This window comes from Micromonospora sp. LZ34 (assembly GCF_052981855.1).
On sequence record NZ_JBRIQN010000018.1, the window covers coordinates 56,391 to 113,624 of the forward strand.

General features: G+C 72.3%; 49 protein-coding genes and 5 pseudogenes (2 of these 54 running past the window's edge). 33 read left to right on the plus strand and 21 right to left on the minus strand.

Features of this window, described 5'->3' with window-relative positions:
* From ACVCAH_RS19970 to ACVCAH_RS20010, 9 genes and pseudogenes are all read left to right on the plus strand, one after another.
* Positions 1-249, plus strand: the 3' portion of a protein-coding gene (locus ACVCAH_RS19970) for a 6-pyruvoyl trahydropterin synthase family protein (RefSeq protein WP_447137687.1). Its footprint begins 150 nt before the window's first position; the window shows 249 of its 399 coding nt (coding positions 151-399); its start codon lies beyond the left edge, outside the window; its stop codon occupies positions 247-249.
* Positions 249-1,286 carry a glycosyltransferase family 4 protein gene (locus tag ACVCAH_RS19975; RefSeq protein WP_447137688.1) on the plus strand — a complete coding sequence of 346 codons (1,038 nt, stop codon included), beginning with the start codon at positions 249-251 and terminating at the stop codon, positions 1,284-1,286. Before ACVCAH_RS19970 ends, ACVCAH_RS19975 begins: the two co-directional genes overlap by 1 nt.
* Positions 1,283-2,110, plus strand: coding sequence for an SAM-dependent methyltransferase (locus ACVCAH_RS19980; protein WP_447137689.1), 828 nt, complete (start codon positions 1,283-1,285; stop codon positions 2,108-2,110). Before ACVCAH_RS19975 ends, ACVCAH_RS19980 begins: the two co-directional genes overlap by 4 nt.
* 61 nt (positions 2,111-2,171) lie before the next feature.
* Positions 2,172-3,134: a lysylphosphatidylglycerol synthase transmembrane domain-containing protein gene (locus ACVCAH_RS19985; RefSeq protein ID WP_447137690.1), complete on the plus strand. Its 963-nt coding sequence runs from the start codon at positions 2,172-2,174 to the stop codon at positions 3,132-3,134.
* Between the two features lie 8 nt (positions 3,135-3,142).
* Positions 3,143-3,799, plus strand: coding sequence for a GTP cyclohydrolase II (locus ACVCAH_RS19990; RefSeq protein WP_447137691.1), 657 nt, complete (start codon positions 3,143-3,145; stop codon positions 3,797-3,799).
* Entirely contained in the window at positions 3,796-4,488 is a 693-nt protein-coding gene (locus ACVCAH_RS19995; protein WP_447137692.1) for a RibD family protein, read from the plus strand. Before ACVCAH_RS19990 ends, ACVCAH_RS19995 begins: the two co-directional genes overlap by 4 nt.
* 208 nt (positions 4,489-4,696) lie before the next feature.
* Positions 4,697-4,819, plus strand: a pseudogene (locus ACVCAH_RS20000) (LLM class flavin-dependent oxidoreductase); the annotation flags it as partial.
* A gap of 109 nt (positions 4,820-4,928) precedes the next feature.
* Positions 4,929-5,462 (plus strand): annotated as a pseudogene (locus tag ACVCAH_RS20005) (LLM class flavin-dependent oxidoreductase); the annotation flags it as partial.
* A 228-nt stretch (positions 5,463-5,690) separates the two neighbouring features.
* Positions 5,691-5,741 (plus strand): annotated as a pseudogene (locus ACVCAH_RS20010) (hypothetical protein); the annotation flags it as partial.
* 251 nt (positions 5,742-5,992) lie between these two features.
* Here the strand turns inward: ACVCAH_RS20010 and ACVCAH_RS20015 are convergent.
* Complete coding sequence (locus tag ACVCAH_RS20015; RefSeq protein ID WP_447137693.1) at positions 5,993-7,390, minus strand: acyl-CoA synthetase; 1,398 nt, start codon at positions 7,388-7,390, stop codon at positions 5,993-5,995.
* Positions 7,391-7,771: 381 nt separating this feature from the next.
* Here ACVCAH_RS20015 and ACVCAH_RS20020 point away from each other — a divergent pair, with 381 nt between their 5' ends.
* The gene (locus tag ACVCAH_RS20020; protein ID WP_447137694.1) at positions 7,772-15,979 is read left to right on the plus strand and encodes a protein kinase domain-containing protein; all 8,208 of its coding nucleotides are present in this window, start codon (positions 7,772-7,774) and stop codon (positions 15,977-15,979) included.
* Between the two features lie 41 nt (positions 15,980-16,020).
* On the opposite strand, the gene ACVCAH_RS20025 is transcribed toward ACVCAH_RS20020, so the two are convergent.
* The 6 genes from ACVCAH_RS20025 to ACVCAH_RS20050 all read right to left on the minus strand — a co-directional run bounded on the left by ACVCAH_RS20025 (position 16,021) and on the right by ACVCAH_RS20050 (position 22,584).
* On the minus strand, positions 16,021-16,890 hold the full coding sequence (locus ACVCAH_RS20025; protein ID WP_447137695.1) for a hypothetical protein: 870 nt from the start codon (positions 16,888-16,890) through the stop codon (positions 16,021-16,023).
* Between the two features lie 86 nt (positions 16,891-16,976).
* The gene (locus tag ACVCAH_RS20030) at positions 16,977-17,564 is read right to left on the minus strand and encodes a GNAT family N-acetyltransferase (protein WP_447137696.1); all 588 of its coding nucleotides are present in this window, start codon (positions 17,562-17,564) and stop codon (positions 16,977-16,979) included.
* Entirely contained in the window at positions 17,554-19,599 is a 2,046-nt protein-coding gene (locus tag ACVCAH_RS20035) for a penicillin acylase family protein (protein ID WP_447137753.1), read from the minus strand. Before ACVCAH_RS20035 ends, ACVCAH_RS20030 begins: the two co-directional genes overlap by 11 nt.
* Positions 19,600-19,655: 56 nt before the next feature.
* The gene (locus ACVCAH_RS20040) at positions 19,656-20,435 is read right to left on the minus strand and encodes an ABC transporter ATP-binding protein (protein ID WP_447137754.1); all 780 of its coding nucleotides are present in this window, start codon (positions 20,433-20,435) and stop codon (positions 19,656-19,658) included.
* 59 nt (positions 20,436-20,494) lie between these two features.
* Positions 20,495-21,523, minus strand: a complete 1,029-nt coding sequence (locus ACVCAH_RS20045) for a FecCD family ABC transporter permease (protein WP_447137697.1) — start codon at positions 21,521-21,523, stop codon at positions 20,495-20,497.
* Positions 21,520-22,584 carry a FecCD family ABC transporter permease gene (locus ACVCAH_RS20050; RefSeq protein WP_447137755.1) on the minus strand — a complete coding sequence of 355 codons (1,065 nt, stop codon included), beginning with the start codon at positions 22,582-22,584 and terminating at the stop codon, positions 21,520-21,522. The genes ACVCAH_RS20045 and ACVCAH_RS20050 overlap by 4 nt, the downstream gene beginning before the upstream one ends.
* Before the next feature lie 110 nt (positions 22,585-22,694).
* On the opposite strand from ACVCAH_RS20050, the gene ACVCAH_RS20055 reads away from it, so the two are divergent.
* The 7 genes and pseudogenes from ACVCAH_RS20055 to ACVCAH_RS20085 all read left to right on the plus strand — a co-directional run bounded on the left by ACVCAH_RS20055 (position 22,695) and on the right by ACVCAH_RS20085 (position 29,995).
* The gene (locus ACVCAH_RS20055) at positions 22,695-23,726 is read left to right on the plus strand and encodes an ABC transporter substrate-binding protein (protein ID WP_447137698.1); all 1,032 of its coding nucleotides are present in this window, start codon (positions 22,695-22,697) and stop codon (positions 23,724-23,726) included.
* Positions 23,726-24,075: pseudogene (locus tag ACVCAH_RS20060) on the plus strand (siderophore-interacting protein); the annotation flags it as partial. The gene ACVCAH_RS20055 and the pseudogene ACVCAH_RS20060, both read left to right, overlap by 1 nt.
* 108 nt (positions 24,076-24,183) lie before the next feature.
* Positions 24,184-24,582, plus strand: a complete 399-nt coding sequence (locus tag ACVCAH_RS20065) for a siderophore-interacting protein (protein ID WP_447137756.1) — start codon at positions 24,184-24,186, stop codon at positions 24,580-24,582.
* A 123-nt stretch (positions 24,583-24,705) separates the two neighbouring features.
* Positions 24,706-26,253: a pyridoxal phosphate-dependent decarboxylase family protein gene (locus ACVCAH_RS20070; protein WP_447137699.1), complete on the plus strand. Its 1,548-nt coding sequence runs from the start codon at positions 24,706-24,708 to the stop codon at positions 26,251-26,253.
* A 33-nt stretch (positions 26,254-26,286) separates the two neighbouring features.
* Entirely contained in the window at positions 26,287-27,579 is a 1,293-nt protein-coding gene (locus ACVCAH_RS20075) for a lysine N(6)-hydroxylase/L-ornithine N(5)-oxygenase family protein (protein WP_447137700.1), read from the plus strand.
* Positions 27,576-28,187: a GNAT family N-acetyltransferase gene (locus tag ACVCAH_RS20080; protein ID WP_447137701.1), complete on the plus strand. Its 612-nt coding sequence runs from the start codon at positions 27,576-27,578 to the stop codon at positions 28,185-28,187. The genes ACVCAH_RS20075 and ACVCAH_RS20080 overlap by 4 nt, the downstream gene beginning before the upstream one ends.
* Positions 28,184-29,995 carry an IucA/IucC family protein gene (locus ACVCAH_RS20085; RefSeq protein WP_447137702.1) on the plus strand — a complete coding sequence of 604 codons (1,812 nt, stop codon included), beginning with the start codon at positions 28,184-28,186 and terminating at the stop codon, positions 29,993-29,995. Before ACVCAH_RS20080 ends, ACVCAH_RS20085 begins: the two co-directional genes overlap by 4 nt.
* Positions 29,996-30,075: 80 nt before the next feature.
* Here ACVCAH_RS20085 and ACVCAH_RS20090 read toward each other — a convergent pair whose 3' ends face one another.
* From ACVCAH_RS20090 to ACVCAH_RS20110, 5 genes are all read right to left on the minus strand, one after another.
* Positions 30,076-30,588, minus strand: coding sequence for an N-acetyltransferase family protein (locus tag ACVCAH_RS20090; protein WP_447137703.1), 513 nt, complete (start codon positions 30,586-30,588; stop codon positions 30,076-30,078).
* A 59-nt stretch (positions 30,589-30,647) separates the two neighbouring features.
* Positions 30,648-31,544 carry a universal stress protein gene (locus ACVCAH_RS20095; RefSeq protein ID WP_447137704.1) on the minus strand — a complete coding sequence of 299 codons (897 nt, stop codon included), beginning with the start codon at positions 31,542-31,544 and terminating at the stop codon, positions 30,648-30,650.
* A gap of 294 nt (positions 31,545-31,838) precedes the next feature.
* A complete protein-coding gene (locus ACVCAH_RS20100) occupies positions 31,839-32,594 on the minus strand; it encodes an SDR family oxidoreductase (protein ID WP_447137705.1) in 756 nt (251 codons plus the stop codon).
* A 117-nt stretch (positions 32,595-32,711) separates the two neighbouring features.
* Entirely contained in the window at positions 32,712-33,326 is a 615-nt protein-coding gene (locus tag ACVCAH_RS20105) for a TMEM175 family protein (protein ID WP_447137706.1), read from the minus strand.
* Positions 33,323-33,448 carry a hypothetical protein gene (locus ACVCAH_RS20110; RefSeq protein ID WP_447137707.1) on the minus strand — a complete coding sequence of 42 codons (126 nt, stop codon included), beginning with the start codon at positions 33,446-33,448 and terminating at the stop codon, positions 33,323-33,325. The genes ACVCAH_RS20105 and ACVCAH_RS20110 overlap by 4 nt, the downstream gene beginning before the upstream one ends.
* Positions 33,449-33,631: 183 nt before the next feature.
* Here ACVCAH_RS20110 and ACVCAH_RS20115 point away from each other — a divergent pair, with 183 nt between their 5' ends.
* Positions 33,632-34,285 carry a sigma-70 family RNA polymerase sigma factor gene (locus ACVCAH_RS20115; RefSeq protein ID WP_447137708.1) on the plus strand — a complete coding sequence of 218 codons (654 nt, stop codon included), beginning with the start codon at positions 33,632-33,634 and terminating at the stop codon, positions 34,283-34,285.
* Positions 34,286-34,363: 78 nt separating this feature from the next.
* On the opposite strand, the gene ACVCAH_RS20120 is transcribed toward ACVCAH_RS20115, so the two are convergent.
* On the minus strand, positions 34,364-35,536 hold the full coding sequence (locus ACVCAH_RS20120; protein WP_447137709.1) for an FUSC family protein: 1,173 nt from the start codon (positions 35,534-35,536) through the stop codon (positions 34,364-34,366).
* Between the two features lie 31 nt (positions 35,537-35,567).
* Entirely contained in the window at positions 35,568-36,014 is a 447-nt protein-coding gene (locus ACVCAH_RS20125) for an Lrp/AsnC family transcriptional regulator (RefSeq protein ID WP_447137710.1), read from the minus strand.
* A 93-nt stretch (positions 36,015-36,107) separates the two neighbouring features.
* On the opposite strand from ACVCAH_RS20125, the gene ACVCAH_RS20130 reads away from it, so the two are divergent.
* Both ACVCAH_RS20130 and ACVCAH_RS20135 read left to right on the plus strand, forming a co-directional pair.
* A complete protein-coding gene (locus ACVCAH_RS20130) occupies positions 36,108-36,902 on the plus strand; it encodes an LLM class flavin-dependent oxidoreductase (protein WP_447137711.1) in 795 nt (264 codons plus the stop codon).
* Positions 36,899-37,333, plus strand: coding sequence for a nucleoside deaminase (locus ACVCAH_RS20135; RefSeq protein WP_447137712.1), 435 nt, complete (start codon positions 36,899-36,901; stop codon positions 37,331-37,333). Before ACVCAH_RS20130 ends, ACVCAH_RS20135 begins: the two co-directional genes overlap by 4 nt.
* Before the next feature lie 325 nt (positions 37,334-37,658).
* On the opposite strand, the gene ACVCAH_RS20140 is transcribed toward ACVCAH_RS20135, so the two are convergent.
* Entirely contained in the window at positions 37,659-37,991 is a 333-nt protein-coding gene (locus tag ACVCAH_RS20140; RefSeq protein WP_447137713.1) for a hypothetical protein, read from the minus strand.
* Between the two features lie 446 nt (positions 37,992-38,437).
* Here ACVCAH_RS20140 and ACVCAH_RS20145 point away from each other — a divergent pair, with 446 nt between their 5' ends.
* Both ACVCAH_RS20145 and ACVCAH_RS20150 read left to right on the plus strand, forming a co-directional pair.
* Positions 38,438-39,112, plus strand: a complete 675-nt coding sequence (locus ACVCAH_RS20145) for a hypothetical protein (RefSeq protein WP_447137714.1) — start codon at positions 38,438-38,440, stop codon at positions 39,110-39,112.
* Between the two features lie 91 nt (positions 39,113-39,203).
* Positions 39,204-39,911 (plus strand): class F sortase, encoded by a 708-nt coding sequence (locus ACVCAH_RS20150; protein WP_447137715.1) that lies wholly within the window; start codon positions 39,204-39,206, stop codon positions 39,909-39,911.
* Between the two features lie 446 nt (positions 39,912-40,357).
* Here ACVCAH_RS20150 and ACVCAH_RS20155 read toward each other — a convergent pair whose 3' ends face one another.
* Entirely contained in the window at positions 40,358-41,284 is a 927-nt protein-coding gene (locus tag ACVCAH_RS20155) for a LysR substrate-binding domain-containing protein (RefSeq protein ID WP_447137716.1), read from the minus strand.
* Positions 41,285-41,538: 254 nt separating this feature from the next.
* On the opposite strand from ACVCAH_RS20155, the gene ACVCAH_RS20160 reads away from it, so the two are divergent.
* The 7 genes from ACVCAH_RS20160 to ACVCAH_RS20190 all read left to right on the plus strand — a co-directional run bounded on the left by ACVCAH_RS20160 (position 41,539) and on the right by ACVCAH_RS20190 (position 46,369).
* The gene (locus ACVCAH_RS20160; RefSeq protein ID WP_447137717.1) at positions 41,539-42,135 is read left to right on the plus strand and encodes a dihydrofolate reductase family protein; all 597 of its coding nucleotides are present in this window, start codon (positions 41,539-41,541) and stop codon (positions 42,133-42,135) included.
* Entirely contained in the window at positions 42,132-42,533 is a 402-nt protein-coding gene (locus ACVCAH_RS20165) for a VOC family protein (RefSeq protein ID WP_447137718.1), read from the plus strand. Before ACVCAH_RS20160 ends, ACVCAH_RS20165 begins: the two co-directional genes overlap by 4 nt.
* 1 nt (position 42,534) lies before the next feature.
* Complete coding sequence (locus ACVCAH_RS20170; protein WP_447137719.1) at positions 42,535-43,365, plus strand: NAD(P)H-binding protein; 831 nt, start codon at positions 42,535-42,537, stop codon at positions 43,363-43,365.
* A gap of 356 nt (positions 43,366-43,721) precedes the next feature.
* Entirely contained in the window at positions 43,722-44,123 is a 402-nt protein-coding gene (locus ACVCAH_RS20175) for a VOC family protein (RefSeq protein ID WP_447137720.1), read from the plus strand.
* 13 nt (positions 44,124-44,136) lie between these two features.
* Positions 44,137-44,478: a YciI family protein gene (locus tag ACVCAH_RS20180; RefSeq protein ID WP_447137721.1), complete on the plus strand. Its 342-nt coding sequence runs from the start codon at positions 44,137-44,139 to the stop codon at positions 44,476-44,478.
* 5 nt (positions 44,479-44,483) lie between these two features.
* Complete coding sequence (locus ACVCAH_RS20185) at positions 44,484-45,686, plus strand: RNA polymerase sigma factor (protein WP_447137722.1); 1,203 nt, start codon at positions 44,484-44,486, stop codon at positions 45,684-45,686.
* Between the two features lie 185 nt (positions 45,687-45,871).
* Positions 45,872-46,369, plus strand: coding sequence for a hemerythrin domain-containing protein (locus ACVCAH_RS20190; protein ID WP_447137723.1), 498 nt, complete (start codon positions 45,872-45,874; stop codon positions 46,367-46,369).
* 407 nt (positions 46,370-46,776) lie between these two features.
* Here ACVCAH_RS20190 and ACVCAH_RS20195 read toward each other — a convergent pair.
* Together ACVCAH_RS20195 and ACVCAH_RS20200 are read right to left on the minus strand one after the other, a co-directional pair.
* Positions 46,777-48,059: pseudogene (locus ACVCAH_RS20195) on the minus strand (erythromycin esterase family protein).
* Between the two features lie 6 nt (positions 48,060-48,065).
* Positions 48,066-48,251: a DUF2795 domain-containing protein gene (locus ACVCAH_RS20200; RefSeq protein ID WP_447137724.1), complete on the minus strand. Its 186-nt coding sequence runs from the start codon at positions 48,249-48,251 to the stop codon at positions 48,066-48,068.
* Positions 48,252-48,541: 290 nt separating this feature from the next.
* Between ACVCAH_RS20200 and ACVCAH_RS20205 the strand changes: the two genes are divergently transcribed.
* Entirely contained in the window at positions 48,542-48,952 is a 411-nt protein-coding gene (locus ACVCAH_RS20205) for a four-helix bundle copper-binding protein (RefSeq protein WP_447137725.1), read from the plus strand.
* 553 nt (positions 48,953-49,505) lie between these two features.
* Here ACVCAH_RS20205 and ACVCAH_RS20210 read toward each other — a convergent pair.
* Entirely contained in the window at positions 49,506-50,342 is an 837-nt protein-coding gene (locus ACVCAH_RS20210; RefSeq protein ID WP_447137726.1) for a S1 family peptidase, read from the minus strand.
* A gap of 578 nt (positions 50,343-50,920) precedes the next feature.
* On the opposite strand from ACVCAH_RS20210, the gene ACVCAH_RS20215 reads away from it, so the two are divergent.
* A complete protein-coding gene (locus ACVCAH_RS20215) occupies positions 50,921-51,631 on the plus strand; it encodes a DNA alkylation repair protein (RefSeq protein ID WP_447137727.1) in 711 nt (236 codons plus the stop codon).
* Positions 51,632-51,836: 205 nt separating this feature from the next.
* Here ACVCAH_RS20215 and ACVCAH_RS20220 read toward each other — a convergent pair whose 3' ends face one another.
* Entirely contained in the window at positions 51,837-54,800 is a 2,964-nt protein-coding gene (locus tag ACVCAH_RS20220; RefSeq protein ID WP_447137728.1) for a family 16 glycoside hydrolase, read from the minus strand.
* A 304-nt stretch (positions 54,801-55,104) separates the two neighbouring features.
* Positions 55,105-55,821 (minus strand): TetR/AcrR family transcriptional regulator, encoded by a 717-nt coding sequence (locus ACVCAH_RS20225; RefSeq protein ID WP_447137729.1) that lies wholly within the window; start codon positions 55,819-55,821, stop codon positions 55,105-55,107.
* Between the two features lie 111 nt (positions 55,822-55,932).
* On the opposite strand from ACVCAH_RS20225, the gene ACVCAH_RS20230 reads away from it, so the two are divergent.
* Together ACVCAH_RS20230 and ACVCAH_RS20235 are read left to right on the plus strand one after the other, a co-directional pair.
* Positions 55,933-56,916 carry an NAD(P)-dependent alcohol dehydrogenase gene (locus ACVCAH_RS20230; protein WP_447137730.1) on the plus strand — a complete coding sequence of 328 codons (984 nt, stop codon included), beginning with the start codon at positions 55,933-55,935 and terminating at the stop codon, positions 56,914-56,916.
* 196 nt (positions 56,917-57,112) lie between these two features.
* A protein-coding gene (locus ACVCAH_RS20235; RefSeq protein WP_447137731.1) for an ArsR/SmtB family transcription factor crosses the window boundary here: on the plus strand, positions 57,113-57,234 show its start. It continues 169 nt past the right edge of the window; 122 of the gene's 291 nt are visible here — the first part of the coding sequence; the start codon lies at positions 57,113-57,115; the stop codon falls past the right edge of the window.

The window sequence follows — 57,234 nt, forward strand, 5'->3', positions numbered from 1 at the left end:
GACATCGGCCTCGCCACCGAGCAGCTCAAGGCCGTTCTCGGCGAACTGACCTACCGCAACCTCGACGACGAGCCCGCGTTCGCCGGCGTGAACACCACCACCGAGGTGCTGGCCCGGACGGTCGCCGACCGGCTCGCCGACCGGGTGCGCGCCGGCGACCTGGGCCCGGGCGCGCGCGGGCTGGCCGGCATCACGGTGACCCTGCACGAGTCGCACGTCGCCTGGGCCAGCTACGAACGGTCGCTCTGATGGCCACCGTGCACGTCGTGCTGCCGAACGACATCGACGACCCGGCCGGGCCGAGCGGCGGCAACCGCTACGACCGCCGGCTCTGCCAGGGCCTCGCCGCCGCGGGCTGGTCGGTGCGGGAGCACGCCGTGCCGGGCGGCTGGCCCCACCCGGCGCCGGCGGACCGGGCCGGGCTGGCCGGGCGGCTCGCCGCGCTGCCCGACGGCGCGCTGGTGCTCCTCGACGGCCTGGTCGCCTCGGCCGTGCCCGAGGTGCTGGCCCCGCAGGCCCGCCGGCTGCGCCTGGTGGCGCTGGTGCACCTGCCGCTGGGCGGGGACGCGGAGGCCGCCGCGCTGGCCGCGGCCGCGGCGGTGCTCACCACCAGCGAGTGGACCCGCCGCCGGCTGCTGGCGGCGTACCCACTGCCGGCCGACCGGGTGCACGTCGCCCCGCCCGGGGTGGACCCGGCGCCGCCGGCACGCGGCACCGCCGCCGGCTCGGCGCTGCTCTGCGTCGCCGCGGTCACCCCGCACAAGGGACACGACGTGCTGGTGGAGGCCCTCGCTGCGGTCGCGGAGACGCCCTGGACCTGCGTCTGCGCGGGCCCGCTGGACCGGGATCCGGACTTCGTCGCCGGGCTGCGCCGGCGGATCGACGCGCACCGGCTCGCCGACCGGGTGCGACTGGTCGGCCCGCTGGCCGGCGAGCGGCTCGCCGCCGGGTACGCCGGCGCCGACCTGCTGGTGCTGGCCTCGCGCGGCGAGACGTACGGGATGGTGGTCACCGAGGCCCTGGCGCGCGGGATCCCGGTGCTGGCCACGGCCGCCGGCGGGCTGCCGGAGGCGCTCGGCCGGGCGCCGGACGGAACCCCGCCCGGGTTGCTGGTGCCGCCGGACGACCCGGCGGCGCTCGCCGGCGCGCTGCGCCGCTGGCTCGGCGACCCGCCGCTGCGTGACCGGCTGCGCGCGGCGGCCCGCGCCCGGCGGGACACCCTCGACGACTGGACGCTCACCGCGACGCTCACCGCCAAGGTGCTGAAGGAGGCGATGGCGGCATGACGGTTTCCCTGCCCCCGGACTTCGCGCGGTGGCTCGCGCTGCGGGAGGCCGCCGACGCTGCGGCCCGCTCGGTGGAACTGGTGGACCGGGTCCGCGGCCGGCTGGCCGGCGGCGGGCCGCTGGTGGTGCACGACCTCGGCGCGGGCACCGGCTCCCTGGGACGGTGGCTGGCCCCGCGGCTGCCCGGCCCGCAGCGCTGGGTCCTGCACGACGGCGACGCGGACCTGCTGCGCCGGGCGGCCGTCGGGATGGCCGGCGTGGTCGCCGCCGACGGCACGCCGGTCATGGTCCGCACCCGGCAGGGCGACCTGACCCGGCTCACCGCCGCCGATTTCGCCGGCACCTCGCTGGTGGCCGCCTCCGCGCTGCTCGACATGCTCACCGCCGACGAGGTCGACCGGTTGGTCGGGGCGTGCGCCGGCGCCGGCTGCCCGGTGCTGTTCATGATCTCGGTGACCGGGCGGGTGGAGCTGACCCCGGCCGATCCGCTGGACGAGGAGGTTGCCGCGGCGTTCAACGACCACCAGCGTCGTACCGTGGCCGGCCGTGCCCTGCTCGGTCCGGACGCCGTGGAGGCCACCGTCGCCGCGTTCGCCCGGCGCGGCGTCGGCGTCGACGTGCGCCCCAGCCCGTGGCGGCTCGGCCCGGACCAGGCCGAGCTGGCCGCCGAGTGGTTCACCGGTTGGCTGGACGCGGCCTGCGAGCAGCGGCCGGAGCTGGCCGGCCCGGCCGTGGCGTACGCCCGGCGCCGGCTGGCCGACGCGGCGGCCGGCCGGCTCGACGTGGTGGTCCGGCACAGCGACCTGCTGGCCGGCGGTGATTGAACCGGCGGGCCCGCCGGCACGTGCCTACCAGCAGGAAGATCGTCGTGCGGGGAGGGCTCGGGTGGGGGCGGAGACGGACGGCGCCGCGTCGACGCGGCCGGGACGGTCGGGCTGGGCCTGGGCGCGCACCGTCGGCGGGCTGGGCGTGCTCGCCGTCCTGCTCGGCTGGCTGGGCACCGGCCCGTTCCTGGCCGGACTGCGGCTGATCGACGCCCGCGCGCTGGCGGCGGCGCTCGGCATCGGCGTGCTCACCACGGTGTGCTGCGCCTGGCGGTGGAGCCTGGTCGCCGGCGGGCTCGGGGTGCGGCTGCCGCTGCGCACCGCGGTGGCGCACGTCTACCGCGCGGTGTTCCTGAACGCGACCCTGCCCGGCGGGGTGCTCGGCGACGTGCACCGGGCGGTGCGGCACGGGCGGGACGTCGGCGACGTCGGCCGGGGCATCCGCGCGGTGGTCTGGGAACGCGTCGCCGGCCAGGCCGTGCTCGCCGGGGTCGCGCTGGTGGTGCTGCTGGCCTTCCCGTCCCCGGTGCGGCCGTACCTGCCGGCGGTCACCGCGCTGGCGGTGGCGGCCGGGCTCGGCGCGGCGCTGCTGGCCCGCGCGCTGCCCCGCTCCGGCCCGTCGCGTTGGGCGCGGGCGCTGCGCACCGCGGCGGCGGACGTCCGCGCCGGGCTACTCGCCCGGCGGACCTGGCTGGGCGTGCTGACCGCCTCCGCCGTCGCGGTGGCCGGTCACCTGGCGACGTTCCTGCTCGCGGCGCGCACCGCCGGCTCCACCGCGCCGCTGACCCTGCTGGCGCCGCTGACCCTGCTCGCCCTGCTGGCGATGGGGGTCCCCGCCAACGTCGCCGGCTTCGGGCCACGCGAGGGCGTGGCCGCGTGGGCGTTCGGCGCCGCCGGCCTGACCGCCGCCGAGGGGGTCGCCACCGCGACGGTGTACGGGGCGCTCGTGCTCGTCGCGAGCCTGCCCGGCGCCGCCGTGCTGGTGGCCCGACGTGTCCGCGTGCCCGCCGGCACCGTCCGATGAGGAGATCCATGTCCGAAGCACCGCCTCCCGCCACCGTCCGTACGCAGGTCACCGTCCCGCTGCGGTTCCCCGACGGGTACGCCACCGCCGCGCGGGTGTTCACCTTCGACGGCCTGGCCGACGGCCGGGAGCACCTGGCGCTCGGGCTGGGGGACTGGACGGGGGCCCGCGACCGCGGCACCGCCGGCGGCGCCCCGCCGCTGGTCCGCCCGCACAGCGAGTGCCTGACCGGCGACGTCTTCGGCAGCCAGCGCTGCGACTGCGGCCCGCAGCTGCGCGAGGCGGCCGAACGCATCAGCGACCGCGGCGGCTTCCTGCTCTACCTGCGCCAGGAGGGGCGGGGCATCGGCCTGTACGCCAAGCTCGACGCGTACGCGCTGCAGGACGCCGGGCTGGACACCTACGAGGCGAACGAGGCGCTCGGGCACCGGCCGGACGAGCGGGACTACACCGTCGCCGCGCAGATGCTGGCCGCCCTGGGCGTGCCCCGGATCGCGCTGCTGAGCAACAACCCGGACAAGGCCGCACAGTTGCGCCGGCACGGCGTGACGGTGGCCGGGCGGGTCGCCACCGGGGTGTACCTCTCCCCGGCCAACGCCGGCTACCTGGCGGCGAAGGCCAGCCGCGGCGCGCACGACCTCGACCTCCCGCTGGTTGGTCCGTGACTGAGCGCCCGTACGTCCTGCTCAGCTGCGCGACGTCGATCGACGGTTACCTCGACGACGCCACGGAGCAGCGGCTGCTGCTGTCCAACGCGGTGGACCTGGACCGGGTCGACGGGGTCCGGGCCGGCTGCGACGCGATCCTGGTCGGTGCCGGCACCGTCCGGCGGGACGACCCCCGGCTGCTGGTGCGTTCGGCGCAGCGCCGGATGGCCCGCGTCGACCGGGGCCTGCCCGCGTCACCGACCCGGGTCACCCTGACCGCGACCGGTGACCTCGACCCGGCCGGCCGGTTCTTCACCGTCGGCGAAACCGACCGGATCGTCTACTGCGCCACTGCCGCCGTGGAGAAGACCCGACATCGGCTCGGCGCCCTCGCCGACGTGGTGGACGCGGGCGAGCCGGTCGACCTGGCGTGGACGCTGGCCGACCTGGCCGCCCGGGGCGTACGCCGGCTGATGGTGGAGGGCGGCGCGAGCGTGCACCGGCAGTTCCTCACCGCCGCGCTCGCCGACGAGCTGCACCTGGTGGTCGCGCCGTTCTTCGTCGGCGACTGCCGCGCGCCGCGGTTCGCCGGCGACGGCCGGTTCCCGTGGCACCCGGGTTGTCGCGCCCGGGTGGCGGAGGTGCGCCAGATCGGCGACGTGGTGCTGGTGCGCTACGCCCTGTCCGACCGCTGCCCCGGGGGCTGACGGGCCGGGCCCGCGGTTGACGACGCCGCCACCCGGCGGCGAGGGTGGCGCGAACCGGCGGTTCGGGCCCCCGGCGCCGCGCCCGCGCCGCATCCGCCACCCGAGGGGGTCCCATGCGGTTCAGCGTCATCCTGCCCCACGCCGGCGACGTCCGACCACCGCCGAGCGTGCGGTCGAATGGGAGCAGGCCGGGGTGGACGTGCTCTGGGTGCCCGAGGCGTACGCCTTCGACGCGGTCACCGTGCTGGGTTTCCTGGCCGCCCGGACCCGGCGGGTCGGCCTCGGCTCGGCGATCCTGCCGATCTACACCCGTACCCCGGCGCTGCTCGCGCAGACCGCCGCCGGGCTGGACGCCCTCTCCGGCGGCCGGGCGCTGCTCGGCATCGGCGCTCCGGACCGCAGGTGGTGGAGGGCTGGCACGGGTCGCCTACGACCACCCGGTGGCGCGTACCCGGGAGGTCGTCGAGCTGTGCCGGCGGGCGTGGCGCCGGGAGACGCTGCGCCACGACGGCCACTACCGGCTGCCGCTCCCGCCGGAGCAGGGCACCGGGCTGAGCCGGCCGCTGAAGATGCTGACCCGCCCGGTCCGGGAGCGGATCCCGATCTACGTGGCGTCGCTCGGCCCGGCGAACGTGCGGATGACCGCGGAGGTCGCCGACGGCTGGCTGCCGGCGCTCTTCCCGCGAGCAGGCGGCGCGGGTGTGGGGGGAGGCACTGGCCGCCGGCGCCGCGCGGCGGCCGGCCGAACTCGGCCCGCTGGAAGTGGTCGCCGGTGGCCCGTTCGCCATCGGCATCGACCTGACCGCGGCGTTCGCGCACGCCCGCCGGTGGATCGCCCTCTACGTCGGCGGGCCCGGGGCCGCAACTTCTACCACGACCTGGTGTCCCGGTACGGCTACCCGGCTGAGGCGGACCGGATCCAGGAGCTCTACCTGTCCGGGCGGAAGGCGGAGGCGGCCGTCGCCGTGCCGGTCGAGTTGCTGGAGGCGGTCAGCCTCATCGGTTCACCCGGTCGCGTTCGCGAGCGGGTGGCGGTGGGGATGCCACGCTGCTGGTGCACAAGGGCGCCGAGTTCGAGGAGGCCGGTGTGGTGCCGCCGTGGAGTCGGCGGACTCGGAGGAGTACGCGTGAACGTCTACCCGGCCGGGGTGGAGGCGGCTCTGCTGGCCCACGAGGCGGTCCAGGACGTGGCCGTGCTCGGGGTGCCGGACGAGGAGTTCGGTGAGCGGGTGTGCGCGGTGGTGCAGCTGACCGGGCAGGGGCTCGCCGCCGCCGACGCGCCCGCCACACTGGACCGGCACTGCCGCACCGGCTGGCCGGGTTCAAGGTGCCCCGGGTGTGGCGGGTGGCCGACCGGCTGCCCCGCGACGAGACCGGCAAGCTGCGCCGCGAGGCGCTGCTGTCGCTGGCGCCGCGACCGCCGGCCGCCGCGCGCTCCTAGCGACCGGGCAGCACTCGCCGCAGCGCGCGGGTGGAGCCGGGTTCCGCCCCGATCGGGCTGTGCTCACCCGAGCCGGGTCTTCTGCACCTTGCCGAGGGCGTTGCGAGGCAGCGCGTCCACCAGGTGCACCCGGCGGGGTCGCTTGTGGACCGACAACAGGCGGGCCACGAAGTCGATCAGCTCCGTCTCGGTCACCCCGTCGCCGACCACGTACGCGGTCACCTGCTGGCCCAGCACCGGGTCCGGGGTGCCCACCACCGCCGCCTCGCGTACCCCGGGATGGGCCAGCAGCGCGTCCTCGACCTCCCCGGCGCCGATCCGGTAGCCGCCACTCTTGATCAGATCGGTCGAGGCGCGCCCGACGATCCGGTGCCGCCCGTCCGGGCCGATCGTGGCGATGTCGCCGGTGCGGTACCAGCCGTCGCCGGTGCGGGTGGCCGCGTCCGCGTCCGGCCGGTTGAGGTAGCCGTCGAAGAGCGTCGGACCCGAGACCACCAGCTCTCCCATCGCCGACCCGTCCGTGGGCAGCGGGTCGCCGTGCTCGTCGGCCAACCGGGTGCGGACGCCGGGCAGCGGCAGGCCCACGCAACCGGCCTCGCGGGGCCCGTCCGCCCGGGCGCTCACCGTGATCAGGGTCTCGGTCATCCCGTACCGCTCCACCACCCGGTGCCCGGTGAGCGCGCGCAGGCCGGCGAAGACCGCCGCCGGCAGCGCCGCGCTGCCGGAGACCAGCAATCGGGCCCGGCGCAGTGCCCGGGCGGCCGACGGATCGGCGCAGACCCGGGACCAGACGGTCGGCACCCCGAAAAGCAGCGTCCCGCCCGCGGCGGCGTACCGCTCGGGGTGGGGGCGTCCGACATGGTCCAGCCGGCTGCCGTGTCGCAGCGGCCCGAGCAGACCCAGCACCAGTCCGTGCACGTGGAACAGCGGCAACCCGTGCACCAGCAGGTCGTCGGGACTCCAGGCCCAGGCGTCGGCGAGCCCGTCCAGGCAGGCGGCGATCGCCCGGCGGGAGAGCAGGACCCCCTTGGGCAGCCCGGTGGTTCCACTGGTGTAGACGATCAGCGCGGGCCGGCCCGGGCCGGGCTCCGGGTGGCTGGACGAGGAGACCAGGTCCGGTGACACGGGGACCACCGGCAGTCCGCCGCCGTCGATGTCGTCCCCCTCGGCGGCGAGCACGGCGGCCGCGGCGGAGTCCCGCAGGATGTGCTCGCGTTCCATCGGCCCGGCGTCGGGCGGCACCGGCACCACGGTGACGTCCGCCAGCAGCGCGCCGACGACCCCCACCACCGTCTCCAGCGACGGGGTGGCCAGCACGGCCACCCGCTCCAGCCCGCGGATGCGGTCGGCGACCGCCGTGGCGCGGGCCAGCAACTGCGCCCGGGAGACCGACCGGCCGGCCACCCGGACCGCGTTCGGAGGGTCCTCCGGGGCCTCCGACAACGCCGTCAACAGGGTCACGTCGTCGCCTCTCACGAGCAGCGGGGCGGTCGCCGGCGGGCGGACCGGAGCCCGGTGGCGCGGGCCCGGCCCGACCGTAGCCACCGCCCGGGCATGCCCACCACCCCTGGCGCCGGGTCGGTCCCGATCCCGGCATGCCGGCGAGGGCCGTCCACCCGTCCTCCCCCGACCGACCGGGTCCTGCACCGACTGTCCTGTCTGTACGGTTCGCGGGGTGGCTCGGGCCACGGACTGTCTCCCCACCCGGTGGCAGGGAGGGATTACTGTCGGAATCCTGCCTGTGCGAGTTCGCCGACCAGCAGCACAGTGGGCAGGGTCGGCGCACCGGCGGGCGTCGCGTCGACGGTTGCCGGGCATCGTACGGCGGGCCAGGGGGTGATCTTGAGCATCACGGAGGAGGAGTCGTCCCGGACGGGTGTCGCGGCACAGGCATTCGTCGCTGTCGTCGAGGCCGACGCGCACGGCGGGCTGGGGCGTGTGCCGGCGTCGATCCTGCGCGACGCCGCGGTGGCGGCGGCCCTGCTGGCGCGGGAGGCCGCGCTGATCGCGTCCATCGTCACTCCCGACGACCGTCGTCGCGACGGCGCCGAACCGCGCGTCGTGCGGCTGCTCGGCCGGCTGTGCGACACGGCGTACGCCGCCGAGGACCACCAGCTCAGCCAGCTGCTCGACTGGTTCGCGAGGGCGTGGTTGGGGCGTCCGTTCAACGGTTCCATCTACGGCGGCCGGCACCTGCCGGAGGAGGTGTACGCCCCCCTCGCCGCGCTGACCGACCAGGTCGGCGACGCGCCGGTGATGATCTGCGCGGCCGCCCGCCAGGAACTGGAGCGGGTGCTGGGCGCGCTGGAGCGGGACGCGTTCCGGCTGAGCGCGATCGACCGCGAGGTGACCAGCGCGCTGTTCGTCAAGCCCGTCCGCGAGGTCGTCGCGGCGGCCCGCGCCGGGCGGCCGCACGATGCCGGCCTGCTCGGTGAGCGCCCGGAGGAACTGGTGGCCATCGCCAACCGGACGCTGCGCGAGCCGATCCCGACGAACGGTCGACGCTGGCCGCTGCTGGTGCGGGCGACCGAACAGATCCAGGAGCACGTACGCCGGTTGATCGAGATGGGACGGCTGTCGCACGGCGCTGTCACGCCGCCCGCCGTACCCGGCCACGGTCTGCCCGCCCCGCTGGCCGAGCTCCTGGACATCGCTCTCACCGCGGCCGAGCCGCCGCCCGTCGGCGAGCGCCTTTCGGAGGCGGTGGCGAAGGCCGCGCTCGCGCACGCCGGCACGCCCGAGCTGGGTTGCCGCGTGGCGGCCGTGCTGGAGGGTCTCGACATCGCGACCGCCGAGGTCGAGGAGGCCCTGGCACCGCTGCGTGACCTGCACGAGCGGGTCCTCGAATACGCCGCCCGCTGTCCGGACGACGCCGAGGTGGAGGAGGTCGCGGCGCTGATCGGCGAGGGCATCGCCGACTGTGACCTCGGGTACGCCCGGGACGGCCTCGAGCTGCTCGCCGTGACGGTGCGTGGAGCGGAACTGCGGCGGCGGCTCGCCCGGACCGACAACCGGATCGACACCATGCCCCCGGCCCGGGCCCGCAGCGCCGGCCCACACCTGCGGGCCGCCCGGATCGCCATCGACGAGCAGCGGTTCGAGGACGCCGAGTTCCACCTGACCGAGATCGACGGCCCGACCGACACCGGGGCCCGGTCCGCACCGACCCCGGGTGCGGCGACCGCGCCGCCGCCCCCGTCCCTGGCGGACTTCAAGCGCCGCCGTGACGTGTCCGACCTGTCCGCCCTGTCAGCCGCGATCGAGCAGGCCGTCGCCGACGGTGACCGCGACGAGCTGCTCGCGCTGGTGCGCCGCCTCGGCCGGCCCGACACCGGCGAGGTCATCGACCTGGTGATCGACCGGTTCGCCACCGACGGCGAGCTCGTCGAGGCGTTGCTCTCCGGACTTCCCCCGCGGCAGCGTCCCGCGCTGCTGCACCGGCTGGCCGAGGTGCGGCGTGCCCGCGGCGACGAGGCGGGCGCCGAGGAGGCCGCGCGGCGCAGCCGGCCACCCGTCCCGCCGGCCGACCTGACGGCGGCGGCGCCGCTGCCGGCCGCCTACCTGCTCGTCCCGAGGACGAACCCGTCGTCGTCGACCGACGCCGGCGACGACCGCCCGTCTGCGGCCGAACTGGCCGACGACGCCCGCGCCGGCGCTGCCATCTCCCTCGGCTGGGCGGTGGGGCGGTACGTGGTCGCCGGGGAACCGGTGCGGGGTCTGGAGCTGTACCGCGAGTGCGCGGAGCGCTTCTACGGCAACGCGACGTTGGCGTGGAACCTGGGCTGTGCGTACGCCGCGGTGGGCTGCCGCGCCGAGGCGCTCGGCGCGCTGAGATACTTCGTCGACTTCATGGCGGATCGGGTGCCGGCGGAGCAGCGCACCGCGCTGACCGAGTTCCTCCGGGTCAACGGCGAGCTGGCGCCGGAGTGGGCGCCGGCCGCCGCGGCGCCGGCCGTGCCGCACCACGTCATGCAGGCGCAGGAGAAGGCCGCGAAGGCACTGTACGAACAGGGCCAGGCCGAGGCGGCGCTGCGCCGGATCCGTCGCCTGCTGCGGGTGGCCCCGCACTCGCCCGGCGCCTTCCTGCTGCTGCGGATCTGTCGGGAGCAGCGCTGGCTGGACCAGGCCCGCGAGTCGGTCACGGAGATCGCGGCGGCCGGGGCCGCGAACTGGCGCCACCACTACGAGCTGGCCCGGATCGCGGTGGAGGTCGGTGCCGCCGACCTCGCGGAGGAGCACCTGCGGACGGCGGCCGACCTCGGCGCGTCGGTGGACGAGCTGCACCGGTTGCGGCAGCGGATGGGTGCCGACCGGCCGGGCGGCCGGGTGCGGCCGAACGGTGCGGCGGAACCGGCGACCGGGGCGACGGCGCTGACCCGGGTCCCGCAGCCGCGCGACCTGATCCGTGAGGTGCGCGCCGCCATCGTCGACCCGTACGACCCGTCCTACCTGGTGGAGCTCGCGCGCCAGGCCCTCAAGGCGACGCCTTCGGCCGCCCCGGTGATCCTGGCGGAGGTCCTGGCCGCGCCGCAGGCCGAGGAGCTGCTACGGGCGTTGGTCCGGTTCCTGCCGGCCGAGGGCCAGCTCAGCGCGGTGCTGGTGCTGGCGCCCGAACTCAGCTACGCCGGCCGCATCCGGGACGCGATCGAACTCCTGCGGGGCATGGAGACCGTCGTCCGGCCGACGGAGTTGCCGCGGGTGTGGTTGACCCTGCAACGGCTGATGCGCGACGCGGGCATCGACCCGGACAGCGAACCGGGGGGCTGGCTCCGGCTGCCCGCCGCACCCGGACCGCCGCGGCCGGACGGCCCCGCGCTCGCCCCGCCGCCATGGATCACCGACATCGTGGTCACGTCGGGCACCCCGCCTGCGGTCCACCGGGCCCATCAGGTGCAGCTCGAGCAGGGACCGGCGGCCGCGGCGCCGCTGTGGCGGGACGCCGTCGCCGCCGGCTTCGGCCTGGCGCTGCCCAACGCCCTCGGCACGCTGGTGCTGACCGGGCGGGCGGGGGAGGCCGTGGCGCTCTACCGGCAGACGTCGGATCGCCTCTACCTGGTCGCCAGCGCGGCATGGAACCTCGGCTGCGCCTTCGCCCAGCTCGGCGACCTGGAGTCGGCCGGTGCCGCCTTCGAGTACCACACCCGGGTCACCTCCCGGACGTACCTGCCCGAGCAGCGGGCCGCCCTGGAGCGGCTCTTCGCCGAGCTCGGACGCCCGCTGCCGATGCCGGTCGCCTATTCCGGGTGGCGTTCCGTCCCGTCGCCCCGATCGGCCCCGCCGGCCGCGGTGGCGTCGGCGTCGCGTGCCGTCGAGGCGTTCCGGCGCGCCCCCGACGCGCACCGGTTCATCGTCGCCAGTTCGGCCCTGCGTGCCGAGATGGCCGACGCGCCGCGGGACCGGCAACGGCTGCTGCTGGCCCGGATCGAGGAGATGTTCGAAGAGCTCCCCACCCCGACGGCGCATCCGTACGCCGAGCTGATCCGCGCCCTCGCGCTCGCCGGGGAGGACCAGCGGGCGTGGACGATGGTGCTGGAGTGCCTCGAGCGGTTCGACCTCGCCGGGGACCTGCTCGCACCGGCACTTGCCCTGGCCACCGGTCGGGACCGGGCGGCGCAGCTCGAAGCGATCCTGGGCCGGCACGCGGACGACGCGGACTACACCCGTTACCTGACCCTGGCGAAGCTCGCCCGGAAACGGGGCGACGGGACGGCGCGCCGGCGGTACGCCGAAGCCGCGTTGCTGCAGAACCCGTCGTCGGCCGAGGCGCGACAACTGCTGGGCAAGCGCGCCCGGCCGACCGAGAGCAGACCGCTACGGGAACGGCGGTCCGCCCTCGAGGAGCTGGTGCGGTCCATGACCACCCGGGAACCCGCCGAGGTCCTCGCCCAACTGCCGGACTATTCGGCGGAGATCAAGCGGCTGGAGAGCCGGGCGGTCGACGTGCTCACCCCGTTCCCGCCGCGCGACGAGTTCATGGACATCGACGACGCGGCCCGGCCGTCGGTGCACGCCGGGATCCGCGCCGCCCGCAACGAGGACTGGCCCCTCGCGGCGACCGAATTCGGCGCGGCGCTGCAGATCCAGCCGCGCCATCTGGGGATGGCGCGCAACGCGGCCGGCGCGCTGATCCGCCTCGGGCGGTTGTCGGACGCCCGGGCCATCGCGGAGTCGATCTCCTACAGTGTCCAGGGCAAGCTGCTGCTCGCCCAGCTCGCGTACGCCGCGGGGGAGCTGGACCAGGCCACCGGGTACCTCGCCGAGCTCTCCGTGGCCAGCGTGCCCGAGGCGAACGCGTACGCGTTCGGGCTGGCCGGCGTGCTCCTGCATCTGCAGAACCGCCCCCGCGCGGCCGCCGAGGCGCTGCTGCGCCGCGCCGAGGACGCCCTCCCGGGTCGCCCCGAGTTCGCCACCGCGCTCGCCGCGGTGATCGCGAACCAGCACGGCCACGACGACCTCGTGCAGCGGGCCGTCGACCTGCTGTTCACGCCGCGGCTGACCAGCGAGCAGGCGGTCGCGTGGGCGATCGAGCGGCACCGGCTGGAGGCCCTCGGCGCGGCCCACGCGCCCGAGCTGCGCCCCGACGATCTCGAAGCGCTGGTGGATCACTTCGCCGGCCACGACCCGGTCCGGCTGCGGAACTTCCTCGACCGGCTGGCGGACCGGTTGCCGGCCGACCGCAACCGCGAGCTGCGGCTGCTCCGGGCGCGGATCGCCGAGGAGTGCGGCCTCGTCGAGGACGCGTTCGCGGCCCGGTTCAGCCTGCTCGATCCGAACGCCCGCGACCGCCGGGCCATGCTCGACGACCTCACCGCGTTCTGCGAACGCACCCTCTACCTGGAGGGTCTGGAACGGGTTCTCGAGGTCAAGCGGGAGTGGCACCTGCTGACGCCGGGCGACCGCGATCGTGCGGAGGCCCAACGCAGCAGCATCGAGTACCGCAGGTCCGTCTACCGCGAGAAGATCAACGCCACCCTGTGGGAGATCCAACGGATCAAGGCGGACGACGACATCGGGCGCGTCGAGCCGCCCCTGGCGGCGTTGACCGACCGGCTGCTCGGGTTCACCGAGGGGACGGGCGTCGCCCAGGCGGTCCACCGGCTCGCCGCGCTGTGGCGGCGCTGCGTCGACCTGCTGCCGCTGGTCGGTGATCCGGCCACCGACGCCGGGCTGCGCAGCGAACTGCTGACGGTGCTGCGGCAGATCCGGTCGCTGCAGGGCGGTCTCGGCTCCGCGGTGGTCGAGGAGGCGGCGGTCACCGTCGGCAAGTGGCTGTACGGGCGATGGGAGCAGATCGCCCGCGACCAGCGCAGCTCCACCGGGGCGATCGAGGTGAACGTCCTCGCCGCCAGCCGGATCGTCGGCGGACCGGTCGAGGCGGTCGTCGAGTTCACCGCGCACGTCGACGTCCGGGACCTGCGCGTCCGGCTCGGCGGCCAGACCACCAACCTCGGGCCGATGGGTGCCGAGGATCAGCGGACCGAGGGGTTCTGCGCGGACGACGTCGCGGACGACGTGAGCCTGACCGTGACTTTCCAGACCGCCGACGGCCTCCGCGACGAGATCGTCCGGCAGCTCACCCCCGAGGTGGGCGACCAGCACGACCACCCGGTCCGGTCGCTGTTCACCCCGAACGTCAGCGCGACCGGCGACATGTTCTTCGGTCGCAACGCCGAGCTGGAGAAGCTGCGTCTGGAGTACGGCGAGGCGCACACCCGCAATGCCACGATCCGTAGCCTGACCGGCCCGCGGAAGGTCGGCAAGACCTCGCTGCTGCAGTGGCTGGAGACGGACGGCCCACCCGCGACCTGGAAGATCCCCTATGTGCTGCCCATCTACCTGGACGTCAGCTCGTTTCCATCGGGGGTCCACCCGCTGGGCCGCATCGGCCGCGCGATCGCCTCGGCCGCCGAGGCGCTCGCCGCGCAGGGCCGGTTCACCGACCCGGTGCCGCCGCCGCCGGCCGAGCCGGACGACGCGCAGGCGTTCATCCGGTGGTGCCGGCAGCTGCGTGCCGCCTGCGGCGAGCGGATGGGGTTCCTCGTCATCCTCGACGAGATCCAGGAGCTGCTGAAGGATCTCCACGCCCGGCAGGAGCTGGGCCCGGTCGCGGCCAGCCTGCGGACGATCGCCAACAGCGGTGCCGTCGCCCTGCTGCTGTGCGGCTCGTGCACCGGCGCCACGCTGAAGTCGCTGCTGGCCGGCACCGCGCTGCAGGACGAGTTGCAGACCGAGACGCTCGGCTACCTCGACCGCCGGGCGACGGAACAGGTCTTCGAGGAGGGCTTCGCCGGGACGGCCCGCATCCTGCCCGAGGCGAGGGCGGAGGTGTGGCGGCTGACCGAGGGCCACCCCAACCACACCCACCACATCGGCAAGAACGTCGCCCTGCGCCTCACGACCGACCGCCGCCGGCTGGTCACCCGCAGCCTGGTCGGCGAGGTCGGGCTCGCCATGGCGAAGACCTCGGCCGCCACGATCGGGATCGTCAAGCTGGAGACGGAGGGGCCGGACGGTCGCGACCTGCTCGTCCAGCTCGCCAACCGGGCGCAGGGGGCCATCGACCTCGGCGAGACGGCCGAGTTGAAGCGGGAACTCGATGCTCGGCACATGGACCAGATCGACCGCTACCTGCTGATCGGCCTGCTGCGGGTCGACCGCGAGCAGTACCGGTGGGCGAACGAGATCATCAACCTGCACGTCCAGCACTTCGCGGAACGGCAGTTCTCCCAGTTGCGGTTCACCATCGAGGAGAGCCACCTGCACGCGAGCCAGTACGAGACCCAGCGAACGTATTCGCTGGGACCGTGCCGTACCCGGCTGGTCATGCGGGAGGGGCAGTTGTTCACCGCGAAGCGCGTGACACAGGGGGCCGACACCGGTGCCCGGTCGCGGGCCGATTCGTCGGCGCTGACCGGCGACGAGACCGCCAAGCTGGTCGACGAGTTCCTCACCTACTTGTCCCGGACGCCGGTGACCGGCGTGCCCCGGTATGTGGGGCGCGAGGGTGACTGGTTCCTCTTCGACCATGCCGAGGGCCGCTCGCTGGCGGAGATCGCCCGGATGCAGCGCGACGTGCCGACCGAGCCGCACAAGCTGGTCCGGTGGATCGCGGCGGCGTGCGACGTGGTGGAGCGGGTCTTCCGGTTGCGGGGGATCACCCACGGCAACATCAAGCCGGGCAACCTGATCGTGGACGACACCACCGTGAGCGTCGTCGACTGGGGGCGCGGCACCCACGACGGGTCGGCCAACCCGATCAGCGGCGGCACGCCCGGCTACCTCAGCCCGGGCTATCTGCGCCGGCTGGAGCAGGACGAGGGCGGCTCTCGGCCGACGGACGACGTCTTCGCCCTCGGCGTCGTCCTGTACCAGATGCTCGACCCGAACGGCGCGCTGCCCTACGGCACCGATCTCGGCGACCTCGACCGCGCCGACCGGCCGGTCGGGGCCCGGCCGTTGCCGGTCGAGTTGCCGCTGATGGCGTGCCTGAGCCGGGCCATCGCGCTGCGCGACGAGGACCGCTACGTGACGGCCGCCGACTTCGCGCGCGACCTCCGGCTGGCCGTGCCGGAGGCCGCGCCGGGACGGCCGGCCCAGTTCCCACCCCCGCCGGCGCCGACCCGTACGGCGGGCCAAAACCTGATCATCCACAGAGTCGAGGAGATGAACGTGACCAAGGACGGGATCAGCATCGAGGGCAGCTCGGTCACCAATTCGGTGGTGGGACACAAGAACCGGATCGGGACGTTCGCCGTCGGCGCCGGGGCGGAGGGCTCGGAGCTGTCGTCCCGGCTCGCTCAGCTCAGATCCGCCGTCGAGGCACTGCGGGCCGAGCTGTCGCCCGGGCTCGCCGACGGCGTGGCCCGGGACCTGGCGGCGTTCACCGGCGAGGTGACCGCGGAGACGCCGCGGGCAGACCGGCTCCAGCGCATCGGCGCCGACATCGTCGATGCCGCGGAGACGCTGCCGGCGACGACCCCGCTCTTCCAGCGGGTCGGCCTGCCCGTCATCACCCTGGTCAACGACATCATCAACATGATCGCCGGCTGACGGCGACGGAGGGCCGGTGCACGCCCCGACCCTCCGCCGCCCTAGCGGGAGACGTGCTGCGTCTCGGTGAACTCGGCGTCGCCCTCGTTCCAGCGCATGACCACCGCGAACGCGCGGCCGTCGCCGAGCGCGCCCATGAGCGGCCAGGAGAACTCGCTACGCGGCACGATGTCCGGGGCCTCGTCGCCGTACAGCCGGGGTGGGGTCCCCTGACCGGCGAGCCTCCCGACACTGACCCGCACCCGCTCGGCCCTCGCGGCCCCGGCGTTGGTGACGACCAGTCGTTCCCGCCGGATCCGGTACTTCACCGCCCCGCGGTCGTCCCGGTACTGCTCCCGCTCGCTGTCGTACCGGGCGCGCAGCACCGCGCGTTCCCGGCCGCTCGTCCGGCGGGGGACCGCACCGAGACCGAGCAGGTCGAGGTCCGCCTCGATCGCCTGCCGCACCTGGTGCCCGAGGTCCTCCGGGCTGGCGTACGTGCCGAGCAGTCCGAGCTTCGACAGGTGCTCCTGGAACGAGCGAAGGGCTTGCACCTGCCCGAGATCCGCGTCCCGTGGGATGGGCTCGTCGGAGAAGTAGACGTGCACCGGCTTGCCCGCGGCGTGCGAGCGTTCGATCTCCTCCGCGGTGCCGGACACCGCCGCCGTGGTGGCCATGCCCAGCCGCGAGTCGAACAGGGCGATCACGATGTCGGCGCGGTCGACGAGTTGCTCGTTGATGATGCTCTGTGCGCTCCCACCGAGCCGGGGCACCGCGTTGGTCTCCCACCGTCTGGGTAGCAACACCACCTGTTCCCGCTCGGCCCGGGCGGCGTTCCAGCCGTGCAGGGCCTCGGTCACCGCGTCGCGTTCCGCTGCCGTGTCTCCCGGCGAAGCGATCAGGACCCGCAACACGTGTGCGTCGAAGGGCATGGCGACCAAGGTAGCGGACCGGGGCACCCGCCAGCCGCTCCCGCGCCCGGGCCCGGGCCCGCCATCGGCCCGTCCCGGGTTCCCGGTCAGCGGGGCGCGTCGGCCCGGTCCAGGAAGAGCAGCTGGGCCCGCTTCTCCGGCAGGTCCACCTGCGGCCCGGCCACGAACCCGCAGCGCAGCAGCCGCCTGATCGCCCGCTCGTTGCGCGCGTCCGGCTCCACCACGATCCGGCGCCGGTCCGGATCGGACAGCACGAAGTGGAGGATCACCTCGACCAGGGCCGCGGTGAACCCGTGCTCGGTCGACGACGGCGGACCGAGCAGCAGGTGGATGCCGTAGTCGCCGGGGCGCACGTCGTAGTACTCGCCGACCGGGTCGGCGTACGGGTCGTACGTCTGCAGCAGCGCGACCGGCACCCCGTCCCGGTGCATCAGGTACGCGTGGTGCGTGCGCAACGAGTCCAGGTACCGGTAGATCTCCTCGACCCGTTCCCGGTCGGCGTCGAGCATCCCCCAGAACCGGGCCCGCTCCTGGGTCACCCAGCCGTGCAGCAGGTCGATGTCGGTGTCCGGGTCGACCGGCCGGATGGTCACCGTCCCGAACCCGGGCACGTCCCGGGCGTACCGGTGCGGGTCGGCGCCGGGCGTCGTGGCGGTGCGCTGCTCAGTGCTCATCTCGCTCCTCGGTGAGGCGGTCCCAGTCGGTGATCACCGGGACGAGTTCCCCGGTCAGCCAGAGCGGCTGCTGGTCATGGTGGTGCGGGTCGCCGGGCACGCCGGAGGCGCCGTGCGGCACCACCCAGCGGCTCTCCTCGCGCCGGGCCAGGTCCCAGACGTACCGGGCGACCGGCGCGCGCAGGCACGCGTCGGTCACCCCGGGCACGCTGGAGGTGGCCAGCACGCAGTCGTGGTCGCCGGCCAGCTCCGGTCCCGGCGCGCCGGCCGGCTCGGGCAGCGCCCGCCACGGCGCGAGCCGGTGCCGCTCGCCCCAGCGGACGGCGCCCGGGTCGGCGGCGGCCACCTCCTCCACCGCCGCCCGGACCAGCGCCGGCCGGTCCACCTCGGGCAGCCCGAGGCGCAGCAGCGACTCCAGCGCGTAGCCGACCCGCGGGGTGAGCGCCAGCCAGGGCCGGAACAGCTCCGGGTACGCCGGTGGGCCGGCGAGACCGGCCAGCGCGGGGTGGGCCGCGAACCGGCGGACCACCGCGGCGCGCAGGGCGGCGAAGGCGGCCGCGTCGACGCTGTCCGCGGCCATCCGGCGGTCCCAGCGGCGCAGCCGCTCGCGCAGCGCCCCGGCCCGCGGGCCGAGCCCGGTCAGCCCGTCCAGCAGCGCCAGCAGCGGCTCGGCCGAGGCCAGGTAGGTGTCGGTGTGGACGCGGGCCATGTCCCCGGCCCGCCAGCCCGTCGACGCGTCGAGCAGCGCCCGGATCCGCTCGGCCCGGTGCGGCGGCGCGAACTCCACCCCGAGCGGCGCGGCCAGCCCGCGCTGGTTCGCCATCACCGCGACACCGTCGACCTCGGCCCGGGGCAGCGGCGCGTGCCAACCCCGCCAGGCGTGCCGCGGGTCCCAGGCCGGCACCACCCGCAGCCGGTTGTCCGGGTGCCGCACCGGCACCGCGCCGGCGACCCGGTGCAGCAGCCCGCCGGCGGTGTCCGCCGCCTGCACCACGTTCACCGGCTCCACCCAGTGGTCGAAGGCGGCGTCCACGTCGGCGACGGTGCGCGCCCGCAGCAGCGCGGGCAGCGCGGCGAAGCCGAGGTTCCCGGTGACCCGGGGCGGGTAGCGCAGGCTGACCGCCGGCTCGTCGTCGGGGCCGCCGGCGATGACCGGCCCGCGCTCGGTCTCCACCACCTCGACCTCGACCGGCGCCGCCCCGGCCACCTCGACGGTCTCCACGTGCGCCCGGACCGGTCGCCAGCCGTCCGGCCCGTACGCCTCCACCGCCGTGCCGCGCCGGCGCAGCCGCTCGGCGTACAGGTCCTGGTAGTCGGCCATCGCGTTGGTGATCGACCAGGCGACCTCCCCGGCGTGTCCGAAGTGGCCGATCCCGGGCACTCCAGGCACGGCCAGCCCCAGCACGTCGTACTCCGGGCAGGCGAGCCGGACCTGCTGGTAGATGCCGGGGTCCTCGACGAAGCGGTGCGGGTCGCCGGCGAGCAGCGCGGCCCCGCTGGCGGTCCGCTCCCCGGCCAGCAGCCAGCCGTTGCTGCCGGAGGTCGCCGGCCCGTCGGTGTGGAAGAGGGTGACCGCGGCGGCGCCGAGCCGGCGGGCCACGTGCTCGCGCCACAGCTTGCCGGGGAAGCCGGCGAAGAGGATGTGGTGGGCCAGCCAGAGTGCCAGCGGGGTCCACGGCTCCCACCGGCCGGGGCTCAGCCCGGTGGCGGCGAACTCCGGGGCACGGGCCGCGCCCGTGGCGAGCCCGGCGTTGACCCCGTCGACGTACCGGCCGACCCAGCCGGCGGTGGCCGGGTCGAGGGCGGCGTGGCAGCGCCGGGCGGTGTCGGCCAGCCGGGCCCGGCGGGCGAAGACGTCCCACTCCACCGCCTCGGCCCCCAGGAACGCCGCGCTGGTGCCCTGCGACCGGTGCCGTTCGACCTCCAGTTGCCAGGCCCGGTCGGCGGCGGTCGTGCGGCCCTGCGCGAACGCGAGCTCGTCGGCGCTCTCCGCCCGCAGGTGCGGAATGCCCCACGGGTCCCGGAAGACCTGGATCCGCCTGCCGGCACGCGCCGGCACGGCGGCCGCGGCGCGCCGCGGGGTCCGGTCGCTCACGACACGGTCGCCGCAGCCCGGCGGCGGGCGGCGGGCACGACCAGCGGGGTGCCCGTCTCCGGGTCCGGGATGACCCGGCAGGGCAGCCGGAACACCTCCTCGACCAGCTCGGCGGTGACCACCTCGGCCGGCGGCCCGGCGGCCACCACCCGCCCCTCGCGCATGGCGATCAGGTGCGTCGCGTAGCGGGCCGCGTGGTTGAGGTCGTGCAGCACCGCCACCAGGGTGCGGCCCTGCTCCTCGTGCAGCCGGGCGCAGAGATCCAGGATCTCGATCTGGTGGGCGATGTCGAGGTAGGTGGTCGGCTCGTCCAGCAGCAGCAGCGGCGTCTGCTGGGCCAGCGCCATGGCGATCCAGACCCGCTGCCGCTGCCCGCCGGAGAGCTCGTCGACCGCGCGGTCGGCGAGGTCGGCGACGCCGGTGGCGGTCATCGACTCGGTGACGATCCGCTCGTCCTCGCGCGACCACTGGCGCAGCAGCCGCTGGTGCGGGTAGCGGCCGCGGGCGACCAGTTCGGCCACGCCGATGCCGTCCGGCGCGATGGACGACTGGGGCAGCAGCCCGAGGGTACGGGCCACGCTGCGCGCCGAGCGCCGGTGGATGTCCTCGCCGTCCAGCAGCACCGCCCCGGCGGCCGGCCGCAGCAGCCGGGACAGCGCGCGCAGCAGCGTGGACTTGCCGCACGCGTTCGGGCCGATGATGACCGTGAAGGACCGGTCCGGCACGGCGACGGTCAGGTCCTCCGCGACGGTGCGCCGCTCGTAGGCGAGCGTCATCGCCTGGCCGCTGAGCCGGTGGGGCTGCATGGTCGTTGCTCCGTTCTGGTGAGTGGTCGTCACAGCCGGCCGGCCCGGCGTTCGGTGGCGAGCAGCCAGACCAGGTAGCCGCCGCCGATCACGCCGGTCACCACGCCGACCGGCAGCTGGTGGCCGCTGAACGCCCGCTGCGCCAACTGGTCGGCCGCGACCAGCAGCGCCGCGCCGACGGCCATCGCCGGCAGCAGGTTCGGCCCGGGCGCCCGGGTCAGCCGCCGGGCCAGGTGCGGCGCGGTGAGCGCCACGAACGACACCGGCCCGGCCGCCGCCGCGGCGAGGGAGACCAGCAGCACCGCCGCGCCGAGCAGCAGCAGCCGCACCCGCTCCACCGGTACGCCCAGCGCGGTGGCGGTGTCGTCGCCCAGCTCGATCACCCGCAGCGCCGGCGCGCAGCCGAGGAACACCACCGGCACCAGCACCGCCAGCGTGACCAGCAGCGGCAGCGCGTTGACCCAGCCCCGCCCGTCCAGGCTGCCGGTGAGCCAGAGCACGGCCCGGGCCGCGTCCATCAGCGGGGCCCGGGTCAGCAGGTAGCCGTTCACGCCGGTGAGGATCGCGGTGACCCCGATGCCGACCAGGATCAGCCGGTAGCCGGGCAGGCCGTGCCGCCAGGCGAGGGCGTGCACCAGCACGCCGGTGGCCAGTCCGCCGGCCACCGCGGCCGCGCCGAGCGCCAGGCTGCTGCCGCCGACCACGACCACCAGCAGTGCGCCGGTGGACGCGCCCTGGGTGAAGCCGAGCACGTCCGGGCTGCCCAGCGGGTTGCGGGCCAGGGACTGGAAGACCGCGCCGGCCAGCGCCAGCGCGGCGCCGACGCAGACGGCGGTGACCAGCCGGGGCAGCCGCAGCTCGGTGACGATGAAGTCCTCGGCTAGGCTGCCGCCACCGGCCAGCGTGCGCAGCACGTCGGCGGCGCTCATCGGATAGTCGCCGCTGCGCAGGGCGAGCACGCCGAGGGCCGCGGTGAACAGCGCGCAGGCGGCGCCGACCACCAGCGCGCGGGGGCGCAGGCGCAGCGACAGCCCGCCCGGGGTACGCAGCAGGATCACGGGTGGGCCACCCGTCCGCGCCGGATCAGCCAGAGGAAGAGCGGCCCGCCGAGCACCGCGGTGACCATGCCCACCTGGAGCTCGCCCGGGCGGCCGAGCACCCGGCCCAGCACGTCGGCGCCGAGCAGCAGCACCGGGGCGAGCAGCGCGCAGTACGGCAGCAGCCAGCGCAGGTCCGGCCCGGTCAGCGCGCGGACCAGGTGTGGCACCAGCAGCCCGACGAAGACGATCGGGCCGCAGGCCGCGGTGGCGGCCCCGCAGAGCAACGTGATCGCGGTGATCACCACGCCGCGGATCAGCGCCGGCCGGGCGCCCAGCGCCCGGGCCGAGTCGTCACCGAGCGCCAGGGCATTGAGCGGGCGGGCCGCGACCAGGGCGACCAGCAGGCCGGCGCCGATGAACGGCAGCACCCGCAGCACCGTCGCGGTCTCCGCGGTGGCCAACGACCCGACCGTCCAGAACCGCAGCCGGTCCAGGGATGCGGCGTCGAGCAGCATCACCGCGCTGACGTACGAGTAGAGGGTGGCGTTGAGCGCCGCGCCGGCCAGCGCCAGCCGGGCCGGGGTGGCCGCCCGGCCGCCGCCGACCGCGTACACGCCGACGGTGACGGCGGCGGCGCCGAGCAGCGCGAACCAGACGTAGCCCCCGACCCCGGTGACGCCGAGGAAGGCGGCGGCGGTGGCGACCGCCGCGGCGGCGCCGGCGTTGATGCCGAGCAGGCCCGGATCGGCGAGCGGGTTGCGGGTCAACGCCTGCATCACCGCGCCCGCCACCCCGAGGGCGGCGCCGGCGAGCAGGCCGAGGAGCGTCCGTGGCAGCCGCATCCGGTGCACGACGGCGTACTCGGCCGAGTCGCGGTTGAGCAGGCCCTGCCACACCTCGGCGAGCGGCAGCTGCTTGGCGCCGACGGCGATGCTGAGCACGGTGACGGCGACGAGCAGCAGCAGGGCGGCGACCAGACCGGCGGCCCGCAGCGCGGCACGGCCGCGACGGGGCGGGGCCGGCACCGCGGGCGGCGCCGCGGTCAGGCCACCGCTGCGTGGTGACTGGATGACGGACAGTGTGAACTCCGGTGGGGAAACGCCGAACGGGACTTGACAGCAGGTTAGGTTAGGTTAACCTAACCGCGCTGTCCATGGTCACTCCCCGACCCTGATCGAAAGACGACTTCATGTCTGATCCCGTGTCCGCCCGTCGCCTCTCCCGCCGTGGCCTGCTGGCCGGCGGTGCCGCCACCTTCGCCGTCCTGCTCGCCGGCTGCGGACGCGACGGTGACTCCGCATCGCCCGCCGCCGGCAACGGTTCCGGCCCGTGGTCGTTCACCGACGACCGCAACGAGAAGGTCAGCGCCGGCACCCGTCCGTCCCGCGTGGTGGCCTTCACCGGCACCGCGGCGGCCCTGGTCGATTTCGGACTCGACAAGCAGGTGGTCGGTGTCTTCGGGGAGACCAGGCGCGCGGACGGCACGAAGGACCCGCAGGCCGGCGACCTGAACGTGGAGAGCGTGGAGATCCTCGGCAACGTCTGGGGCGAGTTCAGCGTCGAGAAGTACGCGGCCCTGCGCCCGGAGCTGCTGGTCACCCACACGTACGACCCCGGCGCGCTCTGGTACGTGCCGGACGAGAGCAAGGACAAGATCCTCCCGCTGGCGCCCAGCGTGGCCGTCACCACCGCCCGGGTGCCGATGACCAAGCCGATCGAGCGCTACGCCCAGCTCGCCGAGTCGCTCGGCGCCGACCTGTCCGCGAAGAAGGTCACCGACGCGAAGGCCCGCTTCGAGGCCGCCGCCGAGTCCGTCCGCCAGGCGGTCAAGACCAACCCGGGCATCAAGGTGATGGCCGCCTCCGGCAGCCCCGACCTGTTCTACATCTCCAACCCGAAGGTCAGCACCGACCTGATGTACTTCGCCGAACTCGGGGTCGACATCGTGGTGCCGACCAAGCTCGAGACCGGCGACTACTTCGAGGCCCTCAGCTGGGAGAACGCCGGCAAGTTCCCGGCCGACCTGATCCTGCTGGACAACCGCGGCACCGCGCTGCAGCCCAAGGACCTCACGGCCAAGCCGACCTGGCAGCAGCTGCCCGCGGTCAAGGCCAACCAGGTCACCGCGTGGGACGCGGTGCCCCGCTTCTCGTACGCCGGCGCGGCGCCGCTGCTGGAGAACCTGGCCAAGGCGATCCTGGCGACGAAGAAGGTCAGCTGATGACCAGCGCCGCCGCCGAGGCGCTCGCCGCGCAGTACCGGCTCTACGCCGCGCACGTGGTCGACGTGCGGCGGATCGGCGGCTGCCTGATCCGGATCACCTTCGGCGGCACCGACCTGGCCGGGTTCGCCAGCGGCGGCCGGGACCAGAGCGTCTCGCTGTTCCTGCCGCACCCGGACAGCCGGCGCCGCTGCTGCCGGAGCCGAGCGAGCCGGACTGGTCCGCCGCCTACCGGGCGATGGACCCGGACGTGCGGGCGGTGATGCGGTCGTACACCATCCGGGCGCACCGCCCCGAGCGGTCGGAAGTGGACATCGACTTCGTCAGCCACGGCGACCCGGGCCCGGCCTCCCGGTGGGCCGGCCGGGCCCGGCCGGGGGACCGGGTGGTGCTGCTCGGCCCGGCCGTGGCGGAGAACCGCAGCGTCTGCTTCCGCCCGCCGCCCGGCACCGACCTGGTGCTGCTGGCCGCCGACGAGACCGCGCTGCCCGCCGCCGGCGGGATCCTCGACTGGCTGCCTGCCGGAACGCGGGTCCGCGCCTGGATCGAGGTCCCCGACGCGGCGGACATCCAGCAGCTGCCCACCGCCGCGCAGGCCGAGGTCAGCTGGGTCGTCCGGGGCAGCACCCCGCCCGGCAGCGACCTGCTGGTGGACGCGGTCCGCGCCGCCCGGCTGCCGGCCGGCGCGACATACGCCTGGGTCGCCGGGGAGTCCGCGATGGTCCGCGCGGTGCGCCGGCACTTGGTCGGCGAGCGCGGCCTGGACCGCCGCCGGGTCACCTTCACCGGCTACTGGCGCCGCGGCGCCTCGGAAGAGGACCTGCGCGCCGAGGCGCTGGCCGACGCCACCGCCTGACCGCACCGCGACACCACCGAACCCGTCCCACCGCCGCCCTGGCCGCCCGCGCACCGCGCGGGGGGCGGGTGCCGGCTGCCCACGTACCACCGCCGTCCGCAACCGAGCGTGGAGGACCTGCCCATGAGTCTGCCGGGACACACCGTCGAGGTCGTCACGGCCACCCCCGGATCGACCGCCGCCCGGGCCCAGCTGCTGAACGACGGGTCGGTCGAGCGATATCGCACGGCGGTCGCCGCCGGCGTGGACCGGGTGGCCCGGCGGGTGGCCGCCGTGGACCGCCCGTTCACCGGGGTCACCCCGGCCGAACTGGCGCCGCGGATCGGGGCGATCGACCTCGACCGCCCGCTCGGCGACACCACCGCCGCCCTCGACGAGCTCGAGGAGGTCTACCTGCGTGACGCCGTCTGGTTCCACCACCCCCGCTACCTGGCCCACCTCAACTGCCCGGTGGTGATCCCGGCGCTGCTCGGCGAGGCGGTGCTCAGCGCGGTGAACTCCTCGTTGGACACCTGGGACCAGAGCGCCGGGGCGACGCTCATCGAACGCCGGCTGATCGACTGGACCGCCGAGCGGATCGGCCTCGGCCCCGCCGCCGACGGCGTCTTCACCAGCGGCGGCACCCAGTCCAACCTGCAGGCCCTGCTGCTCGCCCGGGAGGAGGCGCTCGCCGGCGCCGCCCCGGCGGCGCGCCGGGACCTGCTGCCCCGGCTGCGGGTGGTCGCCTCGGCCGCCGGCCACTTCAGCGTCCAGAAGTCGGCCACCCTGCTCGGCCTCGCCCCGGACGCGGTGGTCACCGTCGAGACCGGACCGGACCGGCGAATGCGGCCCGAGGCGGTACGCCGGGAACTCGACCGGTGCCGGCGCGCCGGCCTGGTGGTGATGGCGGTGGTCGCCACCGCCGGCACCACCGACTTCGGCACCATCGACCCGCTCGACGGGATAGCCACCGTCTGCGCCGAGGCCGGGGTGTGGCTGCACGTCGACGCCGCGTACGGCTGCGGCCTGCTGGTGTCGCCGACCCGGCGGCACCTGCTCGACGGCATCGAGCGGGCCGACTCGGTGACCGTCGACTACCACAAGTCCTTCTTCCAGCCGGTCAGCTCCAGCGCGTTGCTGGTGCGCGACGGGCGCGCGCTGCGGCACGCCACCTACCACGCCGACTACCTCAACCCGGCCCGGATGGTCGTGCAGCGCATCCCCAACCAGGTCGACAAGAGCCTGCAGACCACCCGCCGGTTCGACGCGCTCAAGCTCTGGCTCACCCTGCGGGTGATGGGCCCGGACGCGGTCGGCACGCTCTTCGACGAGGTGCTCGACCGGGCCGCCGACGCCTGGGAGCTGGTCAGCGCCGACCCGCGCTTCGAGGTGGTGACGCGCTCGCCGCTGAGCACCGTGGTGTTCCGCTACCTGCCCACCGGCGCGGCCCGCGACCTCGCCGACGGGGCCAACCTGCACGCCCGGGAGGCGCTGGCGGCCTCCGGCGCCGCCGTCGTCGCCGGCACCACCGTGGACGGCCGGCAGCACCTGAAGTTCACCGTGCTCAACCCGGCGACCACCCGTGACGACGTCGCCGCGGTGCTCGACCTGATCGCCGAGCACGCCGGCCGGTACGTGCACGCCCACGCCGCCGCCCGGCCCGCCGCCGACCTCACCTGCCAGGTCGGCTGACCACCGTTCCCGCGACCCGCGCCTGGAGGCCGGATGTCCACCCACGACTTCATCGCGATCGGGCTGGGCCCGTACAACCTGGGCCTGGCCTGCCTTACCGCGCCGATCACCGACCTCGACGGGCTCTTCCTGGAGGCCCGTCCCGACGTCGACTGGCACCCCGGCATGCTGCTGGAATCCGCCCGGCTGCAGACGCCGTTCCTGGCCGACCTGGTCACCCTCGCCGACCCGACCTCGCCGTTCTCCTTCCTCAGCTACCTCAAGGAGACCGGCCGGCTCTACCCGTTCTACATCCGGGAGAACTTCTTCCCGCTGCGCGTCGAGTACGACAACTACTGCCGCTGGGCCGCGGCCAAGCTCGACAACCTGCGCTTCGGCCACCGGGTCACCTCGCTGACGTACGACCCGGCCGACGAGCGGTACGTGGTCACCGCCTCGGTCGCCGGCACCGAGGTCGTGCACCGGGCCCGGCACCTGGTGCTCGGCACCGGCACCCCGCCGTACCTGCCGGAGACCTGCGCCGGGCTGGCCGGCGACGCGATCCACAACTCGCGCTACCTGCCGCACCGGGACGCGCTGAAGGCCAAGCGGAGCATCACCGTGGTCGGCAGCGGGCAGAGCGCCGCGGAGATCTACCACGACCTGCTCGGCGACATCGACGCGCACGGCTACCAGCTGAACTGGGTCACCCGCTCGCCCCGGTTCTTCCCGCTGGAGTACACCAAGCTGACCCTGGAGATGACCTCACCGGACTACGTGGACTACTTCCACGCGCTGCCCGAGCCGACCCGCTACCGCCTGGAGGCCGAGCAGAAGGGGCTGTTCAAGGGCATCGACGCCGACCTGATCAACGACATCTTCGACCTGCTCTACGCGCGCAGCGTGCACGGCCCGGTGCGCACCCGACTGATCACGAACACCGAGCTGACCAGCGCCGCGTACGACGCCGCGACCGGGACGTACACCCTCGGGCTGCGCCAGGTGGAGCAGAGGCGGGACTTCACCCTCGACACCGAGGGGCTGGTGCTGGCCACCGGCTACCGCTACCGGGTGCCGGAGTTCCTCGCCCCGGTGCGCGACCGGATCCGCTGGGACGGCCACGGCCGGTTCGACGTGGCCCGCAACTACAGCATCGACAACACCGGCCGGGGGATCTTCCTGCAGAACGCCGGCACCCACACGCACAGCATCACCTCGCCGGACCTGGGCATGGGCCCGTACCGCAACTCCTGGATCATCCGGGAGCTGCTCGGCCGCGAGCACTATCCGATCGAGAAGAGCATCACCTTCCAGGAGTTCGGCGCGCCGGCCGGGGTGGCGTCGTGACCGCCGTCGTGTACACCCGGGTCGACCCCCGGCTCGGCGAGCTGGCCCTGCGTACCCTCGACCCGGAGGCGGACGCCGCGCTGCTGCACGGCTGGGTGACCCATCCGAAGGCGGCGTTCTGGATGATGCAGGACGCGGACGTCGCCGCGGTCGCGGCGGAGTACCGGCGGATCGCCGCGCACCCGCACCACGACGCCCACCTCGGGCTCTGGCGGGGCCGGCCGGCGTTCCTCGCCGAACGGTACGACCCCGCGCACGTCGAGCTGGCCGGCCGCTACGACCACCGCCCCGGCGACGTCGGCATGCACTTCCTCTGCGCCCCCACCGACACCCCGGCGCACGGCTTCACCCTGGCCGTCATCACCACCGTCATGGAGTGGCTCTTCGCCGACCCGGCCACCCGACGGGTGGTGGTCGAGCCGGACGTGCGCAACACCGCCGTGCACGCGCTCAACGCCGCGGTCGGCTTCGCCGTCGTCGGCGAGGTGACCCTGCCGGCGAAGACCGCTCTGCTGAGCGTCTGCACCCGCGAGCGGTTCGGCGCCGCCACCGCCGTGCGTGATCCCGCCCCCGACCCCGCCGCCCGCACCGAAGGAGTACCGGCATGACCGCCCGCGCCGTCGCCGCCCACCTGACCCCGGAGAACTGGGCCCGGGCCAACCGGCTGCTGGTCCGCAAGGCGCTCGCCGAGTTCGCCCACGAACGCCTGCTCAGCCCGGAGCCCGACGGGCCGGGCCGGTACCTGGTCCGCAGCGACGACGGCGGCGTGGCGTACCGGTTCGCGGCCCGGGTGCTCAGCCTGGAGCACTGGCAGATCGACCCGGAGAGCATCACCCGGCACCGCGGCGAGGACGAACTGCCGCTGGACGCCGTCGACCTCTGCCTGGAGCTGCGCGGCGCGCTCGGTCTCAGCGACCGGGTCCTCCCGGTCTACCTGGAGGAGATCACCTCCACCCTGGCCGGGGCCGCGTACAAGCTGGACCGGCCGGCGCTGCCGGCGGCCAAGCTGGCCCGGGCCGACTTCCAGACCGTCGAGACCTCGATGACCGAGGGCCACCCCTGCTTCGTGGCCAACAACGGTCGGCTCGGCTTCGGCATCGACGAATACCACCGGTACGCCCCGGAGGCCGCCGCGCCGGTCCGGCTGGTCTGGCTGGCCGCCCACCGCGACCACTCGACCTTCACCTGCGCCGCGGACCTGCACTACGACACCCTGGTGCGCGGGGAACTCGGGGCGCAGACCCTGGCCGGTTTCGCGGAGACCACGGCCGAGCTGGGCCTGGACCTGGCCGACTACCACCTCATCCCGGTGCACCCGTGGCAGTGGTGGAACAAGCTCGCCGTCACCTTCGCCGGGGAGGTCGCCCGGCGGCGCCTGGTCTGCCTCGGCGAGGGCCCCGACGAACACCTCGCCCAGCAGTCGATCCGCACCTTCTTCAACGTCACCGAACCGCACCGGCACTACGTGAAGACGGCGCTGTCGGTGCTGAACATGGGCTTCATGCGGGGGCTCTCCGCGGCGTACATGGAGGCGACCCCGGCCATCAACGACTGGCTCGCCGACCTGATCGCCGCCGACGAGGTGTTCCGCTCCACCGGGCTGACGATCATCCGGGAGCGGGCCGCAGTCGGCTACCGACACCCGCAGTACGAGGCGGCCACCGACCGGTACTCCCCGTACCGCAAGATGCTGGCCGCGCTCTGGCGGGAGAGCCCGGTGCCCGCCCTGGAGCCGGGCCGGCGGCTGGTCACCATGGCCTCGCTGCTGCACACCGACCGCGAAGGCCGGTCGTTCGCCGCCGCGCTGATCGCCGGCTCCGGGCTGGCGCCGCGGGTGTGGCTGCGCCGCTACCTCGACGCCTACCTCACCCCGCTGCTGCACAGCTTCTACGCCTACGACCTGGCCTTCATGCCGCACGGCGAGAACGTCATCCTGGTCCTCAACGACTGCACCGTGCAGCGGGCGATCTTCAAGGACATCGCCGAGGAGATCGTGGTGATGAGCCCGGACGCGGAGCTGCCCCCGGCGGTGGAGCGGATCCGCGCCGACGTGCCCGAGGAGATGAAGCTGCTGTCGGTCTTCACCGACGTGTTCGACTGCTTCCTGCGCCACCTGAACGCCATCCTGGTCACCGAGGGGGTCTGCGACGAGGAGACCTTCTGGGGCGCGGTCGCCGAGTGCGCCACCGACTACGCCGGCCGGGTCCCGCACCTGGCCGACCGGCTGCGCCGCTACGACCTGTTCGCCCCGGAGTTCGCGCTCTCCTGCCTCAACCGGCTCCAGCTGCGCGACAACCAGCAGATGGTCGACCTCGCCGACCCGTCGGCCGCCCTGCAACTCGTCGGCACCCTGAGCAACCCGATCGCCCGCTACGCCCCGGCCACCGCCGGCGCGGCCGCGCCGGCTCTGGCGTAGGTGTCGACCGCCCGGCGGCCCGACTCCGGTCGGCCGCCGGGCTCCGACGCCGCCACGTCGCCCTTCCCGCCGACCGGCTGTCAGGCGGCGGCGGGGACGGCGGCGTCCGGGAACTCCTGGTACATCACGTGCAGGCCGACCCGGCCGAGCGCGGGGTGGCGGAACGCGCCCGGCACGGTGCCGACCACGTCGAACCCCTCCCGCCGGTACAGCTCGACCGCGGCCGTGTTCGACGCCACCACCGCGTTGAACTGCATCCCCGCGTAGCCGCGTGCGCGGGCCCAGTCGAGCGCGTACCGGCACAGCGCGGTGCCCACACCCCGGCCGCGCGCCTCCAGGGCCACCATGAAGCTCGCCGTGGAGACGTGCGAGCCGGGGCCGGGCCGGTTGGTACCCATCTTGGCGGTGCCGAGCACCGCGTCACCGTCCGCCGCGACCACCGTGAGGCCCGGCGCCTGCTCCACCCACATGTCGTACGCCTGGCCGGCCGTCATCGCCGGGTCGTAGGGGAAGGTCTCCTGTGCCCGGATCACCTCGTGGATGATCGGCCAAACCTGGGACCAGTCGGGCTGCGCGAACGGCCGGATCTGCACGGCGAGCACCCTAGGAGCCGTCCCGCCGACCGGCAAACGGGTTTCCGCCTCGCCCGAGCTCAGGGGTGGTCGGCCTGGCGGGTGTGCCGCACGATCGCCAGCGGCGCGTGCGAGTGGTGCAGCACCGCGTGGCTGACCGAGCCGAGCAGCAACCCGCCCAGCGCGCCGCGGCCGTGCGCGCCGACGACCACCAGCTGCGCCGTCCTGGACTCCTCCACCAGTACCCGGGCCGGTGAGCCGCCGACGAGCCGCTGTCGCACCGGCACCTCCGGGTAGCGCTCGGACCAGCCGGCCACCGACTCGGCGAGCACGCGCTCCTCCGCACCGGCGAGGGCGTCCCGGTCGTAGACCAGGGGCAGCATGTCGCCCGGGCCGACCGAGGTGGGGTGGAGCCAGGCGTGCACCGTGACCAGCGGGGCGTCCCGCCGGGCGGCCTCGTCGAACGCGAACCCGACCGCCTCGGTGGACAGTTCCGAGCCGTCCACGCCCACCACAACCGGGCCGTCGGCCCGCGGCTCACCGCGTACCACCAGCACCGGGCACTGCGCGCGGGCGGAGACCTGCACCGTGACCGAGCCGATGAGCAGGCCGGCGAGGCCGCCCAGACCACGGTGTCCGAGTACCACCAGCGCCGCCTCCCGGGACTCGTCCAGCAGCACCGGAGTCGGCGCGCCGTCCACCACCTCGCCGGTGACGGGCACCTCGGGGGAGACCCTGCTGGCCTCGGCGACCGCCTCGGCGACGTACCGCTCCGCCTGGTTGCGCAGACCGGCCCCGGCCGGAGCGCCCGGCCCCGGGGTGAGCGGGGCCCCGGTCAGCGGCCAGATGAAGGCGTGCACGACCCGCAGCGGACGGTGCCGGTACGCCGCCTCCCGGGACGCCACCCGGACCGCGTCCAGTGCGGCCGCGGAGCCGTCCACACCGACCACGACGGGGGCGCTGTTGTTGATGGTCATGACATCCTCTTTCGTCGTTCTCACCCCACCCGCGGTCGGCGAGCGGGCGGGATCCGGTCCTCGTTGTTCGGTCGTCGGTCGTCGCCGCTGACCTGCTCGACTCGTCGGCTCTCCGCCATCGGCCGGCTCTGCCGGCTGAAGTTCGGGCGGCGTGGTCAGGACCGGCGGGGGGACGCCGGTCCTGACCACGCCGCCTGCCACGCGCTCGAACTGCGCCTCGACTCGGTGGCCGTCGGATCGCGGCCGAGCATGGGAGTACCACCTCGGCTGACGGGTGTGGACGAGGACCGGGCGCTACCTGCCGGCCGTGGTCCGGCCCAGCCAGTCGGCGTACTTGATCTCTCCGAGGACCGCCCCGTCGCCCGGCACCAGACTCCGCTCGCCCAACTCGGCTCCGAAGTAGCGCGCGTGCGGGTCGGTGACTACGTCACGCGGATCGCCCAGAGCAGCCAGGGCGTTGCGGAAGAACTCGTCCATCCGGAGCCGCTCGGGCCCGGCCACCTCGACCCGCCCGTTCAACGGCGCCCCCACCGACACCCGACAGAGCGCCTGGGCCACCTCGTCGCCGGCCATGGGCTGGAAGAGCACCGGCGCCATCCGGACCGTGTCACCGTCCGCGCCGGCGTCGGCGATGCCCTTGACGAACTCGAAGAACTGCGTCGCGTGCACGATCGAGAACGGGATCGACGAGTCCTCGATCAGCTTCTCCTGCGCGGCCTTCGCCCGGAAGTAGCCGTTCTCGGGCAGCCGTTCGGTCCCCACGATCGACAGCGCCACGTGGTGGCCCACACCGGCCGCCGCCTCCGCGGCAAGCAGATTGCGGGTGGAGGTCGTGAAGAACTCCATCACCGCGGTGTCCTCCCAAGAGGGGGCGTTCGACACGTCGACCACCACGGACGCGCCGGCCAACACCTCGGTCAGGCCCTCGCCGGTGAGGGTGTTGACGCCGGTGTTCGGTGACGCCGGCACCGCCTCGTGGCCGTACTCGCCGAGCTTCGCCACGAGCTTCGACCCGATCAGGCCCGTGCCGCCGATTACCACGATCTTCATGACAAACCTTCCCTGTTGGCCGGGGCGTCGGTTGCCATCCGGTCACCGGCTAAGACCGGGAACCCCTCCGGCCTGTGACACCTTCGCGGAAAATGTCCCCGAATTCGCTCTCGGCCCTCAGGCCGCGGGCTCGTGCTGGCGCACCACCCGGTCGATGCGGCGGTCGGGGACGACCCACATGATCACGATGGCGACGAAGCACGCCATGGCGATCCACACTCCGACATGCCCGCTCCGGTCGATCGTCATCGCGCTGAGGATCCCGACGACGTCGACCACTACGGAGATCCTGCCCTTGCGGTCGTTGCCGACCGCCCGGCGCAGCGGCGACTCCGGTCCCTGCTGTCGGATGATCACCCACTGCAGCACGAGGTACGCGACGGCCGCGCTGAGCAGGTTCAGACCGTAGATGACGACCGGGGTCTGCGCGAACCTCGACTCGGACACCCAGGTGGTCGTGAACGGAACCAGCGACAGGCAGAACAGCAGCGCCAGGTTCGCCCACAGCACACCGCCGTTGACCCGTTGAACCAGGTGGAACATGTGGTGGTGGGCGTTCCAGTAGATGCCCACGTAGACAAAGCTGAGGAGATACGTCAGCAGCCCGATACCGGTCGTGTGGACGAGGTTGGAGAGATGGTGACCTTCCGGCACCCCCAACTCCAGCACCATGATCGTGATGATGATGGCGAGCACCCCATCACTGAATGCCTCCAGTCGACTCGGCCTCACCGGGTCACCCTTCTCGTTTCGATACCGGATCCCGCCTCGAGCGCCCCATGAGCGCCGTCCACGGCCTCGAGGATCGACGCGAAGGCGCCGTGAACGAGGACGGTCGGCTTCGGGTCGGTCATGGGTTCTCCTGGTGAGATTTCGCTGTCTCCACCAGCCGAGACAGCGCAGCCGCGGAATCTGTGACAGGGGCGTGGTCGCCATCACTGCTGCGGCGTTGGGAACTTGCGGCGTTCCCGGCCCACGATTGGCCTGGTGGCAGCCGCGACGTGACCAGACGGGGGAGAGGGATGGTGGAGTCTGGCGTGAATCATGAGCCGGCCGGGACGGATGACCTTGAGGAGGCCGCAGCGGTCTTCACCAGCGTGCGGCCACGCCTGTTCGGGATCGCGTACCGCATGCTCGGCAGCGCCACCGAGGCCGAGGATCTGGTTCAGGAGGTATGGCTGCGGTGGCAGACGTGTGACCGCGCCACGGTGGTCAACCCGGCCGCGTTCCTGGCGACGACGACGACCCGGCTGGCCATCAACGCGCTCCAGTCGGCGCGGGTGCGGCGCGAGACGTGCATCGGATCGGGGCTGCCGGAATCCGTCGACCCGAGCGCGGACCCGTACCTGGGGGCTGAGCGTGGCGAGGCTCTGGAGCTCGCGGCCCTGCTGCTGATGGAGAAGCTCCGGCCCACCGAACGTGCCGCGTATGTCCTGCGGGAGGCGTTCGACTACCCGTATGCCCGGATCGCGGACATCCTGCAGGCGACCGAGCCGGCCGTGCGCCAGCTGGTCAGCCGGGCGCGCCGAGACATAGTGGGTAAGCGGCGTACGCCAGCGACCGCGGCCGCGCAGCGGCGGCTGCTGACCACGTTCGTCGCGGCCGCCCGATCCGGCGACATGACCGCGGTGGAGCGGGTGGCCGCGATGCACGCCCGCGAGCGAGCGCGGCCGCGCAGCGGCGGCCACTGACCACGTAGCGGCGGCCGATGATCTGCTCGCCGACCGAATCCGGGGCGAAGCCGTCGCTGGACCTGCGAGCTGGCGGGGTCAGACGGAGCCCCGCTGCGCCGCCTCGCGCGCCATCCGGTTGGCCGTCTCCGGCTCGTACCCCGTCGATCGGAGGAGGTCACTCGCCGCCGTCCGGAGTTGGGTCACCATGCCGTCGGCGTACGAATTCAGGCCTCTTGCGCGGGCTCGGCCGGCCAAGCGTGCGGCGTCCAGGACCACCCGGCGTGTCTGCTCCTGTGGCTGGCCCTGCCGGGTTTCCTGATGCAGTAGGTGAACCGCCTGCGCGAGCTGCTCCACCGCGGCAATGAGTTCCTGCGGTACCGGCTCGTCGTACTCCAGACTGGTGGTGGCCCAGCGAGCCAACTCCCGGCACTCGAGCGCCACCCGGTCAAAATGCTGCATCCCACGCTCGTAACGCTCCACGTCATGTCGGCGCTGCCAGCGTGCCGGCGAGATCGTCACCACTTCCTTGGCGCCAGCCAGTGCCTCGTGCAGCCGGGCCAGGTCCGGCTCCATGCCACGGAGTTGCTCGAGTGCCCGCATCGCGCGGTCCGGGTCGCGCTGTCTCAGTGCGTGTGCGACCTCCCGAAGCTGCGCGCAGAGCGTTTGGACCACCGGCGCGGCGGTGCGGTCGAGAACCCGCATCGGGTTGATCGGCAGCAGCACCGCGACCACCACCAACCCCACCACGCCGCCCACCACGGCGTCGAGGATGCGGGGCAACTCGAGGTCTCGTGAGGTCGGTGACAGCGCGGCGATCAGCACCGCCGTACTGCCCGCCTGGGCGACCAGCGCGCCACTTCGTCCGGTCAGCAGCAGTGCGACGGCGATGGCCAACGCCACCACCAAACCGATCTGCCAGGGCCCGAACCCGATGAAGAGCACCAGAAGATCGCTGACCAACAGGCCCAGCCCGACCCCGAGCATCAGCTCGAACGTACGTTTGGCGCGCTGCCCGAGGGCGGCGACGATCGTGCCGACCGCCGCGCTGGGCGCGAATACCGGCCCTGGCCTGTCCAGCACCTCGTGCGCGATCACCCAGGACAGCGCAGCGGCAAGCCCGCACTGGACGGCGACGACCAGAATGGCCTCGAGGTGAAGCAGCCGCAGCCTGCCGGCCTCACCACCGCGGCGCCGGGCCCGCGCCGTCATGTCCTTGGCCTGCTCGGTAACGGCGTCGGGGCCGGGCCGGCCGTGCCGATCAGCGGCCATGGCCGGGGTTACCCCGCTCGTTCCTCGCGAATCAGGGCCGGTCGGGCCCGCGGTAGGGCAGGGTCTGGCTGTAGACGACGCTGGTGGTCGTGCTGCCGAAACCGGCCAGCTCGTCGATGAGCGCCTCGAGGTGCCCCATGGAGGTCGCGGCCACCTTCAGGGTGTAGCAGTCGTCGCCGGTGGTGCGCAGGCACTCCAGGATCTCCCGGCGCTCGGCGAGCAGGCGGTGCAACGGCTGGTGGTGGTTGCCCGGGTACTTCAACCGGACGACGGCGAGCACCGGGTAGCCGACCTTGGCCAGGTCAACCACCGCGCGGTAGCCGGAGATGATGCCCTGCGCCTCCAGTTGTCGCACCCGTTCCGTGGTGGCCGACGAGCTGAGGCTCACGCGCCGCCCCAACTCGCTGAGGGAGATGCGGCCGTCCTGCTGCAACTGATCGATGATCGCCCAATCGACGTCGTCAAGATTCACGGCCATGGCGCGATCATACCGATGTTTTCCCGGCAGAACGCCGCCATCGCCGGGAGAAGTCTGTTCCAGATTCCTTGATCGCCGGGATAGCCTTGGATCATGCAATTGGGCGTCAACGTGCCGAACTTCGGGCCTGGCACCGATCCCGCAGTGCTGCGCGAGTGGGCGCGGATCGTGGAGGGGCTCGGCTTCGACCTCCTCATGGTGTCCGATCACGTGGCCGTCACCCCGGACGTGGCGCAGCGGTATCCGGAGCCGTTCTACGAGCCGTTCACCACGCTGTCCTGGCTGGCTGGCGTCACCACCAGGCTGCGGCTGGGCACAACCGTGCTCGTGCTGCCCTACCGGCACCCGCTGCTGGTGGCGCGCATGGCCACCAACCTCAACCAGCTCAGCGGCGGTCGGTTCGTGCTCGGGGTGGGCGTCGGCTGGGCTCGTCAGGAGTTCGACGCGCTCGGCGTGCCGTTCAGCGAGCGCGGCAAGCTGACCGACGACTACCTGGCCACCCTGCGGGAGACCATCTCGGTGCCCATCTGGGTCGGCGGCAACAGCGACGTGGCGATCCGACGCGCTGTCCGGTTCGGCGACGCCTGGCACCCGCTGCGGGTCACCCTTCCCTGGCTGCGCGCGGCCGTGGCGAAGCACCCGCTGTCCGCCTTCACGCCCCGCATCGCCCTGCGGCTGACCACCACACCGGTCGACGACCCCGAGCGGCTGGCGGGCGTCGGCACCATCGAGCAGATCCTCGACGATCTCGATCAGCTTCGCCAGCTCGGCGCCGAAGCCGTCGTGCTCGACCCGTACCACGGAGATCCCGAAGATACCCGCAGGCCCGAAACAGCCTGGCAGGCGCTGACCGCCCTGGCCACCCACCGGAGGACGACACCATCGTGATCACCACTGCCGACGAGCAACTCCTACGGCGTGCCATCGCCATCGCGGCGCGCGCCATCGCCCTGGGTGACGCACCGTACGGCTCCCTGCTGGCCGGCCCGGACGGCACGATTCTCGTCGAAGCCCACAACACGGTGCGTCGCGACAACGACATCAGCGCCCACCCGGAACTGAAGCTCGCCCGCTGGGCGGCCCGCGAACTCGACCCGGAAACGGCCGCACGCACCACCATGTACACGAGCTGCCAGCCGTGCGGCATGTGCGCGGGCGGCATCATCCGCTCCGGACTCGGCCGGGTCGTCTACGCCCTGGCCACCAAGCAGCTCATCGAGCTCAACCCCGCCTCGGGCGCCTGGCCGACGGTGACGCACGACGGCCCGGCCCTGTTCGACGAGGCACGCGCCCCCATCGACGCCTACTACCGCGCCTGAGAGACGGCACGCAGCTTCGCGGCCGAGCCAACCCAGATGGCCACGTTGCCCCGACACCGACACGACGTGCCACGTCGGCCGGGGCGCGGTTCGCTCGCCGCCACGGCAGGACTGAACAGAGCTTGTGAGCGAGGCGCCCGGCTCGCCGTGCAGCACCGGACCGATCCTGCACCTGGGAGCATGAGGAGTACGACCAGGACGAGGCAGCGGCACGTCACGGGAAACCATGACGTGCCGCTGACCGTGTCCTGGCCGCCTCAGGCGACGTTGTTTGACGGATCGCCGCGCCGCCGATACCGGCAGGCTCGAGCCACCTGAGCGGTTCCTAGTCCTCTTCCACGTCCACGTCGACGTCCACGTCGCCGATGCAGACGACGACGTTGTTGGGCTGAGTTGTGTTCTCGTTCGTCTGGTCAACCGAGATGTTCTGCTCGAAGGTGACGTCGCTGTCCTCGATGTCGTTGTCGCTGATGATGTTGGCGACGATCAGCTTGTTGAGCTGCTCGTTGGTGGCGCAGACAACCCCGTTGCGGTCCGAGGGCTCGTACCGCGAGTCCTCTCCGTAGGACGCGAGCGCGGCGGCGGGCGTACCGAGCAGCAGGGCGGCGCTGGCCAGCCCTACTCCGCCGGCGAGCCTGGTTAGGAACCTCTTCGACATGTCCCTCACTCCCTTCTAGTTGGCTCAGGAAGAAGAGCCATGACGAACATAAGAAGCATTCATGTTCGGTCGGGCCGTTTTCCGGGTTTCTGAGGCAAACATGCCTTCGGCTGCTATAGGTGGTTGTTCCCCATATCCGGGCGATTAGCCCGGTTCAGGTCTCGTTAGCGGCGACTGGGGCGGCCTGCCCCGCGAGACGAACCTCCGGCTCCCGCCAGTGGCGCACAGGTGCCACCGCCCAGGTGGCGGTGCCCCTTCTGCGGCAGCGGGCCGCTACCAAAGCCAGGCAGACAGGGAAACTCAAACCCCCCAGTAGATGTGAATTAACTACTTATGGCATCTCGAGTACTACGTGTTACGAAACCCGGAAAGTCCTCTCGTTTCGTATGAATCGGACTAGCGTTCGTCATGGCTCGCCTCCTGAGCCGACCAAAGGAGTGAGGATCATGTCGATGAGGTTTTTGACCAAGCTCGCCGGCGGAGTGGTGCTGGGCAGCGCCGCCCTGCTGCTCGCGGCGCCCGCCGCCGCGCTCGCCGCGCCCGACGGAGAGCCCCAGGGGCCCACGGCCTCGAAGGAGGGGCAGACGTCGCAGAAGAAGTCAGACGACAAGCCGAAGACCTTCAGCCTGCGCGACAAGAACGGTAAGGGGGTGACCTGCGCGACCACCAAGCAGATCAACGAGCAGAACATCACCAATGTCATCAAGGACAACACCATCGAGGACAGCGTCGTCACCTTCAACCTGCCCGCATCGCAGGTGGCGACGAACGACAACAGAACCCAGCCCAACACCATCGTCGTCTGCATTCGCGACCTCGAGGTGGAGGTGGACGTGGAGCTCGATCTGCTCTCCGACCTCCTCAGGATGGTCGAGGCTAGTATCGGCGAGGCTGGTTCGCCGGTCGGCCAGCCTGCCACCACGGCTGGCGGCGCGTACGCGGGTCCGGACGGAGCCTGGGTGTTGCCGAAGACGGCCGGCGTCGCGGCCGGTGACGGTGGCGCGCTCTCCGACACCAACACCGGTGCTCTCACGGCGGCCGGTGCTGGCATGGTGGGCGTGGGCGTGCTCGGTGGCATCGCACTGCTGCGTCGGCGGTCCACCAATGGCACTGCCGCCTAGGGCGGCCAGGAGCGCCAGCGGCCGCCACGGCTTCCCGTGGCGTGCCGCTGGCCTCGTCCTGGTCGTCCTTATCACGCTTGGCGGAGCAGGATTGATCGCGTTCGCGGCCGCGGCTCCTGATCCGGTCGGGCCGCCGCAGCCCGACGCCGCCGCCGCACCGCAGTCCCTGCCGTCACCATTGACGGACGAACCGACCACACCAGAGCCGACGCCGAGTGGAGCCAACGCGTCGCCGGGCTCCGGGGCGACCCACGGTGAGGCGCGCAATGCTCGCGGCCGCGTCGACGGCGATCTCGGGTCCACCGCGACCCGCCCGTCTCCCTCACCGACGGTGGCCGGGATGCCGCGATCGCAGCCGACCCGCATCAGGATCCCGCGGATCGGCGTTGACGCGCCGACGGTTCCGCTCGGGCTCGACCGGAACCAGCAGATCGCGGTCCCAGCGGTGAATCAGCCCAATACGACCGGGTGGTACAAGCTGGGACCAAGTCCCGGCGAGGTGGGGACCGCGGTGGTGGTGGGCCACGTCGACTCACGCGCCACGGGCCGGGCGGTCTTCTTCCGTCTGGGCGCGCTGAAACCGGGAGACACCATCGAGGTGCCCCGCAAGGACGGCAAGAAGGCCCGCTTCATCGTCGACGGGGTGGCCCGCTACCCGAAGAAGAAGCTCCCGCTGAGCCTGGTCTACGGTCACACCGGCAAGGCGCAGCTCCGCGTGATCACCTGTGGTGGCGACTACGACAAGGCAGCGAAGTCGTACAAGGACAACATCGTCGTGTTCGCGACGCTGGTGCCTTGACCACAAACGATCGCATTGTTGGTGACATGCCGGCCTGAGCGGCGGCTCGTACGGCGGTGGACGAGATGATCGATGCTGGTTCGCTCGACGAGGTGAGGCGTCGTGGCCGCCGATGAGGTGGCGTTGGCCGGTGTGGGCGAGTGCCTGCCGGAGACGCTCACGTCAGCTCGTCGAGTTTCTGCCGGACCTGCTCGGCATTGTCGCCGTCCCCGCTGTCGGCGACGCTTCGAACGCCTGGCTCCAGCAGTCGCCCGCCTCGTCGAGCCGCCGGACTTCGGCGAGGGCACGACCGTGGCTGTACGCATGCCGAGCGCCTGGAGCAGACCGAGCAGCGCGTCGCCGGCCGTCAGCCGCCGCTGGTCGTCGTAACCGAACATGTCGATGAGGAGGACGCCGCCCTGGCCAACCCAGATTGTGTTGCCACGCCACCACTCCGGCGAGTCTGGTCAGCCCTCCAGGTGGTTCCCCGACTTCATCGCCCCAGTGTCGGGAAGCGCAAGGCGGTCGTGGGCGGCTTGAGCGAGCGCGGCTATCAGGGCCGTGTGTGCGGCCGTACGCCATACCAGGGCCCAGGAACAGGTCGGGGCATCCCGCACTGGTAGGTAGGTGATGCCTGGCCAGGAGTAGTAGCGGGAGGCTTCCACCTGCACCGGTTGCACCACGACGCCGGCGGCCACGACGGTGAGGACTTCCTGCCAGGTGGCGACCGCGGGTCCGCGCCGGACCTCCCGGCCGGCCGGCGTGTGGAACGGCACGATCGCCTCCTCCCAGTAACGCGGAATGGGCGTGGCGGGGTGGGCGACGATGTAGTCGCCCAGATCCTCCATGGTGGCCTCACCACGACGGGCGAGGGGATGGTCGTCGGCGACCATGAACATGATCGGGTCGGTGCGCAGGACCGGCCCGACGGTCAGGTCGGGTTCATTGACCGGTGTCCACAGCAGCGCGACGTCGACCTCGCCGGTGCGCAGGGGAGTGAACGGGTCAGCAACGTGCACTTCACGAAACCGCAGGTCGCAGCGGGGATGTCGAGCGCGGAACAGGCTGGTGACATCTGCGATGGCCTGGGCCAGGGCGCCCATGGTGCCCAGCGTGAGCGTCCCTTCCATGCCCCGCGCCGCGGTAGCGGCCCCTTCGAGCGCGGCCAGGATGCCCTGGTAGCTGACGGCAAGATCGTCACGTAGGCGGGCGCCGATCGGGGTCAGCGCCACCCGGCGGCTGGTGCGCTCGAACAGGGCGGCACCCACCCGGCGCTCCTGCTTCGCTATCGACTGACTGACCCGGGCCTGGGACAGGTGCATCCGCGCCGCGGTGCGCCCGAAGTGCAGCTCCTCGGCCAGCGTCAGGAAGATCTCGATATCACGCAGCTCCACAGCGGCTCCCTGGTCCGACGGTCAGACAGTGCCCATCGATAACCCAGCGATTATCGAGCCTTACCGGATCTTGCGTTGTTGCGGGTCGGCGCCCGGGTGATGGTGAACAGCGAACCGTACGACCGGTTCGGTGACCCGATCGAGGAGCTCCAGATGCGGACGTTGCACCCCGCCGGCCCGCGTGCCCCGGCTCGGACGCGCGGCCCACCGCAAGCTCCCTGACCCCTGCCTCGCCCACCCATAGAAGGAGTACGATGCGCCAGCGCAGACTGGTCTATTACGTCGCGTCGAGCCTCGACGGCTACATCGCCGGCCCGGAGGGGCAGTACGACAGCTTCCTCCACGAGGGCGATCACATGGCGGCGCTCGCGGCGGAGTTCCCCGAGACGATTCCGGTGCACCTCCGGGAACACTTCGGCCTGGTCGGCGCCCCGAACGGGCGGTTCGACACGGTCGTGATGGGCCGTGGCACCTACGAGCCGACGCTGAGCGTGGGTACGACCAGCTCGTACCCGCATCTGCGCCAGTACGTGGTGTCCCGGTCGCTGACCATCGACGACCCGACAGTGCAGGTCGTCGCGCAGGACCCGATCGGCCTGGTCCGCCGGCTCAAACGGGAAGACGGCGCGGACATCTGGCTGTGCGGCGGCGGTCAACTCGCGGGCCGCCTGCTCGGCGAGATCGACACGCTGATCATCAAGCGGCACCCGATCGTCGCCGGCGCGGGGATCCCCCTGTTCGCCGGCAAGTACCACCCGACCCGGTTCACCCTCGCATCGACCCGGCAGTTCGACAGCGGGGTCACCCTCCTGACCTGCACCGCTCAAGCACGACAAGGAGCACGCGCATGATGATCACCGCTACCACCCTTTCCCTCACCGTCGACAAGGTGACGGAATCAAGCGCCTTCTTCACCACCCACCTCGGGTTCACCGAACGCATGGCCGCCGACGGGTTCGCCTCCCTCGGCCGCGACGACGCGGCCGTCGACATCGTGCTGCTGAGTCGCGGCACGGACGTGCTGCCCGAAGGATCCCGGGACCAGCACGCCGCCGGAGTCATCGTCGCCTTCACCGTTTCCGATGTTGCCGCCCAGGAGAACCGACTCCGCGCGGCGGGCGTCCCCATCACCATGCCGCTGCGGGAAGAGCCGTGGGGAGAACGTCTCTTCCAGGTCACCGACCCGAGCGGCATCACGGTTCAGTTCGTCGAGTGGGTAACCCCCAGCCCCGATCAGCAGGAGTCCTGATATGGGCAGCAGCGACATCATGACCCTGGTGCTGGGCGGGACCGGCAAGACCGGTCGCCGGATCGTCGACCGGCTGACTGCGCGCGGGGTGCCGGTGCGAGTTGGCTCCCGCTCCGGCGCACCCCCGTTCGACTGGGCCGACCGGGCCACGTGGTCCGCCGTCCTGTCGGACGTCGATGCGGTGTATGTGTCCTACGCTCTGGACCTCGCGGTCCCCGGCGCGGCCGACGACATCCGGGCCTTCACCGACCTCGCGGTGTCGACCGGGGTCCGGCGCCTCGTTCTGCTCTCCGGTCGGGGTGAGGAGGAGGCGCAGACCTGCGAGAAGGTGGTCCAGGACGCCGCAGCCGAATGGACCATCATCCGGGCGAGCTGGTTCCACCAGAACTTCAGCGAGAACTACCTGCTGGAGCCGGTGCTCGCCGGCAAGGTCGTGCTACCTGTCACCGGGGTGGCCGAACCCTTCGTCGACGCCGACGACATCGCCGACGTCGCGGTCGCGGCGCTGACCGAGACGGGGCACGCCAATGAGGTGTACGAGCTGACCGGGCCGCGTCTGCTGACCTTCGCGGACGCGGTCGCGGAGATCGCCGCCGCGACCGGGCGCCCGATCCGGTTCGTACCGGTGAGCGCGGCGGACTACGCTGCCGCGCTGACCGCGGGTGGTGTGCCCACCGACGTCGTCACGCTCCTGACGTACCTGTTCACCACGGTGCTCGACGGACGCAACGCCCACCTCGCTGACGGAGTGCAGCGGGCTCTGAACAGACCACCACGCGACTTCGCCGACTACTGCCGGGACGTCGCGGCCACCGGGCTCTGGACCGGCTGAATCCAGGCCCCGCCGCCACCAGCCCGGCATGGCGCCGGGCTGGTGGCGGCTGGAGTGGTGAACCTCCCGCCGACCGGACCGGCGTAGTAGGCGTAGGTGCCCTCATCCGGGGACGAGATCGCAGCGAAGTCGCAGGGCCGTCCCTCGCCTGGGCGTTGGGTGCAGCGACTCGAACTGCTCACTGACTGCCCGCCCACGTTCGCAGTTCGGCTGGCCGCCGACGCGACCTCCGTTGAGCTGGACCGGGCCGTGGCCTTCGGCCCAACCGCACAAAAAATCTTGAAGCGGTGTCGTATCCAGCGTCCCGTCGGTCGTCTGACAGGTGACAGCACCCCATCGACACCACGGGAGTGATCATGAAACCGGTTATGGACAGCCTGGACATCGTCGTCGCCGACGTCGCCGCCTCGATCGCGTTCTACCGGCAACTGAACCTCGAGTTCCGGGTCGACCCGAACTACGCCGAGCACGCCGGATGCGACCTGCCCAACGGGCTGCATCTGATGCTGAACGAGGAGAAGTTCACCGCGATGGCCCGCCCCGGCTGGACCCGCGCGGCGGGTAGCCCGCCGGTCTTCCTGGCGTTCCGGTTCGACAGCCCGGCCGACGTCGACGCCAAGTACGCCGAGCTGACCGGCGCCGGATACACCGGGGCGCGGGAGCCGTGGGACGCATTCTGGGGTCACCGCTACGCCACCGTGCTGGATCCGGACGGCAACGGCATCGACCTGTACTGCCCGCTGCCCGGCCAGAGCTGAGAGGGTGAGATCCGTGAAGTATGTGCTGATGTTCGCCGAGACCGAGCAGTTTGCCGCCGACCTGGCCGCGATGGACGAGGTCGAGCGGGAGCGGGCCTATGGGCGGGTGCGGCAGTGGTTCACCGACAATGCCGACAAGATCACCTCGCACCTGTATCTGATGCCCGCGCACACCGCCACCACCGTCCGGCTCGACCAGGCCGAGCCGGTGATCACCGACGGGCCGTTCGTGGAGGGCAAGGAAGTGATCTCCGGGTTCGCCGAGGTTGACGTGGCCGATCTGGACGAGGCGTTGCGGCTGGTGAAGTCCTGGCCGGCGTGCCCGCTGGTGGAGATTCGCCCCATCGCAGGTTGACCAGCGTGGCAACCGGTCGGGGCGCCGAGGCGGAGTTGGCCCGCGTGGTGCGCGAGCACGCGGGCCGACTCGCCGCCTCCCTCGTGTCGCTGATCGGTGACTTCTCCGCCGCGGAAGACCTCGTTCAGGAGGCGGTCGAGGCAGCGCTGCAGCACTGGCCGATCGAAGGGATCCCGGCCAACCCGGACGGCTGGTTGTACACGGTCGCCCGCCGTCGTGGTCTGGACGTGCTGCGCCGCAACGTCCGCTACCGGGACAAGCTGGCTCTGGCCGCGTGGCCGCCGCAGCCGGCGCCGGACGACCGGCTACGGCTGATCTTCACCTGCTGCCACCCCGCGCTGCCCCGCACCGCCCAGGTCGCCCTCACGCTCCGGGTCGTCTGCGGCCTGAGCACCGCGCAGATCGCCAAGGCGTTCCTCATCCCCGAGACCACGGTGGCTCAGCGGATCACCCGTGCCAAGCGGAAGATCAGCGACGCGGGTATCCCGTACCGGATCCCCGACACTGACGAACTCGGCGCACGCCTGGCCGAGGTGCTGACGGTGGTGTACCTGCTCTTCAACGAGGCGTACCTACCCACCGGCGGCCAGCACACCGAAACTCAGCATCTCGCTGACGACGCCGCATTCCTCGCCGCCCAGCTGGCCGGGCTGATGCCGAACGAGCCGGAGGTGCTCGGCCTGCTCGCGCTGATACGGCTGCACCGGGCCCGGGAGGCAGCGCGCTTCACCCCGGACGGTCAGATCATCCAACTCCCCGAACAGGACCGAAACCTGTGGGACCGGAAGGTCATCGCCGACGCGACCCGGCTGGTCGCCAGGGCCGCCGGCTTCAAGAAGCCCGGCCCGTATCAGCTGCAGGCCGCGATCGTCGCGGTGCACGCCGAGGCTGAACGGTGGGAGGACACCGACTGGCAGCAGATCCTGATCCTCTACACGATGCTCGACCGGCTCGGGCCGTCTCCGGTCACGAAGCTGCACCGTGCCGTCGCCCTGCGATACGTGGCCGGACCAGAGGCGGCGCTGGCGGCAGTCGACGAACTCCGCCAGGCCCTCGGCGGCTATCACCTGTGGCACGCCACCCGGGCCGAACTCCTACGCGACCTCGGCCGTCCCGACGAGGCACACGACGCGGACAGGCGGGCGCTGGAGCTGACCGCCAACCTCGCCGAGCAGTCCTTGTTGCGACAGCGGATCAGCTGGGCGTGACCGCGTGGACGCGCTCGACGGGGCCGGCCTTCAGCCGCTCTGTCTCGACTTGGACCTGCATCCCCGTCGGCACGCGACCCCGAGCGCCGAGGCTCTGCTCCATGCGGCGGTGTCGATACGTCGGCATGACGGGTTTGGCCTGTCCTAGGCTCTGAGGCGCCACCGAAGCCATCCGAGGGAGCCACATGCCGACCGACGCCATCGACCTGCTCGTCGAGGACCACCGCAAGATACGCGCGCTGTTCCAGGAATTCCAGGACGCGAGTTCGGACACCCGTAAACGGGGCCAGGTGGTCAACCAGATCATTGAAGCGCTGACCGTGCACACGTACGTCGAGAACGAGTGCATGTACCCGGAGGCACGCAGGCTGCTGCCCGATCTCAACGAGACGGTACTGGAATCGTATGAGGAGCATCATGTCGCCGATGTGCTCAGCTTCGAGCTCGCCATGATGAACCCCGATGATGAGCATTTCGAGGCCAAGACGATGGTCCTCATCGAGGTGGTCACCCACCACATCGAGGAGGAGGAACAGGAGTGGTTCCCCAAGCTGCGCGCAGGCGTCAGCCCTGAGCAGTTGCAGGATCTCGGCGCGCGGCTGGCCGAGATGATGAAGAAGGCGCCCCGCAAGCCGACCGCTCCCCGCGCACTGAAGAAAGCCATGGACGCGGTGAAGGCCTGAGCGCTCCAACTGTTCACCGAGCCGGCAAGCCGGCGGTGCGCTCACTGTCTTGTCTCGGGCTCCGCACGGTCGGCAGCGTCTTCGGCCCGCTCCCGGCTGAGGAAGAAAGCCCGTGGGCACCCGCGAGCGTGCCGAAGACAACGACGGACAGCGCCGGGCGAGCCAGGCGCGCAACCCGAACTCGGCGACGAACAGCGCCCACAGTACCCAGCTGGCGACGGTGAGCATCGTGCTGAGCGGCTCGTCGTGGGTGACCGCCTGGCCGAGCACCAGCAGCAGGAACAGGATGCCGAGCACACCCATCGGCTTGTCGAGCCGGCGGGCGAGTCCGTTCAGCCGAGGGTCGTCCTGGCGTTCTGCGGACTGCGAACGGTCGCCAGGGCGGGGCGAGTGAGCCGTCACCGGGGTCAGACGCCGGACGGGTACGTCTCGGACTCGGCAGGGCTGCGCCGTACGCTCAGCGGCCGGACCGCCTGCGACTCCTCGAACCAGCAGAAGGCGTCGTAGCGGTCGCCGAGGACGGTGGCCACGTAGTTTCCCCAGCTTTCCCGTTCCGGGTGATACACGACGCCGATCGCCCGGTGGTCGAGTTCGTGGGTGAGCAGGTTGGGCTGGTCGTCACGGGGAAAGACGAACAGCGCCTGCGCCGGCGCGGCGGCGCGCAGGGCATCCTCCAGGGAGTGTCGGCGAGCCGGCGGTACCTGCATCACCTCCATCGGGGCGCCCCAGGCGTCGCCGGCCACCACGGTGCCGCGATGGGTGCCGAAACCAACCAGCACCACCTGGTCGGACCCGTGGCGTTGCCGGGCGAGCTGGCCGATGTTGACCTCGCCGGCGCCGATCATCTCGGTGGCCCGCGCGTCGCCGACGTGGGTGTTGTGTGCCCAGATCACCGCCTTCGCGTCCGGCCGTAGTGGCCCAGCAGCCGGTCCAGGGTGTCGTCCATGTGCCGGTCGCGGACGTTCCAGGATTCCCGGCCGCCCCGGACCATCGCCCGGTAGTAGCGCTCGGCGCCGGCTACGACCTCGGCGTTCTGCCACGTTCCGAAGCGGCCCTCCCCGTCGGCGGCGGCCCGCTCGCGGAGCCCGACCAGAAGGTCGATCACCTCCTGCTCGCAGCTGCCCGACACGAACCGGGTGGCCAGCGCGTACCGCTGCGGGTCCTCGTCGTAGGGCTGGAAGCAGCGGTAGGCGGCCAGCGCCGCCGGCACCTGCGCCGGGTCGTGTTCCCGCAACCAGATGAGGATCTCGCGCAGTGATTCCCACAGTGAGTACACGTCCAAGCCGTGGAAGCCGACCCGGTCCGCCTCGTCCACCCCGGCGTTGCGGTCGCGCAGCCAACGGGTGAGGTCGGCGACCTCCTCGTTGGCCCACATCCAGGTCGGCCACCGCTCGAACGTGGCCAGCGCGTCCCGCGGATCGGCCGGCGCGTCGGGCAGGCACCGTACGCTGTGGTCCACCCGGTCGCAGTCCGGCCAGTCACCCTCCACCGCGACGAACGAGAAGCCCTTCTCCGCGATCAGCCGGCGGGTGATCGCTGCCCGCCAGGTGTAGAACGCGTGAGTGCCGTGGCTGGCCTCCCCGAGCATCACTACTCGCGCGTCGCCCACCCGGTCCAGCAGCACGTCCAGGTCCCCCGGGTCGATCAGCGGCGCCGCCAGCGCTGCCACGTCGTCGTCGTAGCGTCCCATGCCAGGTCATTTCCTGCCGAACGCTTCGCCGACGTGTTCGGGGGAGTCGAACGTGTTCGCCGGCAGGTCGTCCAGGGCCCGGACGACCTCGTCGGTTGCGCCGTCGTCACGCGCCCGCTGTTTGATCGCGGGCTTGTCGACCGGGTCGTAGAGGCCGCCGAGGTGCTCCTCTAGCTCGATCTGGTTCACCATCTCCGGTCGGTACCCGCTGCGGACTCCGCTATGCCGCCGCACCCGCCACGCGTGCATCAGAGCGTTGTCGGGCAGCCGGCCCAGGAGTCGAGGAGAGCCGGGCGATGTCGAGCACCGGCATGCCAGTTGCTTGGCGACGTACGCGCAGTCGATCAGCGCGGACCTGGCGAAAGTCGGCGGCCACGACCGAGGCGCCCGCCGGCGTCCGGGCCCCGTATCGCCTGCGCGCCAGCCGGAGGCATGGGTGGGCTGGGGACGGGTAGCGCAGTCAGAACCGCTCTCACCAGGGGATGACCATGACGATTGCCATGTCGATGCTGGAGACCTATCCGAAGTCGATCAACCTGGACCGGAAGAAGCTGGCGGCGACCATCGACGCGCTGAACGAGTGCGCGCAGGCGTGCACGGCCTGTGCGGACGCGTGCCTGAGCGAGGACAGCGTCGCGGAGCTGATCAAATGCGTCCGCACCACCATGGACTGCTCCGATATCTGCGCCGTCACCGCCCGGGTCCTGTCCCGGCATACGGGCTACGACGCCACCATCAGCCGCACACTGCTGGACGCGTGCGCCACCGCCTGTAAGTCCTGCGGCGACGAATGTGAGCGGCACGCGCGGATGCACGAGCACTGCCGGGTCTGTGCCGAGGCCTGCCGGGCCTGCGAGCAGGCCTGCCGCGATCTGCTCGCGACCATCAGCTGAGCGGGGAGCCTCGATGCCGGCACACGCGGGAGAGAAGGCACGCAGGACCGGAATCTTCCACTGCGCGACGTGCGGTGCGAAGGTCAGCGTGCACGCTGGCGACACGATTCCGGAGTGCCCGAATGGTCACACCGACTTCAACAGCCGTACCCAGGAACCGGACAGCAGGCCCTGACGGTGCGGGCACCGATGGTTGGGCGGCGCGCCTATCGCCCGGATTGGCGTTGTGGCACTGGGCGTGGAGCCGGTCCGGCAGTGCGGCCGGCGCGCCTGCCCCGGTACGCCCCAACCACTCGGGATCTGTTGACCACGTCCGCCGGTGCCGCCCAAGAACCCCCGGGTGCCCGGCCGACCCAGGCCCGTCCGGCCGGGAAGCCGGACAACGTCCCGACGAGTGCTCCCGGCAGGCCGACTGATGGCGACCAGCCGGCCGTTCGCCCCCACTTCCTGATCATCTTCCGTCGGTCGGGATCCGGTCCCTGCGCCGACCGATAGGGCACCCAGGGAAACGGGCTCCCGGCCGTCGCCGGGAGCCCGTTTCGCCGCTGGTGAATCAGTAGACAGTCACGCCGTACGCGTTGACCGCCTCGCGGACCGGCTGGTAGAAGGTGGTGCCACCGGAGCGGCAGTCGCCGCTGCCGCCGGAGGTGATGCCGAGCGCCTTGGAGCCGTCGTAGAGCGCACCGCCGGAGTCGCCCGGCTCGGCGCACACGTTGGTCTGGATCATGCCGCTCAGCCTGCCGCCACCCTGGCCGACGTAGCGGACCGAGACGTTGAGCGCGGTGACCGTTCCGCTGTGGGTGCCCGTGGTTGACCCGGTCCGCTTGACCGACTCCCCGACGTACGCGTCCGCGACGGCGAACCCGCCCGGGTGGCTCAGCGAGGCGTTATCGTAGCGGACCAGCGCGTAGTCGTTGCCGGGGTAACTGGAGCCGACGGTCGCCCCGATTAGCGTGGTGTGGCTCGAATTGGTGTACCAGGTGCTGGCCACGTTCCCGCAGTGCCCGGCGGTCAGGAAGTAGTAGGTGCTGCCGCTGACGACGTTGAAGCCGAGCGAGCAGCGGTAGCCACCGCCGTAGATGGCGTCGCCGGCGGCCAGCAGCGGCTTGAAGACTCCGGAGGCGCGCTCGACCCGGACCGCGCCGGCCTTGTCGCCGGCGCTCTGCCTGATCTTCGCGATCTCGGCGCGGGTGACGGTGCTGTCGGCGGTCACGACGACCCGGCCGGACGCCCCGTCCACGTGCCAGGCGATGCCCTCGACGCCCGACCGGTCCACCGCGTCACTCACCTCGGCGAGCTGGCGGGCGCTGTAGTCCTGAGGGGATGCCGACGCGGCGGTCGGCTGAGTGAAGGCGGCGGTAGCGATCATGCCGACGGCTACGGCCAGCATTTGCGCGGATCGGGCGATGGGACTGCGGGAGGGATTCCGCTTGATCCTCACTGTCTCCTCCTAGGGAGTGATGGGCCAGCTGGGTGGTGGCCCGGTGAGTCGCCGCTGGAGGACGCATCGCTGGGTCGGCCGATGTCGTCCTCCTGGCACACGCTGCCGTCAGTATCGTCATGCATCAAACAACTTGCAAGATGCAAATCAATCGATGTACGAGCCAGCGAATACAAGGTCAGAGCCGTGCTGGCCACGGAGTCGATGTCGCCTGCAGTGAACCCGCCAACGGGCGACAGGGGGCGGCGGTGAACAGCAGCCACCTGCATAACCGCGCATCCGGCCGTCACGATTGATAGGCGCTCGTCCATGGCTAGGCGTTACATCCAGGCTCCCCACCGGCTGCCCGAGGGGGGGCCACCACCTTCCCCGAACGTCCGTCGCCGGGGCCACGCCAAGAGGGCCACGGCCGCAGGCCCGTCACCCGCTGTGGCGGCCGGTCGGTGGGGATGACGGTAAATCGGTCCTGGTGCTTGTCGGGAGACGTAGCACGGTGGGCAGCGGCCGCCCCGGTAGATTTCACAGTCATGGCCACGAGCGCCGACGTCCGTCACGAACTCGCCAGCCTCGCTGATCCGCGACGGGCGGAGGGGGTGAGCCGGTTTCTGCAGATGGTTCCAGGCGGGTACGGCGAGGGCGACCGGGCCATCGGCGTGGCCGTGCCGGAACAGCGCAGAGTGGCCGGCCGGTACTGGCGCGACCTCTCGCTTGCCGAGACGGGGATGCTGCTGAAGAGCAGTGTTCACGAGGAGAGGCTGACGTCGCTCTTCATCCTGGTGCGAAAGTTCGCCAAGGGAGACGAGGAAGAACGGGGCCGGATCTTCGGCATCATCCTGGCCAACACCAACCGCATCAACAACTGGGACCTGGTGGACTCATCCGCGCCGTATATCGTCGGCCCTTGGCTGATCGACAAGGACCGGAGCGTGCTCGATCGGTTGGCCGGGTCGAGTCTGGTGTGGGATCGGCGGATCGCCGTCATGGCAACGTTCGCCTTCATCAAAGCCGGCGACTTCGATTGGACCTTCCGGCTCAGTGAACGGCTCCTGCGCGACCCACACGACCTCGTCCACAAGGCGGTGGGTTGGATGCTGCGCGAGGTGGGCAACCGTGACAGAGCAGCGGAGGAGGAGTTTCTCGCCCGACGCTACCGGGTCATGCCGCGGGTCATGCTGCGATACGCGATCGAGAAGTTCGAACCGCAGCGACGTAGAGAGTACCTATCGGGAGCGATCTAGATGATTGATGCCCGCCGGCTGGGCTCCACGACGTCTGCTCGTGACTTGCGGCGTCAGTGGGGGCGGGCTCAGGTGCTGGTGAGGGCTAGGGTGCGGGCGAGGCGGTAGGAGTCGGTGCCGGTCCGTCGAGCTCGCTGCCGCGGGTCGCCTCACGGACGGCCGGGCCGGCGAACCGGTCCCGGCCGTCCGCGTTCCGATCTAGGAACTACAGGTCGAGCGGCTGGATCCAGATGTTGCGGTACTTAACGGGGTTGCCGTGGTCCTGCAGCCGGATGGCGCCCGTCGCCGGTCCCTCGGGGCGGCTGCCGCCGGTCGGGCCGAGGATCTCGACGTCGTCGTGCACCGTGACGCCGTTCCAGACCACGGTGACGCGCGGGTTCGCGATCTTGTTGCCGGCCGCGTCGTAGCGGGCCTGCCGGTAGACGATGTCGTACGTCTGCCAGGTCTCGGGCGGCAGCGCCGCGTTCACGTCGGGGGCCTTCTGGGTGTAGATGGCCGCGGCGTCGTTGGTCTTCGGCGGGTCGATGCCGAACGAGTCCAGCACCTGGATCTCATAGCGGTCCTGCAGGTACACGCCGCTGTTGGCGCGGGCCTGGCCGGTCACGTCCGGCGGGTACAGCGGCAGGTTGAACTCGACGTGCAGGCGGAAATCGCCGAAGGCCTGCACGGTGCGGAGGTCTCCGTTGCGCACCGTCATGGCGCCGTCGGCGACGGCCCACGAGGGTTCGCGCCCGTCGGTGTGCTGCCACTCGGTGAGGTCGCCACCGTCGAACAGCGTGATGCGCTGCCCGTGCGGCCGGACGGCCAGCACGTCGAGGTTCACGTGCCCGGAGTCCGCGGCCTCCTTGCGGTACTCGACCAGGTTGCGGCCCTTGTCCAGGCGCACCATGGTGGTGACGGTGCCCCACTCTTTCCAGGTCACCGTGGAGGGGAAGACCGTCTGCTCGACCCGTTCACCGTTGACGTACAGGCTGAGCTGCTTCTGACCCGAGTAGGGGTTCGGGCCGTTGCTGTAGCGCATCGCCAGGTCGTACGTCCCGCTCTCCTGGACGTCCACGGAGATCCGTGTCGACGAGCCGTCCTGGGCGAACCCGGCGGCGAAGCCGGCGCCGGAGTAGGCGGCGTGGTCGGTGGCCATGCCGACGCCGACCGTACGGCCCTCCTCGGCCTCGAAGAACGTCTGCGGCTGCACCACGCGACCCGGGATCTCGTTGAGCGTGTACCAGGCCTCAGTGTTCCACAGCTCCTCCCCGTCGGCGGAGGTGAACGGGCGCGGGGAGCGTACGTGCACCACGCGGTTCTCCTTCAGACCCGGGATCCTGAGCTTCACGGTGCGGCCGTCGGCCGACAGTTCGGCCTTGGCCACGTCGAGCGTCTCCAGCTCGAGCTTGGGACCGCCGTACTGGCTCGTCGCACCGTAGCGCCACTGCGTCACTTGGTACGCGTCGGCGAGCTTCTGCGCGGTCTCGGCCGACAGCGGCTCGGTGTACTCCAGCTCGAACCCGACGTGCGACGCGCGCATCTGCTTGACCTCGAAGACCGAGGTGCCGTTGGGTGTCAGCTTCTGCAGGCCGTAAGTGAGCTTGCCCTCCTGGCCCCAGTTGCCGCCGGCGCCGAGGCCGCCCACGTAGAGTGCGCCGTCGGGGCCGAGGGCCACCTCGTTGATGCCGGACTCCAGGCCCTGCGTGTGCCGGAACACGGCACCCTGGTACTGGCCCTCGATCTCCTCGAGGAACACGCGCTGCAGGCCGCCGTAGGTCACGTCGCCGACGACGAGCTGGCCGGCGTACGGACCCTGCTTCAGCAGCACCGGCGTGGACGGTGAGTTGGCGATCTCGTTCTGCGGGAGCCAGACGATGGGACGCGTCACCGGCTGGTCGTCGAATGGACCCGCGGGCGTCGTGTAGTGGTTGTAGAACGCTCCTTGCCGGATCTGGACCAGCTTCGACGCGGGTAGCCAGCCGCCCTGGTTGTCGGTGACGAGGACCTCGCCCCGTGGCCCCCACCCAATCCCGTTCGGGGTGCGCAGCCCGCCGGCAACGTACGTGATCTCGCCGGTCCTGGCGTTCACCTTGATCGAGGTGCCCCGGTTCGCGGCGGGCTGGGGCACCGTGGTGGCGCCACCGTAGTTGATGGCCACGGAGAGGTTGAGGTAGAAGTACCCGTCCCGGTAGAGCAGGCCGAACGCGAACTCGTGGAAGTTGCGGCCCCACGGCCACGTCGCAACCGTCCGGCGGTCGTCCGCGACGCCGTCGCCGTCGGTGTCCCGCAGGGCGGTCAGCTCGTGCTTCTGGCTGACGTAGACGGTCCCGTCGACCACCGCCACTCCCTGGGGTTCACGCAGCCCGTCCGCGAACCTGCGGTAGGTCACCTGCTCGGGGCCGGTCTTCCCGGTGACGCCCTCGACCACGTAGACCTCGCCGGTGGCGTTGTCGGTGCCGCCCCAGGTGGACATGACCAGCTCGCCCTCGGGCATGAAGGCGATGCCGGTGACCTGCGGCTGGAACCCCTCGGGACGCAGGTCGGCGAGGTTGTACCCCGGGTGCACTCCGTCGAGGGGCAGGCCGTCGCCGGCCGTGTCGCTGGCACCCTCGCAGTACTTCCACCCGGGCGCGGTGACGCGTACGACGCCGGCGTCGGTGCTCAGCGCGGAGGTCGGCACGAGCTCGAAGCTGCTTGCGCCCGGGCGCCGCCACTCGAGCCGCAGCACCTGGCCGCCACCGTTCTCGAAGAACTCGACGAACAACGGGTGCAGGCCGGCGCTCAGGGTGACCGAACCGTCCTTCGAGGTCTCACCGTGCAGGCCGTCGTGGTCGACGACGAGCTGGTCGTCGATCGTCAGGCGCGACCCGTCGTCGCTGGTCAGCCGGAAGGTGTAGTCGCCGTCGGTGGGCACGGCGAGGTTGGCGATGACGTGGCTGATGAAGCGGTCGGAGAGGCCGAACTCGTCCGTGGTGGTCCAGTCGATCCGCGGCATGAGCTTGTCGACGTTCGGGGTCTGTGCGGACTTGAGGGTGCACAGCGCCGACAGCGGGACGCCCATGTCGTACGAGCGCAGGGTGACGCCGGGCTCCTGCGGCGGGACATCGGCGGCGACGGGTGCGGCCGTCGCCGGGGTGGGGACTAGGGCGAGCAGGGTCGCCAGGGCGGCACCTGCGGCTGCGAGCACGGGGCTACGGCGGCGTCGCCGTCGGTTCGGTGCGGTCATGGTTCCTCCCGGTGGAAGCGGTCACGGTCGGGAAGAAGCCGTGCCACTTTCTCCCAGGTGACCGGTCAGTGCGATCTCGCGACGCGAAAGATCGATCGCAGACGCTATCACTTTCCATCGATTAGAGGAAACTTTTCAATTCTTGAAGGAAAGTTCGCCCTCAATGTGCCTGATTTGGGTGCCAGCCCCGCCGGTCGGGCGCGCCGACAGAACAGGCGGAGCGGATTCGGCATGCCTCCGGGCGACACGGCGGTGCCGGTCGGTCTCACCGGGATCGGCGCGACGATGTCCAGCCTTGCTGGTGCAGCCGTTCGATGCCGTCCAGCAGCAGGTCCAGTGCGAACTCGAACTCGAACTGGTCGTCGCAGCCCTGCCCCACGACCGACGCGTCGTCATGGGATGCCGCCACGGCGATCTCCGCCAGGTGCGGGAAGCGGGCGGCGACCTCCGGTGGCAGGGCTGCCGGCGGGTCGGGGTCGCTCGCGCCGGACCGGCCGGCACGCCGGGAGGCGTCGAACAGTTCCTGACTGAAGCCCAGGATCCGGCTGCCCATCGCATGCATCACGTGGTGGGCGAGGTCGGCGGAGAACCCACCGGCCCGGAACGTCCCGACCATCGAGTCGAGGTAGGCGAGGATGACCGGCGTCGCCATGTTCCGCGACTCGATCACGAGCGGCGCCCAGGGGTGGCGCCGCAGCATCTGCCGCGCCGAGAGGATGCGCCGGCGGACCGCGTGCTTCCAGTCGGCGCCGGGCACCGGCGGGTCGACCTCGCCGACGACCACGTCGATCATGCCATCGAGCAGTTCGTCTTTGTTGGCCACGTGCTTGTAGAGGGCCATCGGCACGACGCCCAGATCCTGGGCGAGGTTGCGCATGCTGAGGGACTCGATCCCGGCCTCGTCGGCGAGCGCGACGGCGGCACGCAGGATCCGATCCCTGCTCAGCGGCGTCCGGCGCAGCATTTCAGCCTGCTCAGCCATCTCGTCCTCGTCTTCCGGCGACGGTTGAAACCATAACCGCCTTGACAGGTGTACGACGTACACCTACGGTCGTTCCATAAGGTGTACGCCGTACACCCGAGGGAGGGGAAGATGAAGGCGATCGTCCAGGACCGATACGGCCCGCCGGAAACGCTCACGCTCGCGGACGTCGCCGCGCCGGTGCCTGCCGCCGACGAAGTGCTCGTGCGGGTCGAGTCCGCCGCGCTCAACGCGTACGACTGGCATGCCATGCGTGGCGATCCATGGATGGCGCGGTTGGCAATGGGGTGGTCCCGGCCCCGGGCGCGGATCCGTGGCCGCGACTTCGCCGGCCGGGTCGAGGCCGTCGGCGCCGGCGTTCGACAGGTACGCCCGGGCGACGCCGTCTTCGGCGACCTCGGCGACGCCAACGGCGCGTTCGCCGAGTACGTATGCGTGCCCGAGGCCCTGGTCGCGCCGAAGCCGGCGAACCTGACGCCGCAGCAGGCCGCCGCCCTGCCGCTGGCCGGCATCACCGCGCTCATGGGACTGTGCGACGTCGGACGGGTCGAGCCGGGCCACCGCGTTCTCATCAACGGCGCCTCCGGCGGCGTGGGCACCCTGGCGGTCCAACTGGCCAAGGCGCTCGGCGCGACCGTGACCGGGGTGTGCAGCACCCGCAACGTCGACCTGGTCCGCTCCCTCGGCGCCGACCACGTCATCGACTACACCCGCGAAGACTTCGCCCACGGCACGCGGCGCCACGACGTCGTGTTCGACCTGGTCGGCAACCGCCCACTTGCCGCGCTCCGGCGGGCGCTGACCCCGACCGGGACGCTGGTGCTCTCCGGTGGCGGCGTGTACCGCGGCGGCAGCCTCGTCGGACCGGTCTGGCTGATCGCGCGCGGGCGGCTGCTGGCGCCCTTCGTCCGACACCGCGTCGTCACCCTCACGACGGCACCCAGCCGGCAACACCTCGACACGCTCCGCACCCACGCCGAGGCCGGCCGCCTCACACCGGTCATCGACCGGACCTATCCACTCCACGAGGTGCCCCAGGCCATCCGGTACCTCGAAGGCGAGCACGCGCGGGCGAAGGTCGTCATCACCGTCTGACGTGCCGGCCACGAGTCTTCTCGGTCAAACCCGTCGGGTGCGTCGGCGACCCTCGCGCGGCCTTGATTGCTCACTGGTCGGCGTCGTGTTGTGCGTCGGCCATCGCTCGGGCGGTGGCCGGGAGAGAGCCCGGGCGAGCCGTAGGGGGCGTTGTTCGATTTGATAGGCAAGCCGTGGCTTGCATATAGTGGTCTGCATGGGCGACCTGTACCAGGCGCTGGCCGACCCCACGCGCCGGCAGATCCTCGACGAACTGACCGAACGTGACGGTCAGACCCTGTTCGAGATCTGTGGCCGGCTGGCCACCAAGCACCAGGT

Bases quoted from the DNA above. Each gene is read 5' to 3' on its own strand.
- ACVCAH_RS19975 (WP_447137688.1), top strand. From the start codon at position 249: ATGGCCACCGTGCACGTCGTGCTGCCGAACGACATCGACGACCCGGCC.
- ACVCAH_RS19980 (WP_447137689.1), top strand. From the start codon at position 1,283: ATGACGGTTTCCCTGCCCCCGGACTTCGCGCGGTGGCTCGCGCTGCGG.
- ACVCAH_RS19990 (WP_447137691.1), top strand. From the start codon at position 3,143: ATGTCCGAAGCACCGCCTCCCGCCACCGTCCGTACGCAGGTCACCGTC.
- ACVCAH_RS20025 (WP_447137695.1), bottom strand. From the start codon at position 16,890: ATGCCCTTCGACGCACACGTGTTGCGGGTCCTGATCGCTTCGCCGGGA.
- ACVCAH_RS20030 (WP_447137696.1), bottom strand. From the start codon at position 17,564: ATGAGCACTGAGCAGCGCACCGCCACGACGCCCGGCGCCGACCCGCAC.
- ACVCAH_RS20040 (WP_447137754.1), bottom strand. From the start codon at position 20,435: ATGACGCTCGCCTACGAGCGGCGCACCGTCGCGGAGGACCTGACCGTC.
- ACVCAH_RS20055 (WP_447137698.1), top strand. From the start codon at position 22,695: ATGTCTGATCCCGTGTCCGCCCGTCGCCTCTCCCGCCGTGGCCTGCTG.
- ACVCAH_RS20070 (WP_447137699.1), top strand. From the start codon at position 24,706: ATGAGTCTGCCGGGACACACCGTCGAGGTCGTCACGGCCACCCCCGGA.
- ACVCAH_RS20075 (WP_447137700.1), top strand. From the start codon at position 26,287: ATGTCCACCCACGACTTCATCGCGATCGGGCTGGGCCCGTACAACCTG.
- ACVCAH_RS20085 (WP_447137702.1), top strand. From the start codon at position 28,184: ATGACCGCCCGCGCCGTCGCCGCCCACCTGACCCCGGAGAACTGGGCC.
- ACVCAH_RS20095 (WP_447137704.1), bottom strand. From the start codon at position 31,544: ATGACCATCAACAACAGCGCCCCCGTCGTGGTCGGTGTGGACGGCTCC.
- ACVCAH_RS20100 (WP_447137705.1), bottom strand. From the start codon at position 32,594: ATGAAGATCGTGGTAATCGGCGGCACGGGCCTGATCGGGTCGAAGCTC.
- ACVCAH_RS20110 (WP_447137707.1), bottom strand. From the start codon at position 33,448: ATGACCGACCCGAAGCCGACCGTCCTCGTTCACGGCGCCTTCGCGTCG.
- ACVCAH_RS20120 (WP_447137709.1), bottom strand. From the start codon at position 35,536: ATGGCCGCTGATCGGCACGGCCGGCCCGGCCCCGACGCCGTTACCGAG.
- ACVCAH_RS20125 (WP_447137710.1), bottom strand. From the start codon at position 36,014: ATGGCCGTGAATCTTGACGACGTCGATTGGGCGATCATCGATCAGTTG.
- ACVCAH_RS20130 (WP_447137711.1), top strand. From the start codon at position 36,108: ATGCAATTGGGCGTCAACGTGCCGAACTTCGGGCCTGGCACCGATCCC.
- ACVCAH_RS20140 (WP_447137713.1), bottom strand. From the start codon at position 37,991: ATGTCGAAGAGGTTCCTAACCAGGCTCGCCGGCGGAGTAGGGCTGGCC.
- ACVCAH_RS20145 (WP_447137714.1), top strand. From the start codon at position 38,438: ATGTCGATGAGGTTTTTGACCAAGCTCGCCGGCGGAGTGGTGCTGGGC.
- ACVCAH_RS20160 (WP_447137717.1), top strand. From the start codon at position 41,539: ATGCGCCAGCGCAGACTGGTCTATTACGTCGCGTCGAGCCTCGACGGC.
- ACVCAH_RS20165 (WP_447137718.1), top strand. From the start codon at position 42,132: ATGATGATCACCGCTACCACCCTTTCCCTCACCGTCGACAAGGTGACG.
- ACVCAH_RS20170 (WP_447137719.1), top strand. From the start codon at position 42,535: ATGGGCAGCAGCGACATCATGACCCTGGTGCTGGGCGGGACCGGCAAG.
- ACVCAH_RS20175 (WP_447137720.1), top strand. From the start codon at position 43,722: ATGAAACCGGTTATGGACAGCCTGGACATCGTCGTCGCCGACGTCGCC.
- ACVCAH_RS20190 (WP_447137723.1), top strand. From the start codon at position 45,872: ATGCCGACCGACGCCATCGACCTGCTCGTCGAGGACCACCGCAAGATA.
- ACVCAH_RS20200 (WP_447137724.1), bottom strand. From the start codon at position 48,251: ATGGTGAACCAGATCGAGCTAGAGGAGCACCTCGGCGGCCTCTACGAC.
- ACVCAH_RS20205 (WP_447137725.1), top strand. From the start codon at position 48,542: ATGACCATGACGATTGCCATGTCGATGCTGGAGACCTATCCGAAGTCG.
- ACVCAH_RS20210 (WP_447137726.1), bottom strand. From the start codon at position 50,342: ATGCTGGCCGTAGCCGTCGGCATGATCGCTACCGCCGCCTTCACTCAG.
- ACVCAH_RS20215 (WP_447137727.1), top strand. From the start codon at position 50,921: ATGGCCACGAGCGCCGACGTCCGTCACGAACTCGCCAGCCTCGCTGAT.
- ACVCAH_RS20225 (WP_447137729.1), bottom strand. From the start codon at position 55,821: ATGGCTGAGCAGGCTGAAATGCTGCGCCGGACGCCGCTGAGCAGGGAT.
- ACVCAH_RS20230 (WP_447137730.1), top strand. From the start codon at position 55,933: ATGAAGGCGATCGTCCAGGACCGATACGGCCCGCCGGAAACGCTCACG.